Origin of the sequence: Enterobacter sp. RHBSTW-00975 (genome assembly GCF_013615235.1) — a bacterium.
In the GTDB taxonomy this organism is placed as follows: domain Bacteria; phylum Pseudomonadota; class Gammaproteobacteria; order Enterobacterales; family Enterobacteriaceae; genus Enterobacter; species Enterobacter ludwigii.
The window spans coordinates 2,927,583-2,984,774 of record NZ_CP055883.1 but is presented as its reverse complement, the minus strand read 5'-3'; the positions used below and the strand labels follow the sequence as shown (position 1 = coordinate 2,984,774).

Sequence of the window (57,192 nt, the reverse complement as noted above, 5' to 3'; positions counted from 1 at the left end):
ACAGCTTTATAGAAAAGTTGCGTGGTTTTAACTGGCACTTCACCCGAGCCGACGCCAATGCATGGATAGAGCTCAATCAGCCAGGCTTCGCTGACAAGACGACAGACGGTAGCGACAACAGGTACTGGATCCTGCGTAACATGGGGAGGGTGCACTGATGGGATTCGCATCACCAGCTGCTGATTACGTTGAAGAACGCATATCGCTCGACAAGCGACTTATCGCGCATCCGTCGGCAACGTACATGATGATAGCTGGCTCTACATACCTGCGAGCCGGCATCATAAAGGGCGCGATGCTTATCGTCGACTCGTCGCTGACACCAAAAGACGGCTCTCTTCTGGTGTGCGCTATTGATGGTGAATTCAGGATCATGCGCTACAGGACTCTACCGCATCCCTGCTTGGAGAACCCTGAGAATGGAAGAAGGGAGCCGTTGCCGTCGAAGGACGAAGTGTCGGATACATCGAGGCCGGTGTTTGGGGTGATCACCTACAGTATCAACGATGCGCGTTCGGGCGAGTTCGACGACTGCCAGGTGATGTGAAAAACGCGTTGTGTACCAAATTGCGTACCAAATGAAAATGTGCTGAGGTTGGTGGCTTTAATAGCGCGGGTTTCGTGGCTACTGCGCGTAATCGTGGAACAAAAATGTAGGGCGCGCGGCTGAATCAGACACCAGTAATACCATCCTGTTAAAAAATGACGTCTCTATGGTAAACGATCGTGCAGGTCAGTCCGAATAAAAAGCGCCCTCACCGTGCAAATTTGCGAGGCCGCTTCAGCGTAAAATCTGCTTTCTGTCACATTTTTTTGCAATTAAGCCAGGTAACGACAACAGAACTCCCGTAAAAAGGTCATCGATTTTTAATGACCTGAGGATATACCGTTGAAACGCCGTCTGTTTATTGCTGTTTCTTTACTCGCTTCGAGTGTCTCTTCTGCCTTCGCGGCCGATCCGCTGGATTTTTCGCCGCAGCCTCCGGCCATTCAGGCGGGCTCCTGGGTGCTAATGGATTACACGACTGGTCAGATCTTAACGGCGGGCAACGAACATCAACAACGTAATCCGGCGAGCCTTACCAAGCTGATGACGGGCTACGTTGTCGATCGGGCCATCGACAGCCACCGCATTACCCCGGATGACATCGTTACCGTTGGCCGCGACGCGTGGGCAAAAGGGAACCCGGTGTTTGAAGGATCGTCGCTGATGTTCCTGAAAGAGGGCGATCGCGTCTCGGTGCGCGACCTGAGCCGTGGTCTGATTGTGGATTCCGGTAACGACGCCTGCGTGGCGCTGGCGGATCACGTAGCGGGGGGTCAGCCGCAGTTTGTGAAGATGATGAACGACTATGTACAAAAGCTGAATCTGCGCGATACCCACTTTGAAACCGTCCACGGTCTGGACGCGCCGGGCCAGCACAGCTCTGCCTATGACCTGGCCGTGCTCTCCCGGGCTATCATTCACGGCGAGCCAGAGTTCTACCACATGTACAGCGAAAAGAGCCTTACCTGGAACGGGATCACCCAACAAAACCGTAACGGCCTGCTGTGGGATAAAACCATGAACGTTGATGGCCTGAAAACGGGGCACACGTCGGGAGCGGGCTTTAACCTGATTGCGTCAGCGGTTGACGGTCAGCGTCGTTTAATCGCGGTGGTGATGGGCGCTGACAGCCCGAAAGGGCGTGAGGAACAGGCCCGGAAGCTGCTGCACTGGGGGCAGCAGAACTTTGATACGGTGCAGATCCTGCATAACGGCAAAAAAGTGGGAACAGAGCGTATCTGGTACGGCGATAAAGAGCAGGTGGAACTGGGCACCGACCATGATTTCTGGCTGGCCTTGCCTAAAACAGAAGTTCCTAACATCAAAGCCAAGTACGTGCTGGATAAAAAAGAGCTGGAAGCGCCGATTGCGGCTCATCAGCGGGTAGGGGAGATCCAGCTTTACGACCGTGACAAAGTCGTGGCGCACTGGCCTCTGGTGACGCTCGAAGCGGTGAATAAAGGCGGCCTCTTCTCCCGTCTGAGCGATTATCTGCATCACACGCTGTAACGGCCTGCGTTAAAGCACATGAGCAGACTGGCGCGGTTGCGAGTCTGCTCACATAATAAACACTCCTCGTTTGCTGAACAGTTAAAACCTGCTTTATAGTGTATAAATATACAGTAATAAAAGGAGGCAGCATGGACTACAGCATCAAGCAGCAACAGAAACGTAAAATCGCCGGCTTTCATCTGGTCGGGCCGTGGGACAAAACGGTAAAACAGGGCTTCGAACAGTTAGTCATGTGGGTGGATGGCCGTCACATTCAGCCGCTGGAGTGGGTTGCGGTTTACTACGATAATCCGGACGAGGTCCCGGCAGAAAAATTGCGCTGTGACACGGCCGTAACGGTCCCGGACGATTTTGTCATTCCTGAAAACAGCGAAGGCGTCATGATGACGGAAATCGCCGCTGGAGAGTATGCGGTGGCGGCGGCGCGCGTTGAAAACCATGACTTCGCGACCCCATGGAACCAGTTCTTTAATTCCCTCTTGCAGGACAACAGCTACCAGATGGCGCCTAAACCCTGTTTCGAGCGCTACCTTAATGATGGTAACGCGGACGGTTACTGGGACATCGAAATGTATATTGGTGTAGAGCACAAAGCGGGTTAAGCCTGGTTATTACAGGGTTTTTCAGCCGGGTGTGATCCGCCCGGCTGAAAACACAGTACAATTGTGATTTGCCGTGTAGCTGGAGAGCGGGTGTGCGTCCCGACAAATCATTAACCCCTTTTGAAATTCGTCTGTACAAACACTACCGCGTGGTACATGGGTGCCGTATCGCGCTGGCCTTTGTGTTGACGTTTGTGCTGGTTCGTTTGCTGGATGTTCCTGAGGGAACATGGCCGCTTATCACGCTGGTGGTCGTGATGGGGCCTATTTCGTTCTGGGGGAACGTTGTTCCACGCGCCTTCGAGCGCATTGGCGGTACCGTTTTAGGCTCTGCCCTGGGGCTTATCGCGCTGAAGCTTGAGCTTATCTCGTTTCCGGTTATGTTGATCTGGTGCGGTGCCGCGATGTTCCTTTGCGGCTGGCTGGCTTTAGGCAAAAGGCCCTATCAGGCGCTGCTGATTGGTATCACGCTGTCGGTGGTGGTCGGTGCCCCGGCAGGGGATATGACGACCGCCCTGTGGCGAAGCGGGGACGTTATCCTCGGCTCATTGCTGGCTATGCTTTTTACCGGCATCTGGCCACAGCGTGCTTTTCTGCACTGGCGTATTCAGATGGCTAACTATGTCACCGCGTTCAACCGCGTCTATCAGGCCGGATTTTCCCCTAACCTGGTTGAGCGCCCCCGGCTGGAAAAACACCTGCAAACGATCCTCAACGATGTGGTCAGGATGCGCGGGCTGATTACTCCGACCAGCAAAGAAACCCATATCCATAAATCCATTTTTGAAGCCATTCAGACGGTAAGCCGCAATCTGGTATGCATGCTTGAGCTGCAAATCAACGCGCACTGGGCTTCTCGTCCCAGCCACCTTTTAATGCTCAACGCCCATACCTTAAAAGAGACGCAGCAGATGACGCAGCAAACGCTGCTCACCATCGCCCACGCGCTTTATGAAGGTAACCCGCAGCCCATCCTGGCAAACAGTGAACGTCTGAATGAGATCGTTGCGGAGCTGAAGCAGTTAATGAATGAGCGTCAGAGCGATAACGTCGCGGAAACGCCTATTCATGGTTATGTCTGGCTGAGTATGGAGCTGGCGCGGCAGCTGGAGCTACTGTCGCATCTCATTTGCCGGGCGCTGCGCAAATAAAGAGCAGCTATCTCCATATGTGACGCCTGCTGCTTCGATTCAGCATCAATTGGGGTTATGATAGCTTTAAACGATATACTCATTGTCATTCGCAGCCGCTGTCAGTAAGGTTATTGTTACAACGGTTGCTTTAACGAATCCGAATCTCACATTATCAGGGGTGTAAAAATGGAAACTACCAAGCCTTCGTTCCAGGATGTTCTGGAATTCGTCCGCCTGTTCCGCCGCAAAAACAAACTGCAGCGTGAAATCCAGGACGTTGAGAAGAAGATCCGTGACAACCAAAAACGTGTCCTGCTGCTCGATAACCTGAGCGACTACATCAAGCCAGGCATGAGCGTTGAGGCTATTCAGGGCATCATCGCCAGCATGAAGAGTGACTACGAAGACCGCGTTGATGACTACATCATCAAAAACGCTGAGCTGTCTAAAGAACGCCGTGATATCTCCAAGAAACTGAAAGTAATGGGCGAAATCAAAAACGGTGAAGCCAAAAGCGAGTAATCGCCGATGAATACAAAAAAGGCTCTCTGGTGACAGAGAGCCTTTTTTATTACGCAGTACGCGGCTGTAGCTGATAAATCCAGGCGTTGACCTGTTTTCCATCCGGCGTGGTCACATTGACCTCAACCCGATCGTAGCCGTCTTCAAATTCGTCCAGCATTGGCCAGTGTGCACTCAGGCTATCAGAGATAAACAGAAAGCCCTCCACGCGTGGGCCGTCCGGGTGCAGCACTATTCCCGGAAAATCTGCCGCCGCGCCCCAGCCACGTTCGTAAAACGTCCCGGTGACAAAACCGGCATGCCATTCGCCACCGATGTTTTCAAGAATATGTGCATTCGCGTGACCCGGGCGTAGCGTGCCGTAGACAAACAGAGCGTTCATTTTCCCTCACCAGCAAAGCAAAAAGCCTGCTATAAAAGCAGGCTTTTTAAATTTGGCTCCTCTGACTGGACTCGAACCAGTGACATACGGATTAACAGTCCGCCGTTCTACCGACTGAACTACAGAGGAATCGTTGTGGAGGCTTATCTTAGCGGCGAAAAAAGTTTTGTCAAACCTGATCTTAGCGATTAGCGATCGATTGATGATTCTGTCGACAGTTTGTTGTAAATCCACACATCTTTTTATGGAAAATACTTTGCAGGTTTAGCATTTCTCCCCCATCATTTGAAATGGAGTTTCAACTTTCTCGTTAAGGTCCATTTTGAACGTCACTGCCCCCCTACGCCAGGCGATTATGCGCACGCCATGGTATGCAAAGCGTAAAAGCTATCGTGTTCTGTTCTGGCGTGAAATCACCCCCCTTGCCGTGCCTATTTTCCTGGAAAACACCTGCGTTCTGTTGATGGGGGTGCTGAGTACCTTCCTGGTCAGCTGGCTGGGTAAAGAGGCGATGGCCGGTGTCGGGCTGGCGGACAGCTTTAACATGGTGGTTATTTCTTTTTTTGCCGCCATTGACCTCGGGACGACAGTTGTCGTCGCCTTTAGCCTCGGCAAGCTCGATCCTAAACGTGCGCGCGAGGCTGCCCGACAGTCGCTGATGATCATGACCATTTTCTCGATCGTGCTGGCGGCGGTGATCCACTATTTCGGCAGGGAAATTATCGATTTTGTCGCCGGTGAGGCCACAAATGAAGTTAAAGACCTGGCGCTGACCTACCTGGAAATGACGGTCCTGAGTTATCCGGCTGCAGCCATCGCGCTGATTGGCAGCGGCGCGCTGCGCGGGGCGGGCAACACCAAAATTCCGTTGCTGATAAACGGCGGGATGAACATCCTGAATATTATTATCAGCAGCGTGCTGATCTACGGCGTCTTCTCCTGGGACGGGCTCGGGTTCGTGGGTGCCGGGCTGGGGTTAACGATTTCACGTTATATCGGTGCGGCCGCCATTCTCGGGGTGCTGATGGCGGGGATCACGCCGTCACTGCGCCTTACGCTGAAGAGCTATTTCCGCCCCTTTAACTTCGCCATTATCTGGGAAGTGATGGGAATTGGTATTCCCGCCAGTATTGAATCCGTGTTGTTTAACGGGGGCAAGCTGTTGACGCAAATGTTTGTCGCCGGGATGGGGACTGATGTTATCGCCGGTAACTTTATTGCCTTCTCCATCGCCTCCCTGATAAACCTGCCGGGCAACGCCCTCGGTTCGGCGTCGACCATCATCACTGGTAAACGGCTGGGAAAAGGGCAGATAGGGCAGGCGGAACGGCAGTTGCGGCACGTCTTCTGGCTGTCAACCATTGGCCTGACGTTGATCGCCTGGGGAAGCGACCCCTTTGCCGGGCTTATGGCCTCTTTTTATACCCACGAAGATGATGTCAAAGAGGTCGTTAAGATCCTGATCTGGCTGAACGCGGCCTTTATGCCCATCTGGGCGGCTTCATGGGTTCTGCCTGCCGGGCTGAAAGGGGCACGCGATGCACGCTTCGCGATGTGGGTATCAATGCTCGGCATGTGGGGTTGCCGCGTGGTGGTGGGTTACACGCTCGGGGTCATGCTTGGCATGGGGGTTGTCGGCGTCTGGCTGGGGATGTTCCTTGACTGGGCGGTGCGTGGGGCGTTGTTCTACTGGCGTATGGTCAGTGGGCGCTGGCTCTGGAAATACCCGCGAATAAAACAGGAACCGACGACCACAGAATCAACAAAATGCCTGACAAATGCGCGAAGTGGAGAATAATTCGGCAAACAGTCAGAAATATGCATTCTGCCTTTGACATCATCGGGGAGCATCGATAATATGCGCCCCGTTCACACGATTCCTCTGTAGTTCAGTCGGTAGAACGGCGGACTGTTAATCCGTATGTCACTGGTTCGAGTCCAGTCAGAGGAGCCAAATTTAAAAAGCCTGCTTTTATAGCAGGCTTTTTGCTTTTCTGCGTTCTGAAAAGGTCCGATGCCACGGGCTTACAGCCGGGTCAGGCGAAACCGCCGCCCGGCATCCACTGCTATTTCTAATGGTTAACCCGAACCGGCATCGTCGCCTCAAGCAACCATTGCCGCGCGTCGCTGTCGACCAACGGTAACAGGGCCTCACGCACCTGCTGATGATACTCATCCAGCCACTGTTTTTCCTGTTCGTTCAGCAGCTGTAACTCGACCTGGCTCAGGTCGATCGGGATCAGCGTCAGTGAGGAAAACGTGCAGAATCCCGGACGGCTTTCGACAATCTCCACCTGGTTTTCAATGCGGATCCCATGGCTGTCCGCCAGATAATATCCAGGCTCGATAGTCATGATGGTGCCGGCCACCAGGGGCCACGGATTAACCTTTTTGGCGAGACGATGCGGGTTCTCATGGATAAGCAACTGATGTCCTACCCCATGCCCTGTCCCGTGATCGTAATCCAGCCCCATTTCCCACAGCGGACGACGCGCGAAGGCATCGAGCTGATGGCCCTGACTGCCGGAGGGGAACGGTAAGGTTATCAACGACAGGAACCCTCTCAGTACGGCGGTGTAGTGCAACTTCTGCTGTGGCGGCACGCTACCCCATGCCAGCGTACGCGTGGCGTCAGTGGTGCCGTTATGGTACTGACCGCCGGAATCATTAAGGTAAAAATGATGATGACCGATGGGCTTATTGCTGGCTTCGCTTGAGTGATAGTGGCACATCGCCGCATTACTGGAGGAGGCGGAGATGGTGGCAAAACTTTGCTCAATAAATCCAGGCTGCTGTTTACGGAACGCAAGCTGCTGCGCCTGCGCTTCCAGCTCCGTCAGCGGTTTTCCCGCCGCCTCACGCAGGGGGACTTCACGGCTTAGCCAGGCCAGGAAATTCACCCAGGCAGCACCGTCCTGGTGATGACACTCGCGATACCCGGCAAGTTCGACCGGGTTTTTAGTGGCTTTCATCAGAGTGATGGGATCGGTTCGCCAGACTATTTCGCCCTCTGGCTCAATGGCAAAGCGCAGGGCGACCGGTGCGGAATCGGCATCAACCATCACCCGCTTGCCTTGTGACAGGCGCTGGCAGCGTTCGATAAAGGCATCCTGTGGCGCAATCCTGAACGCGTTTCTCACGCTCTCGGGTAGCTCGCTGAGCTTATTGTCGTTAACAAACCACTCCACGCTACCGTCACGGTCAAGAAGGGCAAAGGAGAGGGGAACAGGACTGGATGGAATGTCAGTGCCACGCACGTTCAATAGCCAGGCGATGTTATCCGGCAGAGTCACGGCCAGATAATCGGCATCGTGTGCGGCCAGCACGGCGGCAACGCGCTGGCGTTTGGCGAGGCTGCTTTCGCCACTGACCTCTACCGGCATTTCTCGAATACGTCCCGCCGGCGCGGCAGGGCGATCGTGCCATAAGGTATCAAACGGCGACTGACTGAGCGGAACCAGTTCACAGGGTGTTGCAGACAGCTGCCCGAACTCCGTATTGGTCATCAGCAGTGCTTCAAACCCAATACGCATGCCGGCCCCGGCGTTGGCTGTGAGCCATTCGGCCAGCGGTTCATTGTGCAGATGGTGGATTTCAATTTCATCCATATTGACCTGAAGGCGAGCCTGAACCTGATAGCGGCCATCGACAAACAGCAGGGCTGTGTTTTTCAGTATCAACGCCAGACCTGCGGAGCCATCAAAGCCCGTCAGCCAGGCCAGCTTTTCATCGTACGGCGCGCAGTACTCACTCTGCCAGGCATCGGCGCGCGGCACGATCATGCCATCAAGATTGTTTTCCTGTAGCCATCGGCGCAGGGCCGATAAGCGTGATGGGGTGTGCATGGTTATTCCTTGTTCTGGTTAGCGGAATGGCGGCTCGTTGAAGGTACGTAATTTACGGGAATGCAGCCTGTCACCTTCCGCACGCAGCAAATCAATGGCGCGAATGCCGATTTGCAGATGTTCGGAGATTGCCCCTTCATAGAAACGGTTGGCCTGACCCGGAAGCTTAATTTCGCCGTGCAGCGGTTTGTCGGAAACGCACAGCAGCGTGCCGTAAGGGACGCGGAAGCGATATCCCTGTGCGGCGATGGTGGCGCTTTCCATATCAATCGCGACGGCACGGCTGAGGTTGAAACGCAGCGCGGAGGCGGAGTAACGCAGTTCCCAGTTGCGGTCATCCGTCGTCACTACCGTACCGGTACGCAGACGCTGTTTAACCTCTTCACCCGGCATACCGCTCACCTCTTTGGTGGCGTCATACAGCGCACGCTGCACTTCGGCGATGCTCGGGATAGGAATATCCGGTGGAAGCACAGCGTCAAGCACATGGTCATCACGCAGATAGGCGTGGGCCAGCACGTAGTCGCCAATCAGCTGGCTTTCACGCAGGCCGCCGCAGTGTCCAATCATCAGCCACACGTCCGGGCGCAATACCGCCAGATGGTCGCAGATGGTTTTGGCATTTGACGGACCAACCCCGATGTTAATTAAGGTGATCCCCTGGCCGTCAGCGGTGATCAGGTGCCAGGCAGGCATCTGGTGCTTTTTCCACGCCAGGTCGGAGATGGCCTGCTCGGGTGCCTCGGTTTCCGCGGTGATCCAGATCCCGCCGGCGCAGGACAGCGCGATGTAAGGGCTATCCGGGTCGAGGATCTGGCTACAGCCCCAACGGACAAACTCGTCGACATAGCGGGTGTAGTTGGTAAACAGTACAAAGGGCTGGAAATGGTCGACGGGCGTCCCGGTGTAGTGACGCAGGCGCGCCAGAGAGAAATCCACGCGGCGGGCATCAAAGTGCGACAGCGGTGAAAATTCTGCCGGGTGGTAGATACCATCCGCCGTCTCATCGCCAATCTGCGACAGCTCGGTGGTCGGGAAATGGCGCGTCAGTCCCGCGCTCATGGAGCGGTCAAGGGTTAATGCCGAACCGTCAATCACATACGGATACGGGATCTCATGCTGTGAGGGTTCAACGGCAATGTGCGCGCCGTAATCCTGATACAACAGCGTGAGTTGCTCTTCAAGATAAGGGCGGAACAGTGCAGGGCGGGTGACGGTGGTGCTGTAGCAGCCGGAGTGGGTAAAGCGTGCGTAGGCGCGCGTTTTCGGCGTGTTAGTCGCGCTGCCGTCCCAGGTGACGGAAAGCGATGGATAAACAAAAAGGCCCTTACTTCTGGCCTTTTCGTCGGGGAGTTTCCCTGTTTCGATATACTCACTGATGGCGCTGCGCAGCGCGTTGACGGACTGTTCATACAGTGCATCGAGTTTTTCCAGTGCCTGAGCCGGGGTCAGGCTGGAGCCCTTATTATTCATCTCTGTCTCCTTGTTCCACAGGTGTGCGACTCTACCCGATAGTATGTCACACGCCTGTGAAACAAAAGTGAGATCAGGTGTGGCTCGTCTCTTTCATCAATAGCGCCGTCGCCGCTGACAGCAGGCAACCGGCCAGCAGATAAAGTGCCACACTGTGCCAGTTGCCCCCGGAGAAGGTTACCAGCGCGGCGGCAATAAATGGCGTAAACCCGCCGCCGACCACGCTTGCCACCTGATAGCCTACGCCCGCGCCGCTGTAGCGATAGCTCGCCCCGAACAGTTCGGTAAACATGGGCTGCTGCACGCAGACCACCATATCGTGGGCGATGTTAGCGAGCATGATGGCAAAGAAGACAATCCAGAAGATCGACTGTGCCTCCAGCGCCATGAAGAACGGCCAGGCGCTGAGGGTGCCAATCAGCGCCCCGGTGATATAGACGCGACGGCGACCAAACCTGTCCGCCAGCCAGGCGAAGCAGGGGATAGTCAGGCAGCTGATCCCGCCGACCAGCAGGCCAATGTTCAGGAACAGCTCGCGGGGCAGACCGAGATTTTGCGTTGAATAATTGAGGGCAAACGCGGTCACGATATACATCGTCAGCAGTTCGCACAGGCGCAGGGCAATAATTTTCAGAAAAGCGCCAGGATGCCGGACAAGCGCTTCCATCACCGGCAGCCGTTTTCTGGCAACGGGCGGTTCTTGCCGCTGTTGTTCGAACTCAGCAGATTCTTCCATGCCGTTGCGGATCCACAGGGCAGCGACAACCAGCACGATGCTGAAGATAAACGGAATGCGCCAGCCCCAACTCAGGAATTGTTCATCGGTGGTGAAGTGGCTCATCAGCGACACCAGCCCGGTGGAGAGCAGCAGACCTACGCCATAGCCCACCTGCACGCCGCTGCTGTAAAACGCTTTCTTGTTCTTTGGGGCACTCTCAACGGATAACAGCGCCGCGCCACCCCATTCGCCGCCTACCGCGAAGCCCTGAATGGCGCGCAGGGTAACCAGCAGCACCGGCGCCCACCAGCCAATGGTGGAAAATGAAGGGAGAACGCCAATCAGCGCGGTGGCGATGCCCATCATCCAGACGGTGAGCATCAGCATGCGTTTGCGACCGAGACGGTCACCGAAGTGGCCGAAGATCACCCCGCCCAGTGGACGAAACAGGAAGCCGACGCCAAAGGTAGCAAACGCGGCGAGCGTACCCATTGCCGGGCTAATCTGGGGGAAGAATTCGCGGTTAAACACCAGCGCGGCAGTAATGCCGTAAAGCAGAAAATCATACCAGTCGACGACGGCACCCGCGAAGCTGCCGAGGGCTGCGCGGCGGGCACGATTGAGCGAAGGTGTCTCCTCGTTGGGATGTGTGGAGGTGAGAGTGGAGTCCATAGTTGTCCTGTCTGCACGTATTTCTAATTATTGGTATAAGAAAAGGTCACTCACATAGCCACCGTCATATAAACGGAACGTATGAGACTACCGCGCCAGGGCGCGTGTGCAAACTGATTTTATTTCCTGATGGGTAATGCAAAGCGGCTACGCTATGCTTAGCAAATCGAGGTGCGACTGAGGAAGGGAATATGTGTCGTATAAATGTGTTGAGTTGTCTTGCTGCATTACTTATCAGCCAGAGCGTTCAGGCGGTAAGTTATTTTTTACCGCCGACAGGCAGTCGGCTGGTGGGCACTTCGCAAACCATTACCGTGCCGGATCACAATACGCTACCGCTCGAAGCGTTTGCCGCGCAATACGGGCAGGGTCTGAGCAATATGCTGGAAGCGAACCCGGGCGTGGATCCTTTTTTGCCTAAATCCGGTACGCAACTGGTGATACCTCAGCAGCTGATTTTGCCTGACACCGTCCGCGAGGGAATTATCGTTAATGCGGCAGAAATGCGCCTCTACTATTACCCACCAGGCAGCAATACCGTTGAAGTGTTACCCATCGGCATTGGTCAGGCCGGGCGCGAAACCCCGCGAAACTGGGTCACGGCGGTAGAACGTAAGCAGGAAGGCCCCACCTGGTCTCCTACGCCGAATACGCGCCGTGCCTATGCGGCAGAGGGGAAAACGCTGCCTGCATTCGTGCCCGCTGGGCCCGATAACCCAATGGGACTGTATGCGATTTATATTGGCAGGCTGTATGCCATTCACGGGACAAACTCCAATTTTGGCATCGGACTGCGGGTGAGCCAGGGGTGTATTCGTCTGCGCAATAACGACATTAAATATCTTTTCGATAACGTCCCGGTAGGGACCCGTGTGCAGCTTATCGATCAGCCCGTTAAAGTGACGACAGAGCCGGACGGCAGCCGCTGGGTAGAGGTGCATGAGCCGTTATCACGGAACCGGGCGGAATTTGAATCGACCCGGAAAGTGCCTTTGCCGATATCTGCCTCGCTGCGAACCGAGCTTGTCAACGAGGGGGCGGGCGCGGAACTGGAACGTCGGTCAGGGATGCCGGTTAAGCTCGGCAACTGAGGGCAATTTTACCTGCCGTAGAAAAGCAAAAAGCCTGCTATAAAAGCAGGCTTTTCAAATTTGGCTCCTCTGACTGGACTCGAACCAGTGACATACGGATTAACAGTCCGCCGTTCTACCGACTGAACTACAGAGGAATCGTGTGAACGGGGCGCATATTATCGACGTCAGCCGGCCTTGTCAAAGGGTGGATCACCGCCTTTTGATCGTTTGCTGACAAAATCAGCAAAATGGCGTTTTTGACGCCGGAATGCACCGTAATGGTGCGTACATACCCCTAATGGGGCAGATCATAAACTGCTGTTTCAGTAATAAAACCGCTGCTTATGATTAGCTTTCCTTATTTTCAGCCGCTTAGCGACAAATCAGACCTCTTCGTAAAACTGGCATTCATATTGCAAAACCCTATCAACAACGAAAAGCCAGTACCGGCACAGCATTTCGAACAGGGGGCAAAATGAACTTAAGACGACTGAAATACTTCGTAAAAATCGTCGATATCGGCAGCCTGACTCAAGCGGCGGAAGTGCTGCACATCGCGCAGCCTGCGCTGAGCCAGCAGGTGGCTACTCTGGAAGGCGAGATGGATCAGCAGCTGTTGATCCGCACCAAACGTGGCGTGACGCCAACGGAAGCAGGCAAAATCCTGTATACCCATGCGCGCACTATCCTTCGCCAGTGCGAACAGGCGCAGCTGGCAGTGAATAATGTGGGCCAGACGCTGAGCGGCCACGTATCCATTGGTCTGGCTCCGGGAACGGCAGCGTCCTCTATTACCATGCCGCTGCTGCAGGCCGTCCGCGCAGAGCTGCCAGAAGTACTGGTTTACCTGCATGAGAACAGCGGTTCTGTGCTGAATGACAAACTTCTTAGCGGCCAGCTGGATATGGCGGTGCTGTACGACCGCTCACCGGTGGCCGGGATCACCAGCCAGCCGCTGTTGAAAGAAGATCTCTACCTTGTGGGCACCCGCGACTGTCCGGGGCAGAGCGTCGATCTGACGGCCGTTGCAGAAATGAATCTTTTCCTGCCGCGTGACTACAGCGCGGTGCGCGTGCGTGTGGATGAAGCGTTCTCCCTGCGCCGCCTGACGGCAAAAATTATCGGTGAAATTGATTCCATCTCCACGCTAACCGCCGCTATAGCCAGCGGTATGGGTGTGACCGTTCTGCCAGAATCCGCAGCACGTTCGCTGTGCAGCGCGGCAAACGGCTGGATGGCGCGCATCACCACGCCTTCGATGAGCTTACCGCTGTCGCTGAATATGTCCGCGCGCGGATCGCTGTCACCTCAGGCGCAGGCGGTAAAAGAGATTCTGATGTCGCTGGTCAGCAAACCGTCTCTGGAGAATCGTGAGCTGCAGCTGGTGAGTTGATATTCCATAAAAGCATAAGATGCTGGTTTTTATTATTTGTTCTGCAGGTCGGCTGACTCTAACAATAGCGTTATGTCAGATGCGCCGGAGTGAATCGTGAATTTCCAGCAACTTAAAATTATCCGTGAGGCGGCCAGGCGGGATTACAACCTGACCGAGGTCGCCAATATGCTTTATACCTCTCAGTCCGGCGTCAGTCGCCATATCCGCGAGCTGGAAGAAGAACTGGGGATAGAGATTTTTATCCGTCGCGGCAAGCGTCTGCTTGGCATGACGGAGCCGGGCAAAGCCTTGCTGACCATCGCGGAGCGGATCCTCAACGAGGCCAGCAATGTGCGTCGCCTGGCGGATCTCTTTACCAATGACGCCTCGGGCGTCCTCACTATCGCCACCACCCACACCCAGGCGCGTTACAGCCTGCCGCCGGTGATTAAAGCCTTCCGTGAACTTTTCCCTGACGTCCGTCTGGAGCTTATCCAGGGCACACCGCAGGAAATTGACGTGCTGTTGCAAAACGGTGGGGCAGATATCGGCATTGCCAGTGAACGCCTGAGCAACGATCCGCTGCTGGTGGCTTTCCCGTGGTTTCGCTGGTACCACAGTCTGTTACTTCCCGTCGACCATCCGCTGAATCAGGTTACGCCCCTGACGCTGGAAGATATCGCGAAATGGCCACTGATTACCTACCGGCAGGGTATTACCGGACGCTCGCGCATTGATGAAGCCTTTAACCGCAAAGGCTTAACGCCGGATGTGGTGCTGAGTGCACAGGACTCTGATGTAATCAAAACCTACGTCGAGTTGGGGCTGGGCATTGGTCTGGTGGCGGAACAGTCCGGTGGTGAACGCGAGACGGAGAACCTGGTACGACTGGATACGCGTCATCTCTTTGATGCCAATACCGTATGGCTCGGCCTGAAGCGTGGACAACTGCAGCGCAACTATGTGTGGCGCTTTATCGAACTCTGCAACGCCGGGCTGTCCGTGGATGAGATTAAACGTCAGGTGATGGAGCCAGAAGAAGTGGCGATTGATTATCAGATTTAGCGGCTGGCTTTCAAACGCAACGCCATAAAGCTCAAGGGAAATCGCCACGCGCCGAACCATCATAGTAAACGGAAGCAGTTGCCCAAAGAGAAGCCTGTCTGAGGTGGCGTATGTATTTTTATCACATACGCCACCTCAGACAAGGGGCGGAAACATCCTGACGGTAACGTGGCTGAGCTGGCAGACTGTCCGAAATTGATTCCTGATACAGTCTGAGTACGCAATGCCGCATCAGCCCTGTCTTTTGGCCTTCAGCCCTGTAGCCTTTTCGGGCAGGGCCGTTACCTTTATGCGCCATTACCCTTCAGCCTTTTCCCTTTCGTAAGACCCTTAATACCTACGTGCTGTTGCGGTAACATCTGTTATCGTCTGCAAACGCATAATTACCTGCCTGTAATAAAATCTGCATAAATTTTACTCCCCTTCGTATTAACTCCCTGCGACTATTAGGGTTTTAGGGATTTAACTTAAGGAAAAACGATGGACATACGTTACCCGGTACGGAAGGCCGACGGGCGGGAGTATAAGAACTATGACGAATTGCTGACCGACATCCGCAAAAATGCCCACGGTTGGTGGTTACTTGGCATGAGTCGTTACTGGCACGGCGGTATCCATATCGGATCATCCTCCTCTCCGGCATCGGTGCTGAGCCAGAATGCACCGGAAACGTCTGTACCGCTCCAGTTCATGATGGACGGCGAAGTGGTGGCATGGCGGGTGAACCGGGACTACGCGAATATTGAATGCATGCAGGCGCAATCGCTTCGCCAGTCCGGTACCTTTGTGCTTGTCAGATCGGTGTACAAGCCTGATGAACGAGATGAGTCCTCCTGGCTGACGCTGTATCAGCTTTATATGCACCTGGCACCTTTGTCAGAATATCCTGAACGCCCGCTTTATCGGGTTACGCCGAAAGGTCATGGTGTGCGGATGCGTAAATATTCCCGCCATGACGACAGCCGCGAAATTGTGCCGGAAGTACTGACAAACAAACACGGTCAGCGCAGGACGCTGATGCAGGGCGATACGCTCGCAGTACTGCAACAAATATCGTTTTTGATGGAAAGACAGCCTGAGCCGTTCGCCCTGGTGCAGCGCCTTCAGGATGGTAAACCCGCCGGGGAGCTCTTCTGGGTTTCAATGCGTCCTGAATATCTGGAGCCTGACGGTGAATGTCACGTGTGTCTGCCTGACTGGATGCACGATGCGCTGAATCACGGCATGTTTGATGATGTGGTGGTGCCACCTGTCCCACTTAAAGTGACGGTTAAGGCGGGTGATTCGGTCGGATTCCTCGGCGCTCAGGATCTGGCCGATGAAGATAATTACCCACAAATAATCACCACGGACTATAAAGCGCATATCGAATTGCTGAGCCTTGATGAGCATGTGCCGGATTTTGTGGCCAACGTGAAGGGCATTAAAACCGGCAAACAGTTTATCAAGCTTAAGCTGAAACGACCAATGTACCTGCGAAACGGAGAGAATGAAGACAGTACCTTTGAGCAGATGAGCGCCATTACCCGCGCTGATGCCGGAAGAATTATCCCGCGCGATGCCACGTACCCGTTTACGGATAAAACCGGGATAACGTACTTTCAGATCCGCCCACACAGCTGGATGCACCAGGACGATGTGGAGCAGCTCAGTCAGCATGATTTAGCCGCGTTAAACTTTCACTGCATCGAAGCTGCCCCCACAACCGATTTTACCCGCACGCTGGATGAACCTTGGGTTATTGATGCCCTGAAAAGCATCGATTCTCACTTTGATGGCGAAAAAGGGCCACAAAGTTCACAGGCAAAAATGTTTTATGACAGCCTGATCCACAACGCTGAAAACAGAAGACCACCCAGCCCATACCCTGATAAATCACAGGACCAGTATTTGTTTGACGCACTGCATACGAATCAGATGAATATCCCGGAGTATGCGCGACGGCTGATAGTGAAACATGACAGCGACTGGCACAGTACCCGGGATGATACACGCTGGTCATCGGTATTTAAGGACAAGGACGAAAGTCCAGTTGTGAAACTGGCTAACGGCGGATTTCTGGACGCCACGCACTGGATGGATAAGGTTCAGCCGTTCGCCAGTCAACGTTCAGTATGGCACTTTCATCCTCTGGAATTCTTATATGTAATGTCCGGTGATGATGATATGGATATAAAATGGTTAACTGTACCTAAAGGGCAGTTAACGTTTGATGCTGAAGGAAATGATAATAACAGTAGTCCTTATTTTAGTCGCCATATTCACTGGCCGGGTGGTGTTTCAGGAATAACGATTGGCCGGGGATATGACCTGGGTCAACAAAATGATCCAACATCAGACCTCGACTCTATTGAATTAAGTCAACCGCTAAATACCTGGCTTGTCGAATCAAAAGGTCTGTCTGGCTTAGAAGCTCAAAATCGTTATGAATCAGCAAACAATGACATCAGTAGTTATGAGATAACCAGAAAACAGCAATATGATCTTTTTGTTATCACCTACAATAGGTTAGAAGCCGATGTCAAAAGAATATGTCAGAAGCCTGCAACCATCAGGGCATGTCATCCGAATCAAAATATCACTCCGGAACAGGCATGGAATGATATTCCAGAAAAAATAAAAGAGGTACTTGTTGACCTTAGATATCGTGGAGATTACACATCTCATGCTCGCTCTTTAATTCAGCGCTACGCATACATTGGGGATTTATCTGCATTCGGTCAGATATTATCAAATAGAGCTCAGTGGTCAAATGTTCCACAAGATAGATTCTTAAGGAGAGTTAGATTTTATGAAAATTAAATGTCTGTTGCTTATTTTATTTGCCTCATATTCTACAGCAGGTTTTGCCGCATTTTCCGAGACGGAAAATAATCAACTGACGAGCATTAATCAGAAAAGCTCAGGAGAAGTTAAATCCGCACTGGACAATTTGAATAAATCTATTGATGAACAAATCGATAACAATATGGAGCGTAAGCCTTTGATTTTGGATCTGAAAAATTCGTGGGGGCAGATGATTAATAAAAAATGCCAGCTGGAAACTATAGAGTCAAAAGGGACTGATGCAGAAATGGCCGAAATGAATAATTGTCTTATTAAAAATTATCAGGAAGAAATGAAGTATTTTGATGCAATGCTTCCATAACTGTATCCTCAGGCTCCTGGTCTTGGTTTGTCGAAGCAAGGTTTTACTGTACGAATAACAGTAAGTTTAAAAAAGCCGCCGCAAGATACAATCTTGTAGCGGCCTCTTTGAGGCGCTGAAAAGCGTTAATTCTTACATAATTATAGTGGGTTGATAATTGGTCTGGTGCAGAACTGAATTACATTTTATTCTAAATTGAACACCTCAATATCCGGCAATTACGTAAAATCTACAAACATACACGATTGAAAAGAGGTCTGTGCTATGAAGCTTCTCTCTCGTGTCCCGCATACTGATAAGGCGATAGATACCGCTCTGTGTTTACATCCAGATAATCCGCCCACCACTGCATCATGCTGATCCGCTCTTCCAGATATTCTGCCTTATGGATATAGGCGGCACCCACGCTGTTTCTTTCCTGATGGCTCATCTGTTTTTCAATGGCCTGCTTGCTCCATAGCCGCGACTCACTCAGCGCACTGCATGCCATCGCCCGGAAACCGTGACCGCAGACCTCTTTTTTGGTGTCATAGCCCATCACACGTAATGCCTTGTTGATAGTGTTGTCGCTCATGCACTTATCCTGGTCGTATTCGCCGGGGAAAATAAACGTCAGATGCCCGGAGAGCGCTTCAGTTTGCTTCAGGATCGCGATCGCCTGAACGGATAGCGGGACGATGTGCTGTGTTTTCATCTTTGCGCCACGATGGGAGAAGCGCACGCTTTCGATCTGTTCCCGTTCTTCCGGGATTATCCAGAGCTTCTGCCGCCAGTCGATCTCACTCCAGCGGGCAAAGCGCAGTTCGCTGGAGCGCACAAAGAACAGCAGCGACAGCTTAAGCGCATACCGTGTCAGCAGCCTGCCGGAGGATAACAGTTCAGGCAGTTTTTCAAGCGGCAGGGCCGGGTAATGTTGCGTCCCCGGTGGGGTAAACTCACCATCCAGATCCAGCGCCGGGTTTGATTTAATGAACTGCTTTTTCACCGCATAGCGCATGATTTCGGTGACGTAGTTTTTCAGCATTGCGGTGATCTCCAGAAAGCCTTTGTTCTCCACTTTACGCAGGGTAAACAGCAGATCTTTCGTGACGATTTGATGGATATATTTGTCCCCGAGATCCGAAAACATATACCTTTCCAGCCTGCGCTGGATGGTCGTCGCATAATGTGCAGAACAGCGCCGGTGGTCGGCATGCCAGTTCATGGCGATCTGGCGGAATGTCTGTCTGTTTTTCTTTTTCTGCTGTGCGATTTTTTTGTCAACGGCGGGATCGGCTCCTTCACGCACTTTACTGCGTGCCGCATCCCGGAACTGGCGCGCCTTAAGAAGGGAAACATCTGGGTAGGGGCCAAGGGCCAGCTTCTTCTCTTTCCCGTCAATGCGGTACTTCATATACCAGAGTTTTGAGCCATTAGGTTTGATCAGCAGGTACAGTCCTGAACTGTCGCCGAGTTTGAAGGGTTTGTCAGTGGGTCTGAGATTGCGGATAGCGGTATCTGTGAGTGATATAGCGGGGGGGCTCCATGCGTTCAACGAACCGTGAGGCCCCCGAGCAAGCCCAAAAACACAGATGCCAAAAAAACCGGCAATCCTTATCAGGACAACCGGTTCAGCCTAACTGATTGTTTTTAAAACGTCTTAAGACTCACTGAGATGTCTTAAGACTAAAATTTGGCTCCTCTGACTGGACTCGAACCAGTGACATACGGATTAACAGTCCGCCGTTCTACCGACTGAACTACAGAGGAATCGTGTGAACGAGGCGCATAGTATCGACCTCAGTTCGTCTTGTCAAAGGGGGAAAACGCACTTTACGTTCGTTTGCCGACAATTTCAGCAAATCGCTGATTTTATAGCAAATTCGCGCTGAAATTACACAGCAAATTGCGCCGCCCGCAGGCGGCGCGCAGGATTAGAACAGTACGGAGTAGTTCAGACCAAACGTACGGCCACGGCCTTTATAAGTATACAGACCTGGTGCACCGTAGGTTGGGCTATACAGCCCCGGCGCACGCTGACCCCAGGCGGTGGTGTAGTCTTTGTCCAGCACGTTTTCCACGCTGAAGCTGACTTTACCCACCGGCAGGTCGTAGCTGCCCAGGAAGTCGACCGTGTTATAGCCATCGATTTTCTTACCGTCGGCATCTGACACGTCAAAGGTCTGCGTACTCTGCACGCGCAGGGTCCAGTCGCCCGGTGCCCAGTTAACCCATGCGCTGGCTTTCGACGGGCTGGCGCTGTCTACCGTCAGCTTCTCCCATTTACCGTTCTCGCGGGTTTCAGACTTAATGGCGTTAAAGTTCGCGCCGGTGCTCCAGTCGCTGTCGGTGAAGAAATAGTCCACCTGGCCTTCAATCCCGTAGATACGACGCTTGTCGTCTTCGAGGTTGATGGTCATGTCCGTCTTGTTGATGGTGATGGTTTTGTCCGAGAGCGAGTAATACGCCGCAACCTGCGTGCGCAGGTTATCGCCGGTGTAGCGCCAGCCCAGCTCATACGCGTTAACCTTAATGCCGTCCAGCGTCGAGTCGTTAACGTTCACGCTGTTCAGCAGGCGATAGTGCCCGTCGACAAGCTGGTAAGTACCGGAGCCGTAGTACTTCGCCAGGTCCGGAATTTCGAAGCCCTGGGAGAAGTTAAACCACAGCTGCTGCTGTTCGGTCAGACGGCCAAGGATCCCGGCGTTGAACAGGAAATTGTTGTAATTGGTTTTCCCGCCCGGTACCGCATCAGCCGATGTGGCTTTCCCGTTAGCGATGGCCTGTTGCTGGGTATAACCAACGAAGTCATCCACCTTGTTTTCGGTGTACTGATAGCGCACGCCGCCGCTCAGGGTAATGGCATTAATGTCGTAGCTCGCCTGCAGGAACGGGGCGAGGTTGGTAATGCTGTAACCCGGGTAACGGCCAACGTTATAGGCGTTCTCCAGATCCATACCGCCGCTTGCTGCCGCTTTGTCCAGATTGAAGAACTGCTGGTTAGCGTCGAAGGTTTCGTGGTCAGCATCCACACCCCAGGTCAGCGTTAAATCATCCATCGGTTTGCTGTTCAGCGTCAGCTTGCCGCCGTAAAAATCGGTTTTCTGCTGCGACGCACCGATGCTGCTCACCACGCCTTTGGTCAGTGTCGGGAACGGGTAGTAGGTCAGGCTTTCGTCACGATAGTAAATCTGTGCGACCAGATCCTGGCCCCAGAAATCGGTGTTGGAGTACTGCAGGTTAATCAGATGCCGCTCTGTGCCCGGCAGGCGGTCAGAGTTCAGGTTGCCTTTATTGTAGGCTTTGGCATCACCCGTAACCGCGGAGAAGTTTTCCCCGAGGAACAGGCCGTGCTTCCCGTCGGACTCGCTCTTGTAGTATTGCGTCGTAAGCTGCAGCTGCTGGTGATCGTCGATGTTGAGGGTGCCTGTTCCCATCACATCCAGACGGTCGGAATACTGTAATCCGGTCTGGGTGTTATCAATAATCACCTCGTTGCCTTTGCCGTCGTACCAGCCGCCGTAGCGCTGATACGATACTGACAACCGGCCAGAGGCATTGTCGTTGCCGCCGCTCACCGCGGCTGACACGTTCTCATCATGATCGTTATGGCTGTTAAAGCCACTCTTTGCTCCGGTCTGGAACTCCACTTCGGTATCCGGCTGGCCTTTTTTGGTCACGATATTCACCAGACCGCCGGTGCTGCCGCCGCCGTAGAGGGACGTGGCGCCGGAGATGACTTCGATACGGTCAATGTTGAACGGATCGATGGAGTCGAGCTGGCGGCTGTCGCTGCGGGAGGAGTTCAGGCGCACGCCGTCCACCATCACCATCATGGAACGACCGCGCAGGTTCATACCGTAGTTGGTGCGGCCCTGGCTGCTGACGTCCATGCCCGGGATCAACTGCGCCAGCACCTCTTTAATCTCTTTTCCACCCTGAACCTGCTGTTCAATCTCAGCACGCTCAATAACCCAGGTAGTCTGCGCCATCTCCGCCACGCTGCGGTGCGCGCGGCTGGCGGAGACAACAATATTTTCTTCCTTTTGTTCTTCCGCCCACGCAGAGGTAGAAAGCATTGCAAGCAAGCAAGGATTTAAAACCCAAAGATGAGAACGTTTCATTGTTATGTAGTTCCTGAATGTGTGTGTCAGTACTCGGTGGTTCTTGCTAAAGATTGATAAACCTGACTGCTGTCCAGGCGGGGAGTGCTTCGCCAGTGGATCACGCCAGGGGTGGTGGCCAGCTCAAACGGCTCGTCGTCGTGCGCGCGATTCAGAATTCGCGCGGCGCGCCAGGCCATCAGGCTGAGCTGGGGTTCGGCAATGCCAAGACGGTGCATCCCGGCATTCACGGCGAACAGGCGGTTGCTCTGCGGACCGTCCCATTCAAGGGTGAAATCATTGTTGATGCAGAAGGTTTCGTCGGCGTCCAGACGCAGGCGATGGGAGAGCGGTGCCAGAAACGCAGGCTGCACGGTGCGATAGCCGGTCGCGAAAATCACCACGTCGGTATCAAGTTGTTCACGGCCACCGTCAAGTTGATGCTGTAACGTCAGGCGCTTGCCGTTCTCCTGCTGCGCGATCGCGGTGACCGAGCGAGAGGGCAGGAGGTGTGCCCACGGTTTTTCCCGCAGCACTTCGAAGCGGTGATACATGGCGCGATAAATCGCCAGCAGAGACTCCGTGGTGATGCCGTCGGAGGTCATCTTCTGCTCGTGCAGCATCTGACGACGCTCCTCTTCGCCAAGCGTGGAGAAGCTGTCTACATATTCCGGTGTGAAATACTCGTTTGCGAAAGCCGCTTCATCCAGCGCGTTATAATTGTTGCGTCGGGAAACCCAGTTCAGGCTCAGTGGCTGACCCCACTCCCCGCGGAAGATATTCAGAAACAGATCCGCACCACTCTGACCTCCGCCGACGACGGTGACGCGCTTGCCCGCTAAGTCCGGCGTGCGCAGCATCATCTCGCTGGCGTGGAAGCAGCTGTCATCCTGCGCCGGAGCGCAGTCAGGCAGGTTAATCTGTTTGCCAATTCCCACGCAGACGTGACGCGCCAGGAAGCGATCGCGCTGAGTCACCACGTCGAACAGACCGTTTTTTTCATCAAAACTGACCTGCTGTACCTGCTGGCTGAAGGACAGGTTGGTGAGATTTTCCGCGGCCCAGCACAGGTAATCGGCAAACTCTTCGCGAGAAACGGTACGCTGCTCGGTGGTCAGAAAACGATAGAACTTTTTACGCTGCACCAGATAGTTAAGAAAACTGTGGCGATTGGTGGGCTCCACGGCGCTCACCAGATCTTTCAGGAAGCTGGTTTGCATATGGCAGTCCGGCACCATCATGCCAGGGTGCCAGGAGAAATGCGGCTTGCGTTCAAGAAACAGCGAACTAAAACCGTCCAGTCCTTCAGCCAGTGCGGCGATGCTGAGGTTAAACGGGCCAATACCAATGCCGATGAAATCATACGTTTTCATTGCGCTGACTCCTGGGAGACCAGAAAAAGAGGGTTATCAAGATCGGTGACATAGTTCGGCAACATGCGGCTGCCGCCGTCGTGTTCGGAGAAGGTCAGTTTGACCGGGTTGAGGATCACGCGAATAATTTGCGGCTTAAACAGATCAAACTTCGCGAAGCGTTCGGCGAGATCGGGATGCGCGGCCATATAGCGGCGCAATACCTCGGCCAGGATCTGGTAGAAACGGGTTTCGCTGACGCCGCTTTGCAGGGTAAGGCGTGAAATAAACCGCAGCACCGTGACAAAGTTACCGGTTTGCAGATCGTGAATGATGTAATCCGCACTCAGGCGCGCCGTGACGGACTTCACCTGTTCAGGCAGGCTTGCTGCCTGCGGGAAATCTTCATCCACCAGGCGCATGTCCCCCTGGAAATCTTTCAGCAGGATGCGTTGCGGGGTGGCGTCTTTCATCACCAGCGTCACGTTCTGGCCGTGGGCGATAAGCGCCACGCCGTAGCGGCAGAGCAGGTGATAGAAGGGGATGACCGTCGCGTCAAAGAGCTTTTCCAGCCAGGCTTCAGCGGTCAAACCGGATTGGGCGATCCATGCGTCAATCAAGGGGCGTCCGGCGTTATCGCTCTCCATCAACGCAGCCATCAGCACCGCTTCTTCACCCTGCTGAAGATAACAGGACGGATTTTCGCGCCAGATAACTCCCAGCATCTCCTGATAGCGGTAAGGCGCTTTCGGCAGCGCGGCGTAACCCGGGTGGGATAGATACCCGGCCGCGGGCTCGCCAAGCACCTGCGCGCCACAGCGAATAAGCGTGGCATCGCTGGCGAACTGCTGCTGTAACCAGCGTGAGGCCAGCGGGCCAGCGGCAATGTACTTACCCGGAATACCGCGATAGCAGGAGGTGTTGTAAATGGTCAGCGGCAGCTTGATGTCAAACGGCGCGCGGCGGCTGGCATTGGTGAGGGTACGCAACGATTGCTGCGCCAGGTACTCGTCGCCAAACTCGCCCAGCTCAACCATTTCGCCGCGCGCGAGTTGCGCCAGGAAATGGACAGCAATCTTTTGTTGCCACTGCCACGGATGCAGCGGCACGGGCAGCCAGTTATCATCAAGATCCAGCGCCTGCCAGCGGGCATCAAACCGGGCGCGCTCGGCGTTATCCATGGCGCTCGCCAGCAGGGTATTGATATCGCAATCAACATCGCTGCTCCAGACCAGGTGCGCACGTTGCACGGCGACCCAGTGCAGGCGAAAACGGCCACGGTATTCCGGGGCATACTGGCGTAGCGCATCCAGCCCCCAGCCGCGGCGTCCCTTGTTAAAGATAAACTTAGGATGGCCGCTCATCAGGCACTGTAATTCGTCCGGGTCGAGATGAATGAGCGCGTCAGCATCCAGCGTTTCGCGCGCCTGTAACAGCTGAATATCACCCCGCAGCGTGGCATAGAGATCTTCCAGATGCTCCGCGGTCTGCGCGTCGCTCATCTCCAGTACCGTCGCAAGCTGCAGCAGTGCAGTTTCTGCGTCCACTGCGTTACCGCTGACGGTGGTCAGGCTCTCGGGGTCGATATGCAGCCAGCCCCAGATCCCGCGCGTGGCCTGGAACTGCCAGGTCTCCGCGCCCATGGTGATTTGCCAGCGATTGTCTGCCAGCTGCCGGGCGCTCAGGGTGCGTTCATATTCCAGCTCGGCGAGGATTTTCGCCACCATGTCGCGGTTCACTTTCTGCCAGTACACGTTCACAGTCCCACCTCGCTGAAGAAGCGGTGACGCTGGTTCATGATGAGGCGCGAGCGTTTATGCGGGAAGTCGAACTCTTTCACGGTTTCGAAACCGGCAGACGAAAGATGGCGGAACAGGCGCTGGTTGTCGAAACGCGGCTCGGCAACGATGCGTGTTGTGCGTGGCTCATCCAGCCACAGATAATGGCTCAGACCGCGCAGCCAGCTGCGGATATACTGCGCGCCGCGCCAGTTTTCTTCCCCAACCAGCATGTGCAGGCCGCGGTCAAACGGCTGCCAGCGATAGTGACGGCCAATACGGTCTTCCGCCGCCCAGTAAATTTCAAAGTAGCCGAACGGCTGGTCATCAAAGCAGCCGATAAGCGGATAACAATAGGTCGAGTCGAGCTGACGGCGCAGGTAATTTTCCTGCTCCGCCTGCGGGCCGGCCATCTCCCAGAAGGCGTTAACGCGCGGGGTGTTCATCCAGCGGGTGAAACGTTCGCCGTCCTGCGCCACATCGGCCACGCGGAAACTCAGGGTGCGTTTAATCTGTGGGTCGTAACGGCGATAGACTTCGCCTTGCGGACGGTGAGGGCGCAGCGGGAAGTAAAGCTGACGGCTTTCATCGAACTGCATGCCGCCGTGGTTCTGGGGCCGTTCTCCCTGCAGCCACAGAGGCAACTGCCAGAACGTTTCGCGCGCCAGATAATCCCCGCTGGCAAGCGTAAACAGCGCCTGCGCCTGCGGTTCATCCTGCCAGGCAGACCAGGGGAGCGTGACGCCGGTCAGTGCCGGTGCGGCGATGAACAGCTGATCCAGCGCGTCGACTAACCAGCCTTCTGGCATACCACTCACGCGCTCAAGCACTGCGCTGCCGTCGAGACCTAACGTCAGGGGGAGAGTGTTCTCCGTTGCGGTGCAGCGAAAGCCATAGCCAGAATGGACGATATTCGCGTTTGCCATCACGCCTTCTCCTTGTAAAACGGGTTGCTAAAGTCGAAATAGATCACTGCCGGATCGGCGATGGTGTTTTCGTTGCGATCGTGCAGGTAGCAGAAAAAATTGCCTTTACAGTTCCAGGTTGGGCTGTCGAGCACGTAGTCGAGGCAGCGGGTCTGTTTCGCTGTTTTGCGTAATTCGGCCAGTGCGTCACGCACCTGCGCCATCAGGCTCTCTTCGCTGTCGAAACCGGCGGCGGCGAGGGCGGCAGTCACGGCAAGCGTTGAGTTCAGCAGCAGGTAGTAGGGGAAGTAGCGCAGCAACTGGCTTTCGCCAAAACGGTTTTCCACATCATGTTCACCCGCCTCTTTTAGCCATTCATCGGCCCCTTCAGTCCAGGCGCTGCCCTGGCAATCACGGTAGATCAGCCCGACGGGGAAATCCTGCTGCATCTCAACGAGGATATTTTGCTGGTGCGCCAGCAGAACCAGGCCGTAATCCCCTTCCGCGCTAAACAGCGGAAGTAAGACGCGATCGCAATACGCCTGCACCCAGCAGCGCGCAGCCTCGGCGAGGGGTAAATCCAGGCGATGGCTCAGACGACGTACCGCCGCAACCAGCAGACTGTCACCTCCGTCCGGTGCCGCCTGCGTCAGGCTCACCAGTACGTTGGTCTGGTTGTCTGGCGTCTCGAACAGCAGGTTCACGCGCAGGGCCATCAGGCTCTCTTCCTGGATGACGCCATTTTCATCACGCAGCCCCGCCCAGCCGTCTTCCTGCATAACACGCAGGGTCGGGTAGCGTGCCTGTAAGGTCTGCCAGCGCGCTGTCTTAGCCAGACGCGCCAGGCGCATACCGCGTTTAACCTCTTTCACCGACAGCGTGCGCACGGAGTTGGTCAGGCGCACGCTGAGGGAAAACTTGATCATGTCGCTGTTGGTTTCGCTGTAGAGCGAGCGCGAGGAGCTGGTGGGCAGCCACTGCGCGCCCGCTTCGCCCAAATCCTGCAGGTCGCCGTTAGCCACAAGACGCTGGCACCAGGCCTGACCCAGCAAATGCTCGGCCTGCCACGGATGCATCGGCAGCAGCCAGCAGGTATCGGTGAAGTGACCGAGGAGTTCAGGGGCACTCTGCGCTGCGAAGCGCAGCAGGCGTTCGCGAAGAGAGACGGCGAGGCTGTCGCCGGCAATCAATTCACGCTTAACCGCAAACCAGCGCAGCGGGAAGCGGGAGGCAAAATCAGGCAAATAGCGGCGCGCTTCACTTTCGTTAAACGGCTCGTGAGATTTGGGGGCCGGGTGAAACGCATGCCCCACCAGCAGCGCCTGTTCTGCTTGCGCAAAATTCAGCGGTTTGTCACGCAGGTTTGCCCAGTTGTGGCGCAAATCGATGGCCTGCCAGGTGTGGGCATGGCTTTCAAGGGCGCGTTGCTTAAAGCGAGCCAGCGTCTCGGTATCGAGTGAGCCTTTAACTGAAGGCTTTTCCAGAATTAAGTCAATCAGTTGCGTGAAAGTGACGGCGTCACCGCTGTCGCTGTCGCGCTGGATAAGCGTCGCCGGAAAGTGATACTGATGATGCTGAGTTGAAGAGAAATAGCGTACCGGAACCCGAATGGCCTGGGTTGAAGAGAGCGGAATATGAATCTGCGATAGCTCATCCGCAACGGTAGCGGGGAGATAGCGCCAGTCCTTCGTTTCACGCAACAGGGCGTTCAAAAAACACTGGGCCGCAACGTCTGTACCGGCGGAGCGGGGCAGAGTACGCATAGATGTACCTCATTCCATGATTGATAATAATTATCGTTATGATATGCATTCTGTTTACAGTCGCAACTATTTTTGCAATATTTGTTTTCATAAACTTCATGATTTCCACACATTTATTGACACTATGTTCACATTCTCATGCGCACTTACCCTGAAACACTGACGGAAAACCTCACCCCGAAAGCGAACTGGCCACTGGCGTTATGCGCCGGATTGTTAGGTATTGGGCAAAACGGTTTGCTGGTCATGCTGCCGCAACTGGTCACCCTGACCGGGTTATCGCTCTCCGTCTGGGCGGGGCTGTTAATGTTCGGCTCCATGCTCTTTTTACCCGCATCGCCCTGGTGGGGACGCCAGAGCGAGCGACACGGCTGCAAGGTCGTGATGCAGGCCTCGCTAAGTGGCTATCTGGCAAGTTTCGTCGTGATGGCGCTGGTGGTCTGGGCGATGGCAAGCGGGATGATGAGTGCTGTCTGGGGGCTGGCGGGCCTGATCCTCTCGCGTACGCTGTACGGCCTGACCGTCTCAGGGCTGGTGCCCGCGGCTCAGACATGGGCCATCCAGCGCGCGGGGCTGGATAAACGCATGGCCGCGCTGGCGACCATAAGCTCCGGCCTCAGCTGTGGTCGTCTGCTGGGGCCGCCGCTGGCGGCGATGATGCTCAGCGTCAATCCGGTGGCTCCCCTCTGGTTGATGGCGATTGCACCGTTTATCGCTCTCCTGCTGGTCCTTCGAGAGGTCGCCGATCCGCCGCTGCCGCCGGTCGCGCATCAGGCGACGCGTGTGCAGGTTTCAATGCTGCCGTACCTTGTGCTGGCGTTGCTTCTGGCCGCACTGGTGAGCCTGATGCAGCTTGGCCTGTCACCGCATCTCAGCCCTCTGCTGGACGGTGACCCGCGAGAGGTCAGCCATCATGTCGCGCTGCTGCTGAGTCTGGCCGCGCTGGCAACCCTCGCTGCGCAATTTCTGGTGGTCCGTCCACAGCATTTCAGCCCGGTGACATTGCTCTGCCTGGCCGCGGTACTGATGGTGACGGGACTGGGGCTAATGTGTATTGCCGGTCTGGTGTTGTTCTACGTGGGGATTGTCATGACGTCGCTGGGAGCCGCCATGGCGACGCCGGGATACCAGCTGCTGCTGAATGAACGGCTGACCACCGGAAAAGGGGCGGGAGTGATTGCCACCAGCCACACGCTGGGCTACGGCCTGAGTGCGCTGCTGGTGCCTGTCGTCACGCGTTTATTCGGCGAGGTATTTTTAACGCAGGCCGCCTGGGTGATGGCGCTGATGTTTCTGGTGATGAGCCTATGGGTACGGGCGGTCAATCGTACCCATTTCGACCCGTCTTAATGGAGCTGGTGAGATGAATTGCCGGCAGGATCCTCATTTTGCCGCAGACGCAGGAGAGGGTCTTGCTGATAAAACTGACAGAACCGTTGCCACAGGGCCGGGAAACGGGGGGCGAAAAGCTCAGGCGCGCTAAAGAAATATTCTGACAGCACCGCAAAGCACTCCGCAGGATCGGTTGCCGCATAGGCATCGATGCTGGCGGCACTTTCGCCCACCAGATCTATCTCATCCTGGATATTATCCATTGCCGCATGCAGATCGTGTTCCCAACCTGCAACCTCACGAAGCGGGATCAGCGGTACACCGCTGGCACGATCCCCGTTGCGGGTATCCAGCTTATGCGCCACTTCGTGAATGATCAGGTTAAAGCCTGATGCGTCGAAGGAGTCCTGAATATCAAGCCAGTTCAGGATGATCGGTCCTTGCTGCCAGCTTTGCCCGGACTGCACCACCCGCTGGTTATGCACCAGGCCGAAATCGTCCTGCCATTCATCGTCCACCACAAACGGTGCAGGGTAGATGAGTACTTCATGGAAGCCATCCAGCCACTCAATACCGAGTTCCAGTACCGGCAGACAGAAAAGCAGGGCGATACGCGCGTTTTTCAGGGGATCCAGCTCGAAGCCCTGCAGCGGAACCAGACGTTTTTGCTGCAAAAAGCGATCCGCCAGTTGAACCAGTTTTGATTGTTCATCCGGCTGAAGATTAGCCAGAACAGGGATCGCCAGCGCTTCATCCCACGGCAGCGCCATATTTCGGCCAGCGTCATTCGTTTTCCAGGGCCACTTAATCATCGCTTTGCTCGCAAACTCGTCACTTGAACAAAAGGGGAAGGTAAGGTTCTGTTAAAATGCCAGACATTCTGCCACCAGGGCAACTCCAAACAGGAGAGATGTGGAGGGGATCCTACACCTTTTCTGCATGCACGTTATCATTTAGGTCACGGAGTGGATAGTGCTTTGAAAAACTGACGTTCGTTTTGTGACTCTGGTCGTCAAGCGTAAGCGCAATGAACGTTCTCTGCGCCTGTCGTTGCCTTCACTTTGTCTCACAGGTGAGACGCTTTCCTCTGAAGCGCGGTCAATGCTAAAGAGGTTTATTATTATTTGTGTAAGTATTTAGCAGGCAATTTTATTCTACGGAAACTATTATTGATTCATTATAAATACACAAAACGTCCTGTATTTAAGGTTTCACTATAACGCATTAAAAGCCGTCATTTATGTGCGCTTAAAGGAATATTGATTCTATAGAGTGGGGCTGTTTTTATTGCTATGGTTTGACGGTCAGCAAAACGATATTGTTGATACCCATTATTCCTACCTGATAATTCACGGTGCTAACGCGCTACGTATATTAATGGAGAATATATGCTGTTCAGAAAAATCGCTTTCGTTGCTGTTCCTTTACTTTTTTCCTCCGTTGCATGGGCTGATGTTGGTGCGCCATGTTGCCCTTTCAGCGATGAAAATCTGAAAGAAAATATCAAGCCACTGGATCATTCTCTGGAAAAAATCCTCAAACTGAAAGGCGTTTCTTATACCTGGAAAGAGGATAAAACAGGGGATGTCGGCTTAATTGCTCAGGATGTTGAGAAAGTCTATCCGGAGCTGGTTAAAACTAAAGGTGAAATCAAACAGGTTGATTATCAAAAGCTTGTCGCGCCATTGATTGAAGCCGTACGTGAGCAGCAGAATGAAATCAACGCGCTGAAAGCAGACGTCGCGCAATGTGCACGTAAAGCAAACTAGTCGGTTTTTGGTGTGCGCCCGCCGTGTAACCATTGCGGGCATTTCTTGTGTCGCGTAAAAAAGACAGTCTTTTGGTGAGTAACAGGGTGAATGCCGGAAAAAGCTGACAGATCTGCGTGTATTATCGATGATAGGATTAATTCAACTTTTAATTTCCTGAAGCGACCTATTAGGTGCATAAGTTTTATCTTATTGCCCATTTGAAATGATGAACTTATTGATAGTCTGAAAAAGACCCGCTTTGTCTCGCCAGGAGAGTCGTCTCTTTCACCAAATTATCGACCTCGTCGAATGATGACATCCTGAACGCTATATTGATAAGATTATTTCTCTGGGAATTATGAATAATAAATTACTCACACAGTCTCTCATTGCCGCAGGTCTGATTGCGGCAATTCCTTACGCCAGCGCGTCCAGCAATGGTTTCGACGCACGTAGCTCCGCCATGGGTGGGGTCGGTGTTGCATCGGCACACTTCGGTGCTGCCCCGCTGACCAACCCGGCGCTGCTGGCGACCTCTCGCGAGCAGGATAAAATCAGCTTGATTGCACCGTCAATCGGTGCGCAGGCCAGCGATCCGGCGAATCTGATTGATGGTTTTGATGACGTAACGACGGCATGGGATAACCTGGAAAACGCACTAGGCAGTGGCAATGAGGCGGAAGCTGCTGGCAAACTGGCTGATACCGTAGCGGGCCTGGCGGGTGAACATGCCAATGCGAACCTGGGGTTAAGCATGGTGCTGGCGGTGCCGGATGACGAATTACCGGTGGCCTTATCCGTCAACAGCTGGGCGAAAGGGCATGCACGCGCCCTGATCAGCCAGTCTGATTTGGATTATCTGGATGATGTCGCCAAAGGTATTATCATTCCGGGAAAAGATGACCTTGATAAACTCACTTCCCGTGCGGAAGGCATGGCGGCGCTGGTGACGGAATATGGCGTGACGGTTGCGCACCCCTTTACGCTCGGCGAACTGCCGGTGGGTGTTGGGATCACGCCTAAAATCCAGCGTATTGAAACCTGGAACTATAACGTCGCCATTAATAATTATGATTCATCGGATCTGCGCGACGGCAACTGGCAGCATCAAACGATGAGCGCCAATATTGACGCAGGCTTTTTTGCCTCCGTCACGCCAGAGTGGATGGTAGCTCTTTCCGCGCAGAAGCTGTTTGAAAACAAAGTGAAAACGCGTGAAATCAACGGTTATCAGCCGGCGTTTATCATTCGTCCCGAGCTGACGGCTGGTACGGCCTGGAATAACGAGCGCGTAACCCTGAGTGCAGATATCGACCTCACCCCGGTGAGCAATTTCCAGTATGTCGATAAAAACCAGTATGCAGCCTTTGGGGCAGAACTGCGTGCAGCGGACTGGGTGCAATTGCGGGCGGGCTACCGGCTGGATATGCGCGGTAACGATCGTCGTGTTGTCACCGGTGGGGTTGGCTTATCCGCCGGAGAGGCCATGCAGTTTGATTTAACGGCTATGGCCGGGCGAGATCGCACGATTGGCGGTGTCGCTCAATTTACGTTCCATTTCTGATCGAATAAAGGCCACGGGAGTGGCCTTTATTCAGCTGTCATCATCCTGATTTACCCTACTTCTGTGATTTATTATTTCAGGTGGCTTACGTGAAAAAAGAAACAAATGATGGAATAAAAGTCTATACACCGCTCGCATTGAAATTCTATGACTGGTGGGTGTTAAACATATCGAATCGCTACGCCTGGAAATGCGCCACAGAGCGTCATCTTATTCCGTATTTCAGAAACAACATGAGAAATCATCATCTGGATATCGGGGTGGGAACGGGGTTCTACCTGAATTATGCCCCGTCCCTTTGCACTGTATCTTTGTTGGATTTAAACAGAGCAAGTCTCGATGCGGCAAATGCTCGCGTGGGCAGAGACAGGATCAAAGAATCTATTCTTCATGATGTTTTCAATCCTTTTCCATCTCATCTGCATGACCAGTTTGATTCTGTTTCTCTGTTTTATCTGCTTCATTGCCTGCCCGGCACGATGAAAGAGAAATCCCCGGTTATCCGCAACGCTGCCACTGCATTAACCGATGAAGGCTGCCTGTTTGGCGCGACCATCCTCGGCGACGATATCGGCCATAACGCTTTAGGGCGTAAACTGATGGCCGTTTATAATAAAAAAGGCATATTTTCTAACAGAACCGACAATATCGAGGAGTTGCAGACGATCCTGTCAGAGGCTTTTCATCAGGTTGACATTAAAGTAGAAGGTAAAGTCGCCCTGTTTAAGGCTGCGAATAAAAAACAGGCCGCATACCGGTGAGTTAATTTCAGTGAATTGTCTTTTCACCGATAAGTAATGTGAGAGGAAATCTTCTCTTTATACTTTATTATTGTTAAGGCAATTCATGAAACCACTATATCAATACTCTCTTCTGCGCAGGGCCATTCTGGTCGCCATGCTGGGTGTAACCGGTACCTCATCTGCTACTACCCTCATTGATAAAGACACTTTTATCGACGCTAATTCTCCTGTGAATGAAAACTACCGCATCGAAAACGGTGCAACATTGTCAGTCAATGGTGCGACTACCGGAAATATTACTATCTCTGACGGGCATTTAGCCATGAATGGGGGAAGCGTAAATTTGCTGTACGGCGAATATGGTGCTACAGCAGATATAGCGGATGCGACGCTTAAGGCAGTATCGCTGGCGGGGGATTCCCGGCTTTCTCGCACGGTAATTGAGGGGCAGTTGATTACATGGCTTATGAACTTCTCTGCGACCAGTATTAGCGCACAGCAATTTTATGCTTACGAAACGCAAAGCACCGTCGAAAAAGGGTATTTCGAACAGACTGAGAGAATGTACGCGGGCGCAGTTTACCTCACCTCCAGCGAAGGTATCTTTACTGACAGCGTGATCAAGGGGATAAAAACCGCGGTCTACCTGGAAGGAAATGGTTCTGTTGATCTGATTCGATCAAGTATCTCGGCAACAGAAGGTTCTGCGTTTGATATCGCCCGAGGTAATCAAAAAATCCTGCTGCAGGGCAGTAGCGCAAGCTCGCAAACTGGTGAGTTGTTGGTTGCCCGAACGGGGAGCAGCGTTAACTTAGCACTTGATGCCAGCCACGCAGCAGGCGATGTCCGTGCCGAAGGTTCTGCCGTTGTTGACGTGGCATTAACAAACGGAAGCGTTCTTTCAGGTGGTATGACCAACGTTAACTCGCTGATGCTGGGCAATGCTTCACTTTATGAAATGACATCCAGTTCTGACATCAGGACGCTGTCAATGGCAGGGGGGATGGTGAAGTTTGCCCCGGCAGAGGCAGGTGAGCATCACACGCTGACCCTCGGTTCTCTTGAAGGGAACGGCCACTTTATGATGAACATTGATACCGAAAACGGGAGCAGCGACCTGCTGGACGTGACCGGTCATGCGGAAGGTTCGCACACCCTGCACCTGGCGGCCAGCGGACGTGAAGCTGAAAACACCGACCCGTTGACTCTTGTCCGCACCGGCGGTGGTGACGCTGAATTTGCGCTGAACGGCGGTCGGGTGGACATGGGGGCCTGGCAGCAAGAGCTGGTGCGTAACGGCAATCAGTGGGAGTTGGTTCAGGCGAAGGGCGCGACCTCGGCCTCCACCGATGCAATGCTGGCGATGGCCTCGGCACCCCAGTTTATGCATCAGGGCGAACTGAAAGTCCTGCGATCCCGTCTTGCAGTTAAAGACGCTGACAATGCCGCTGGCGTCTGGGGCACGATGCTGTACAACCGCAGCGACATTGAGGGGGCACAGGGTTCCGCTTATCGCCTGACGCAGAACGGCATGATGCTCGGTGGCGATAAAGTCACCGACACCCGCGCAGGTGAGCTGACTACAGGCGCCTATCTTAGCCAGTCGACGGGTAACATTAAGCATGCCCGCGGCGGAGACAGCAAGGTCACCGGCTACGGCGGTGGCGTATATGCCCGCCTGAGTGCAGAGAATGGCGCGTATGCCAGTACCTCTGCGCAAATCGGTCACTTCAGCAATAAACTTAATGCCCGCATGAGCGATGGTGGTACGGCGCGCGCTGGCTGGAACAGCCTGGGCTACGGCCTGATGGTCGAGACGGGCCGCCAGATTGCTGTGGGGGAAACCACAAGCCTGACGCCGTTCGTAGGGGTAAATGCATGGTTGACGCCATCCGAAAACGTTACGCTGAGCAACGGTATGACGGCAGAAACAGGTGACAACCGCTCCCTGCTGGCAGAAGCGGGGGTACGCATGAGTACCCGTCTGGACGTGGCTGAGATGGCGGTAACGCCCTACGTGACCCTTGCAGTGCAGCAGGAACTTGTAAAAAGTGGCAGCACGCAAATTAATGATGCGTATGACTTCACCAACGATTTCACCGGCACGGGCGGTACCATTGCAGGAGGGATCAGCGTGGCAATTGCCCCAACGGCGAGCGTCTGGCTGGAAGCGGAGTATGGTAAAAGTGAGCAGACGGAATCAGCGTTAACGGGGAACGTTGGTTTCCGCGTCGCGTTCTAAACGGACAAAGGCTTTACCGGCTCGCCGGTAAAGCCTTTTTTAATGGCTGGAGTGATAACTCACCGTCAACTGATTGCTCAGTATGGTCACCGGGGAACGAAGCGTCCCCGCTTCAGAGGCATAATATTCAAACCGAAACGGTCCTTCTGGCGCAATCCCGGCCGGGAGGGGCATTTCACCCGCCCACCCGGCTAATCTCACACAGCGTGCCGCGTTGCACAGTCGAATGCGCAATCCTGAAGGCGTAAGGCCATCCGTTTTTATCTTCCAGTGAACAGTCGTCGCGCGAGCCCCAGGAGGAAGGGGAGAAGGGCTCTGGAGCGGTTTACTTTTTACGGATTGTTGGCCGCGCGTCATCGTACCGCCAAAGCTCTCGCTGCTCCAGCTGCCACCGGCGGCCAGCGCCCACGGCGAGATCAGAAGGAGTCCCGCCAGATACGGTTTACTCATCCTTTGCCTCCAATCAGGTAGGTCATACGCACGTTACGCTGGGTATTGATCTCCTGACTGGAGAGCACCGCCAGTTGAGGGAAGATGCGGCGCAGATAACGCGACAGCATCAGCCGCAGTGCGGGGTTCACCAGCAGTACCGGCGGTGCGCCTAATCCTTCCTGATGCAGCAGCGCTTTTTCTGTCTGTTTCATCAGGTTTTCGGCAATCCCCGGCTCGATGGCGCTGCCGCTCTGGGTTGCCTGTATCAACAACTGTTCCAGCGAGAGATCAAGGCCAATCAGCTGAATATCGTCCTCGCCGGGGAACCATTGCTGTGTAATGGCACGAGAGAGGCGCGCACGCACGCGGGCCGTCAACTCATCAGCATCGCTTTGCGCGGTGGCAAACTCGGCCAGCGTATCAATAATGGTGCGCATGTCGCGGATCGGCACACGCTCTGAAAGCAGGTTCTGCAGCACTTTATGCAGGGTGGTGAGGCTAATGACCGCCGGGATCAGATCGTCAATCAGCTTCGGCGACTGTCTGGCGATTTGATCGAGCAGCTGTTGCGCCTCCTGACGACCAAACAGCTCGTCGGTATGGGTGCTGATCAGATGGTTGAGGTGCGTCGCTACGACTGAACTCGGGTCGACGACCGTGTAGCCCAGCGTCTGCGCCAGTTCGCGATGGACTTCGTCAATCCACAGCGCCGGGAGGCCAAAGGTCGGCTCCGTGCACGGCGTGCCAGGCACTTCACCCTCGGCACAGCCTGGGTTGATCGCCATCCAGCGATCCGGTTGTACCTCGCCGTGGCCAATATTGACCCCTTTGAGCAGAATGCGGTAATGCGTCGGGGCCAAATCCAGGTTATCGCGAATATGCACGGCAGGAGGCAAGAAGCCCATCTGCTGAGCAAATTTCTTGCGGATCCCACGCACACGTGTCAGCAACTGGCCCTGCTGCTCATGATCCACCATTGGAATCAGTCGGTAACCCACTTCCAGACCCAGCATGTCTTCCATTTGTACGTCGGACCACGTGGCTTCATTCACCTGGGCCACCTCGGCGTCGGTAATGTCTGAATTCGCCTGCGCCGTGCTGGATTTGTTCGTCTCGCCTTCGCGGCCACGCAACCACCAGGCGATGGCCAGTAACGTCACGGTAAACAGCAGGAAGACAAAATTCGGCATTCCGGGGATCATACCCAGCATTCCAATGACGCCTGCGGCGAGAACAATCACGCGCGGAGAGGTAAACAGCTGGCCAACCATCTGCTCACCCACGTCCTGATCGTTTGCCACACGGGTCACCACCACCCCTGCGGCGGTAGAAATCACCAGCCCGGGGATCTGCGCCACCAGCCCATCACCAATGGTCAGCAGGGTGTAGGTTTCACCTGCCAGACCCACGGTCATATCATGTTGCATGACGCCGATCACCAGTCCGCCGATGATGTTGATCGCCATAATCAACAGTCCCGCGATGGCATCACCGCGCACAAACTTGCTGGCACCGTCCATCGAGCCGTAGAAATCAGCTTCCTGTGTGACCTCTTTACGACGGCGTTTGGCTTCGTCTTCTCCAATCAATCCGGCATTAAGATCGGCGTCAATTGCCATCTGTTTACCCGGCATCCCGTCCAGTGAGAAACGAGCACCAACTTCTGCGATACGTCCTGCACCTTTCGTGATGACCATAAAGTTAATGATGATCAGGATGACAAAGACGATGATCCCGATGGCGAAGTTGCCGCCCACCAGGAAGTGGCCAAAGGCCTCCACCACCTGGCCTGCCGCTTCGGAACCGGTATGACCGTTCATCAGGATCACACGCGTGGAGGCCACGTTTAGCGCCAGGCGCAGCAAGGTCGAAAACAGCAGGACCGTAGGAAAAGCGGAAAACTCCAGCGTGTTCTGGGTAAACATGGCGACCAGCAAAATCATGATCGCCAGGACGATATTGAAGGTAAACAGCAGGTCCAGCACAAAGGTGGGCAGCGGCAGGATCATCATCGCCAGGATGGTCATGATCAATACCGGCCCGGCCAGCACTTGCCACTGGGTTTCCTTCATATTGGGTAATCGTAACTTGGTGGCGATATTGGCCATCACTCTCTACTCTCTTGTACAAAATCCATCGTCGCGGGGACGGGAAGATCTTTAGGTGTCAGCGGACGTGAGCCATAGCCTTTACGCCAGCGCTTCAGGCCATAAACCCAGGCCAGCACTTCGGCCACCGCGCTATACAGCTCGGCGGGAACCGGCGTGCCCGGGTCACAATGGCGATACAGGGCGCGCGCCAGTGGCGGTGCCTCCAGCATGGGAACCCGGTTCTCTTCGGCCAGCTCGCGAATACGCAGGGCAATCAGCCCACTGCCGCTGGCAACCACCATCGGGGCGCCCATTGCACCCTCCTGGTACTTCAGGGCGACCGAATAGTGGGTCGGGTTGTTCACCACCACATCGGCGGTGGGAACATCGGTCATCATTCTTTGCTGCGCCATCTGACGCTGCAGCTGGCGGACTCGCGCTTTGATCTGCGGGTCGCCTTCCTGATTTTTGAATTCGTCTTTGATCTCTTTAAGGCTCATGCGCAGCTTCTTGAAGTTGCTCCAGAGCTGGTAAATCACGTCGAAGGCCACCATCGGGATAAGCGATAAAATAATGACCAGCATGCAGCCAATCAGCAGGGCGCTGATATCCGCAAGCGCCATGCCCAGAGGTTCAAAAATCAGGTTGATAAACTTCGCTTTGTTCAACCACAAAAACAGCCCGCCACCGATCCCCGCCAGCAAAACCTTCAGAATGCTCTTCACCATTTCCGACACCATTTGGCCGGAGAACAGACGCTTAATGCCGCTCAGGGGGTTGAGCTTCTTAAGGTTAAATTTGATGGCTTTGGCACTCATATTCAGGCCGCCAATAATTGACGGCGTGACGAGGGCAGTAATAAACAGCCCGCCGACGAACGGCAGGATCGCCAGAAACGCCATTCCCAGTAACGCGGCCGCATGGTGCAACATATGCTGAGGATCGCTGACCAGCAGCCGGTCGAACGTTAAGCCGTTATGCAGCAAATGCTGCAGTTGCTTTGCCAGGTAATTTCCGCCCACGAGCAGCAACCCCCATCCTGCCAGCAGCATGGAAAGGCTTGTCAGCTCGCGCGAGCGGGGAACCTGGCCCTCTTCACGCGCTTTTTGCTTTCGGTGGGGTGTGGGGTCTTCTGTTTTTTCGCTGTCGTTTTCTTCTGACATGGCATAAGCCCGGCGTGATTAGAAGCCGAGTGACTCCAGCAAATCGTCCACCTGCTCCTGCGAGGCGACAATACCTTCCACGCTGGTATCAATCTGTGGACCGTTTTTCAGATGATCGTCACCGTTTTCAGCATCGGCATCGCGCTCGGTCATGTTCTCAACCAGTACGCTGATAAGCTCTTTTTCTACCGTCTCGATAACCTGCATCAGGCTTTGCAGTACCTGGCCGGTCAGATCCTGGAAATCCTGAGCCATCATGATTTCGGTTAACTGACGGTTGGTCTGCTGAGTGATATTCGGCACGGTGTGCAAGAACGTACGGGTCGCTTTTACCAGTTCACGGGCCTCATCAAGCGGCTGTGGCTCCTCGAACCATGCATCCCAGCGTTCGGTCAGTTGTGACGCGTTCTCGCTTAACCCTTCCTGAAGTGGACGCGCCACTTCTACGCTGGTGAGGGCGCGATCGGCGGCCTGAGAGGTTTTACCTACCACGTAGTTCAGGCGGTCGCGTGTGTTAGGGAACGCGTCAGCCACCTCCATGATGGCCTGCTCAAGCCCGAGGTTGGCCATGCTGTCGCGCAGCAGGCGGGTCAGTTGTCCGATACGTAAAAAGATATCTTTGGCGTTATCCGCCTGCATATTTAACGGGGTGCTCATCATCGTTACCCGAGTTTTTCAAAGATTTTGCCCAGCTTTTCTTCCAGCGTAACGGCGGTGAAAGGCTTGACGATGTAACCATTCGCACCCGCCTGAGCGGCCGCGATAATGTTCTCTTTTTTCGCTTCAGCGGTGACCATGAGCACGGGCAGTTTTGCCATGCCGGCATCGGCGCGAATGGTTTTAAGCAACTCGAGTCCGTCGACGTTCGGCATGTTCCAGTCGCTTACAACGAAATCGAAATTGCTGGCACGCAGTTTGTTGAGCGCATCCTGACCGTCTTCAGCCTCATCAATATGCTTGTAGCCCAGATCCTGCAGCAGGTTACGTACGATGCGTCGCATAGTGGCGAAATCGTCCACCACCAGAAAACGCAGGTTTTTATCTGACATGGGTGAAACTCCTTAACGTCTGACATCCTTTGTGGATGCATTTTTATAATGAAAACTGTCCAGCAGGCACTGGCTGATATCGTCAAGGTCGACGACCTTTTTCGCGCCGCCGAGGGCGATAGCTTCGCGGGGCATACCGAAGACCACACAGGTTGCTTCGCTTTGCGCCAGCGTAAACGCACCGGTTTGGCGCAAATGCAGCAGACCACGCGCGCCATCGGCGCCCATGCCGGTCAGGAGCGCGGCGCTGGCATGTTTGCTGGCCTGACGGGCCACTGAATCAAACAGAACATCCACCGACGGACGGTGGCGGTTGACCGCTGGCGCATCGCTGAGCCTCACCCGATAGCCATTGTCCTGGCCGATGATTTCCATATGCCGATCGCCTGGCGCTATCAGGGCCGTACCGGGCAAGACGGGCTCACCGTCCTGCGCTTCGCGCACGGCAATCTGGCATAAGGAGTCAAGGCGCTGGGCAAACGAGTGAGTAAACCCTGATGGCATATGCTGGGCGATAACGATCCCCGGGGTGCTGACGGGAAGCGGCATCAAAACCTGACGCAGGGCTTCGGTACCGCCCGTTGATGAGCCGATTGCAATAATGCTTTGCTGGCGGACAGGTATTCCGGCCAGTATGGGACGAGTGCGCTGACTGCGCAGGTTCAGCTTCGCGCGAGCGGCAATGCGGATCTTCTCGACCACCTGTTGGCCCCAGCTCTCAATGTTTTCTGCGGCGCGATGTTCCGGCTTAGGCAGAAAGTCGACCGCACCGTGTTCAAGCGCGCTCAGGGTGGCCTTTGAGCCTCGCGTGGTCAGGGAGGAGATCATAATGACCGGCATGGGGCGCAGGCGCATCAGGCGGGAGAGAAACTCCAGCCCGTCCATACGCGGCATGTCAATATCCAGCGTCAGCACATCCGGATTCAGCTGTTTGATCAGCTCACGTGCAATAAACGCATCCGGCGCTGTTCCTGCCATTTCCATATCAGGCTGCTGATTCACTACCGCGCTTAGCATGTTACGCATCAGGGCTGAATCATCGACCGCCAGCACGCGAATTGGGCTCACCGTATTGTCTCCGTCAGTTCATACACCGACTGCCCGCGCAGGCGCAGCGGAATATGTGAATGCGTAAAGTGTTCTGAATGGCCCACAAACAGCAGACCGCCCGGCTTAAGTAAGCGTGCAAAACGCTGCAACAGACGCTGCTGGGTCGTCGCGTCGAAATAAATCATGACGTTGCGGCAAAAAATGGCGTCAAAGGGACCCGGTACGGACCACGTCTCATCCAGCAAATTAAGTTGCTGATAATGGATAGCCGACAGCAGTTCCCGCTTCGCTTTTACCCACTCACTGTTATCCCCTGCGCCACGCAGAAAATAGTGGCGCTTTTGCGCCAGCGTCAGGGAATCCAGATCGCTCAGGCGATAGACGCCGGCTTCCGCTTTGGTCAGTACGTCAGTGTCGATATCCGACGCCCACACGCGCGGCCCGCCGATGGCGGCCCCCAGTTTCTCATCCAGCGTTATGGCGATAGAGCAAGGTTCTTCGCCGGTAGACGCGGCGGTACACCAGACGCGATAGCCGTTGCCTCGTGTGCGCGCATGTTCCGCCAGAATCGGAAAGTGATAGGATTCGCGGAAAAAGGAGGTCAGATTAGTGGTGAGCGCATTAATAAAGTTTTGCCACTCCGGATGCTCTGAATGCGATTCAAGCAGGCCGATGTACTCGCTGAAACTGGTGAACGCCAGCGTACGGACGCGACGCGAGAGACGATTAAAAATCATCTCTCGCTTTTGGGCGTTGACGACAATTCCCGCGCGCTTATAGATTAATTTGCCGACACGCTGTAATTCGCTGTCAGATAAAGAGAGCGTATTAAGGGATAAGCGTGCAGGAATGCTGTTAATTTCACTCATAGAAAGTGGATTGGCCTTAAACCGGGGTGTTCATTATTTCCTGATAGGCGCCGATCATTTTATTCCGCGCCTGCATGCCAAAACTGAATGAAATAGAAGATTTCTGCATTGCCAGCATTACATCGTTCAGGCCGATATCGCTACTCCCGGACATCCATTGCTGTGTTTTGGTTTTCGCATCGACCTGCGTTTTATTTATTTCATTAATGCTGTTAAATAACGCATCAGAAAACGAGGGCATGTCGCCGTGCGAGGTTTTACGCAGGTTCGACGGGCCACTGACCTGCTGCGTCTGCGTCTGAATTTGATCGAGTACGCCACGCATTAAAGTTGCTGACATTGTTCAATTCCTGATTGAAGAGATAAAAAACGGGTGTTGGTTGCACATCTTTTAAACGTCGACAGCTTAACACGTGAATAAAAACGTCAGAAAATCCAATAAGCCGACAGAACTTTGAGCTTATTTATCCTTAAAAAAAATGCCTTTCAGACGATAATACCCGCCTGAAAATTCTTATATTTTTGAAATCGTCGACATCACTCTCGCGAATTACGTGAGCTGACGCGCATCGCTGATGCGTGCTATTTCATACAGGAATACGGCATGAGTGCCACACTAAATGAATTAACGAATAATCCCGCAGAGCGAATTAAATCGATGCTGAGCGCATTGCGCGGCAGCCCGAAACTCTTGCTGGTGATTTGCGGCGCCGCGGCGCTTTCCGTCATCATCGCCCTGATGTTCTGGGCAAAAGAGCCGGATTACCGGGTGCTGTTTAGCAACATCAGTGATGAAGAGGGCGGTGCGATTGTCGGGCAGTTAACGCAGCTCAATATCCCTTACCGAATTGACACGCCGGGTGGCGTCATCATGGTACCGGGATCGCAGGTGCATGAGGTGCGCATGAAGCTGGCCCAGCAGGGGTTGCCAAAAGGCGGCTCGGTAGGCTTTGAATTGCTGGATCAGGAAAAGTTTGGCATCAGCCAGTTTACCGAGCAGGTGAACTATCAGCGTGCGCTGGAAGGAGAACTGGCTCGCACTATTGAGAACCTCGGACCCATTCAGAGTGCTCGCGTCCATCTGGCGACGCCAAAGCCGTCGATGTTTGTGCGCGAACAGAAAAAACCGACCGCATCGGTCACCGTCAATCTGCTCCAGGGACGGACCCTGGATGATGCTCAGGTGGTCGCCATTACCCATCTTATTTCCAGCGCGGTTACCGGGCTGGCCGCCGAGAGCGTCACCATTGTCGATCAGCGCGGCAATCTTCTGACCCAGAGCGGTTTGCGCGGTCTGCAAACGGCGCATCTTAAATACACCAATGAAATTGAGAGCGACTATCAGCAGCGTATCCAGCGCATTCTTGCACCGCTGGTGGGGGATGAAAACATTCGGGCACAGGTGACGGCGCAGATTGATTTCACCGAGCAGGAGCAGACGCAGGAGCAGTATCAGCCAAATGCCGATCCGCAAAAGATGGCGATCCGCAGCCGCCAGGCAAGCCTCGCAGAACAAGGCAACCGTCGTAGTGCTAGCGGTGTTCCGGGAGCGTTGAGTAATACGCCTCCCGCCCCGGCCACCGCGCCGATCACGCAGCCGCTCAACACACCCGCGGATGACAAAAAAGAGAAAGCCGCAGGCACCGGGAGCAGCAATGAACCCGCGCAGCCTTATAACAACCGCAGTGATGAAACGACGAACTTTGAGGTGGATCGCACGCTGACCCACACCAAATCCAATTCCGGACGTATCCAGCGTCTCTCGGTCGCGGTGGTTATCAACCATTTACCGCAGGGCGAAGAGGGCAAGCCGGGACCGATCGGCGAGGCAGAGCTCGCCCGCATTAATGCGCTGGTGAAAGAGGCGATTGGCTATAACGCCACGCGCGGTGACAGCGTCAACATTCTCAACTCAGCCTTTAATGGCGTGGTGGAAGAGCCAGTACCGCCATTCTGGGAGCAGGAAAGTTTCTACGCGCTGCTTATGGCGATTGCCCGTTACCTGGTAATTGCGATTATCGCCTGGATTATGTGGCGCAAGCTGGTGCAGCCGGCCTGGATCCGTCATCAGGAAACGACGATTCGCCGTCTGGAGATGGAGAAAGAGGCCCGCGAAGAGCAACAGGCAGCGAAAAAGCGTGCTGCCGAAAAAGAGACGCGCGACCGCGCGCAGCAGCGGGTGGATACCGAACTCAATGGTCAACAGCTGCGTGAGCTGGCGGAGCAAGAACCACGCGTTATCGCCCTGGTTATTCGTCAGTGGATGAGTAAGGAGCCAAAATAATGAATGCCTCAGAAAAAAGCGCCATCGTCATGCTGACGCTGGGAGATGTCCTCGCTGCGGAGGTGTTTAAACACCTCAACGCCCACGAGGTAAAGCAGATCAGCGCCTCCATGGTCAATATTGCGGGCTTTACCCACGATCAGATGGCAGCGGTGCTGGAAGAGTTTAAGAACGATTCCAGTGAGTATGCCGCGCTGAGCCTTAACACCAACGACTATCTGCGCAGCGTGCTGGTGAAGGCGCTGGGCGAAGAGCGCGCCTCGTCGCTGCTCGAAGATCTGCTGGATACCCATCAGGGAACCAACGGTATTGAGACGCTGAACTTTATGGATCCGCAGGCGGTATTCGATCTTATCCGCGAGGAGCACCCGCAGATTATCGCCACCATTCTGGTGCACCTTAAACGTAATCAGGCTGCGGACGTGCTGGGCAAGTTCGACGATCGTGAGCGTAACGACATTATGCTGCGTATCGCGACCTTCGGTGGTGTACAGCCTGCCGCGTTGCAGGAGCTGACAGAGGTGCTGAATAACCTGCTGCATGGGCAAAACCTCAAACGCAGCAAGATGGGCGGCGTACGTCCGGCAGCCGAAATTCTCAACCTGATGAAATCTCAGCAGGAAGAGGCTGCCATTGAAGCGGTGCGCGAATTCGACGGCGAGCTGGCGCAGAAAATCATCGACGAGATGTTCCTGTTCGAAAACCTGGTGGATGTGGAAGACCGAAGCATTCAGCGTCTGCTGCAGGAAATCGAAAGCGAGACGCTTATCGTGGCGCTGAAAGGGGCAGACGAACCGCTGCGCATGAAGTTCTTCCGCAACATGTCCCGTCGTCAGGCCGAGCTGATGACCGACGATCTGGCCTCTCGCGGGCCGGTGCGTCTGTCTCAGGTCGAGGCCGAACAGAAGACGATCCTCAACGTGGTGCGTCGTTTGGCCGAGTCCGGCGAGATCCTGATTGGAGGCAGCGACGATGCCTACGTTTAATGATAACAACGCTCAGGGATGGCGCAGCTGGCAGCCGGAGAACCTGCTCGGTGATATTGCCGAGCCCCCACTGCCAACGCTGGATAACACCCAGTCGGACGCACAGCTGAAGGCAGAACTGGCGCGCCTGCGTAAGCAGGCGGAGCAGCAAGGATTTGCTCAGGGGCAACAGCAGGGGCAGGAAGAGGGCCGCAAACAAGGCTATGAAGTTGGGCTAAAAGAGGGCCGTGACGCTGGATTTGCACAGGGAGTCGAACAGGCGCGCGTCGAGCAGCAGGCGCTGCTGCGCCAGGCCGGGGAGTGGGTGAGCAACCTCAAACTGTCGCTGGAAAACCTCGACAGCCTGATCCCGGGTCGCCTCGTCCAGCTGTCACTGACGGCAGTACAGCAGCTGTATGGCTCGATCCGTGTCGCGGATAACCACGCGCTGGTTACCCAAATCCGCACCCTCATGAAGCAGGATCCGCTGCTGAATGGCACGTTCCAGCTGTACGTCAGCCCGGAAGAGTTTCCGGCGGTTGAACAGGCGCTGGGCGAGACGCTCACGGCGATGGGCTGGACGCTTCATCGTGACGCGCAGCTGGCAGCCGGCGGTTGTCGGGTTGTTTCACCGGATGTTGAAGTGGATGCCAGCATGGAAACACGCTGGCAGGCGCTCTGTCAGCTGGCGCGAGAGGAACTCTCGCAATGAGCCAGCAGTTAAAAACATGGTTATCAACGCTTGATCGGGTCGAGGAGAGACTGACTCAGGTACCCGATTACCGCCAGTACGGCAAGTTAACGCGTGCCACCGGGCTGGTGATGGAGGCCGTAGGGCTGAAGCTGCCCATCGGTGCGCTCTGTATTGTCGAGCGGCAGACTGAGAAAGGCATCATCGCGGTAGAAAGCGAGGTGGTGGGCTTTAACGGCGAGACGCTCTATCTGATGCCGCTTGAACATGTCGACGGCATTTTGCCGGGGGCACGCATCTACGCGCTGCAGACAGACAGCCATACCGGCAAGCAACTGCCCGTGGGCCCACACCTCCTTGGTCGCGTGCTGGATGCACAGGGCCGGCCGCTGGATGGTCGTCCGGCACCGGGTAAACCGACCGCCGGGCTTTTTACGCCCACGTTAAACCCGCTGCATCGCGACCCGATTAAAACGGTGCTCGATGTAGGCGTACGCGCAATCAATGGCCTCTTAACGGTCGGACGGGGCCAGCGTATGGGGCTTTTCGCCGGTTCCGGCGTGGGCAAAAGCGTGTTGCTCGGCATGATGGCGCGTTTCACTACCGCAGATGTCATCGTGGTCGGACTGATTGGCGAGCGTGGCCGTGAGGTAAAAGATTTTATTGAGAACATCCTGGGCGAGCAGGGGCTGTCGCGGGCGGTTGTGGTGGCGGCACCGGCCGATGTATCACCGATCCTGCGCATGCAGGGCGCCGTCTATGCCACCCGCATTGCGGAAGATTTTCGTGAACGCGGCCTGAACGTGCTGCTGATTATGGATTCTCTGACACGTTATGCCATGGCGCAGCGTGAGGTGGCGCTGGCGATTGGTGAGCCACCCGCGACAAAAGGCTATCCGCCGTCCGTCTTTGCCCGTCTGCCCGCGCTGGTGGAACGTACCGGTAATGGGGTGAAGGGGGGCGGGTCCATCACCGCTTTCTACACCGTACTGACGGAAGGGGACGATCAGCAGGATCCGATTGCCGACTCAGCGCGTGCGATCCTCGACGGTCATATTGTCTTGTCACGTCGTCTGGCCGAGGCGGGGCACTATCCGGCTATCGATATTGAAGCCTCCATCAGCCGCGCCATGACCGAGCTGATCCCGCACGCGCAGTACCGCCAGGTGCAGCGCTTTAAGCAACTGCTCTCAGCCTGGCAACGTAACCGCGATCTGGTGAGCGTGGGGGCTTACGTGAAAGGAAGCGACGCTTTACTCGATCAGGCTATCGAGCGCTACCCCTCTCTGGAGGCGTTTCTCCACCAGGCGATCCACGAGCGCAGCGGCTATGAAGAGGCGGTCCGCGCCCTCAGCGGGCTTTTTCCCAACCTAAACGCGTAATCGTGGAGAGCGAATGAACGTAAATAATCCCATGGCTCTGCTGCGCGACATGGCGCAAGAGACGCTGACGGAAACCACCCGCGCGTTGGGTGGCGTTCAGCAGCAGCTTCAGCAAGCGGTGGTTCAGCATGAGCAATTGCAGAATTACGAGCGGGAATACCAGCAATCCCTGCGCCAGGGAATGATGGGCAACGGCATGTCGGTGGCGGATCTGGTGAATCATCAGTCTTTTATTTTATCGCTGAAACAGGTCGTCAGACAGCAGGAAGGTCACGTTAACGCCTGTGAAAAGGCGGTGGACCAGGTCAAACAGAACTGGATGCAAAACAAACAACGTCTTAACGCATTTGAAACCCTTATTGACCGTCGCGCGACGGCGCAGGCGCTGGTTGAAAGCCGGCATGAACAAAAACTGATGGATGAATTTGCCCAGCGTGCCGGACAGAAAAGAGAGAGACTATGAATATTGATATCGCCACCCTGCTATTGGGTGGAACGCAGGGTAAACCAAAGGCGGGAAGGGTGGCTGATGAAGGTTTTAGCCTTGCGATGGATGACAAACTGGCGGAACTGATCCAGGTATTTCCCGGTCTCGATCCTCAGGCGCTGGCGGCAGCGTTACCGGTAGAAGGACAGTTGCAGGAGACGCTCAGGCAGACAATGACCGATCTCCCCGCAGTCGACGGTGAGTTACTGGCAGCGAACCCGCAGATAGCAGACGTTCTGGCGGGTGCGATGTCGGGTGATGGCGAGAGCGAAGAGAATCCATTGTGGCAGTTACAGCAACTGGTCATGCGCAGTGTGAGCGGGAGTGAGATGCCCGCGCGGCCTGATTCAGCTAAATCGGTGGCGACGGTATCCGGTGATAAGCCCGCTGCACAAAGTGCTGCTGCGCCGACAGCGCTGGAGGCTACTGACAAAACGCCAGCCGCAAACAGTGCTGCGCCGCTTTCACAACCCATTCCCGTTACGAATGACGATGTTGTAGCGCCTGAGTTCGCGTCTGTTCCCAACGCTGCCCCGCTCCCTGCCGCAGTGCGTACCCGCGTCGCCCATGCGCCACAGCAGGTGGTGACCGTCAACCATCCACCCGAGACGCCAGAGTGGAAGCAGTCCGTTAGCCAGCATATTGCGCTGTTTAGTCGCAACGGCCTGCACAGTGCGGAGATCCGTCTGCATCCGGAAGAACTGGGCGCGCTGCATATTTCATTACGTATGCAGCACGACCAGGCGCAGATCCATATCGTCAGCGATCATGCGCATGTTCGTCAGGCGATGGAGCAGGCCATGCCGCAACTGCGTGCAGCCATGGCGGATTCGGGTATCCAGCTGGGCCAGGCAAACGTCAGCGCGGACGGCCAGGGTGCGACAGGTGAACGCGGCGAGACGGCGCAGGGTGAGCATGCACATCAGCATGAAGGCGAAGATGAGCAGGCTGATACCGAAATCGTCCCAACACTGTTAACAACCACACCGGGCAATATATACGGAATAAATACTTTCGCCTGAAGTGTTGAATTACGTTCATGAATGAAATTTTATCGCTTGATTATCAGGGTGATCAAATGGACTACAATAACGGCCATATTGAACTGAGGGTAGCGAGCTACCTTCTCTTATTTATCAGGTGTACGTTCGATGAGTAATAAAAATAAAAAGGTCGCCAGCGGCGGAGGTTCTCGTTCGCTTCTGATGACGTTCCTGTTTTTGACTGCCGTTGCGGCGTGCGGAATTTCCGGCTACCTGTTCTGGGAAATGAAATTCGCGAAACCCGCAGATGTGGCAGTTGAAGGCGCGGTTAAAGAGCCGCCAGCACCGGTCCCCGTTGAGCCTCTGTATGCCTCGATGAATACCTTTACCGTGAGCCTGAAACCGACGGCAAACGAATCGGATCGTGTTTTATATCTGGGGCTGTCTATTCGTGTGGCAGAACAGAAGTCGCTTACTGTGCTGGAAAAATATTTACCGGAATACCGTAGCCGAATATTTATGTTGCTGACCCATCAGACGTATGAAGATTTAGCCACGGATGAAGGAAAACGCCATCTGATTACAACGATTCAAAACGAGCTAAATAAACCGCTGGCGTTTAACCAGTCCATTCGCGTCACTGACGTGCTCATTAATGAATTTATTCTGCGGTAATTATTATGGCTGACAGCTTTTTATCCCAGGATGAGATCGACCGGCTGCTGAACGCAGATGCAGAGAGCAGCAGTGAACTGCATAACAGCCGGAGCGATGGCGGCATCAAACCGTACGATCCGCATACCCAGCGTCGTGTTATTCGTGAGCGTCTGCATTCGCTGGAAATTATAAACGAACGTTTTGCCCGTCAGTTTCGGATGGGGTTGTTTAATTTGCTGCGCCGTAGCCCGGATATTACGGCGGGAAATATCAAGATTCAGCCGTATCACGAGTTTGCCCGTAACCTGCCGGTGCCGACAAACCTGAACCTGCTGCACCTTAACCCGCTGCGCGGAACCTCGCTGATGGCATTTTCACCGGGCCTGGTGTTTATGGCCGTGGATAACCTGTTTGGTGGCGACGGACGCTTTCCAACAAAAGCGGATGGACGCGAATTCACCCCCACCGAGCAGCGCGTGATCCACCGCATGTTGTCGATGGCGCGTGAGGCGTATGAATTTGCCTGGAGCTCTATCTATAAAATCAAAACGGAATATATCCGTTCTGAAATTCAGGTGAAATTCACCAATATCACCTCATCGCCAAACGATGTGGTGGTGACCACGCCGTTTTCAGTGGAGATTGGCTCGCACCGGGGGGAGTTCAATATCTGTATTCCCTTCAGCACCATCGAGCCGCTGCGCGAGCTGCTGAGTAATCCGCCGATGGACAATTCCCGGCATGAAGATACCCACTGGCGCGGCATGCTCGCAAGCCAGATGCGCGAAACGGAGCTCGAACTTGCGGCGCGCTTCGCGGATATCGGCACCCGGCTGTCGAACGTCATGCAGATGAAGAAAGGCGACATCATCGGCCTGGATAAACAGGAGCTGATCGAAGCCAGCGTGGGTGGCGTGCCGGTCTTCACGGCCAGATACGGTGCCGTAAATAATCAATATGCCCTGAAGGTCGAGCAGATGATTCAGCCTTCATTACTATCATTAAACAAGGAGTAATTTCCCCATGAGCGACATGAACACCTCATCGGGTTCTGACGATCAGTCCATTGATAATCTTTGGGGTGAGGCCATGACCGAACAGCACGCTGCGGGAATTACCGACACAATGGGTGCACCACAATTTTCTGATGAGATGAACCTGATCCTGGATATCCCGGTAAAAATGACCGTTGAGCTGGGACGCACCAAGATGACCATCAAAGAGCTGCTGCGCTTAAGCCAGGGCTCGGTGGTCTCGCTGGACGGGCTGGCGGGTGAACCGCTGGATATCTTGATCAACGGTTATCTGATTGCGCAGGGTGAAGTGGTGGTGGTTTCCGATAAATTCGGTATCCGTATCACGGATATTATAACCCCGTCTGAGCGCATGCATCGCCTGAGCCGCTAATGAACGCAACAGATTCCCTCCCGGCCACTGGCTCGGTACTGATGACGGTAACCGGCGCGCTGGCCCTGATTGTCCTGCTGATGGTCGTACTGGCCTGGGCCGTTCGCCGCAGTGGACTGACGCGTCGTCTGAACGCGGCTCAGGGCACGATAACCCTGGTGGCAACGCAGTCGCTGGGGCCGCGAGAGCGGCTGGTCGTGGTGGATGTGGGCGAGCAGCGCCTGGTGCTGGGCGTCACCGCCTCGCAGATCGCGTGTCTCACGACGCAACCGCGTCCGGAAAACGCCCCGCAGACAACGGCGCCGGCGGCAACATTTCCGCTGATGCTGGAAAAGCTGCGCCAGACGTATCGTCAGGGAGGTGATCGGTGAATCCCGTTGCGTTACGCCTGTTGCTGGCTACCGGTCTGCTACTGCCCGCTGCCTGTGCGACGGCGGCCAATGCCGATATCACCCTTGGTCAACCCACGGGTGAGGGCGGCTGGACGCTCCCGGTGCAAACCCTTCTGCTGCTGAGCGGCTTTACCTTTATCCCGGCTGTCCTGCTGATGATGACCGGCTTTACCCGCATCATCATCGTACTGGGATTAATGCGAAGCGCCCTCGGCACCCCCACCGCACCGCCAAACCAGGTGCTGGTGGGGCTATCGCTTTTTTTGACCTTCTTTGTGATGTCGCCTGTGTTTAGCCAGATCTATGAAAAAGCCTGGCAGCCGCTGCAGGAAAACAAAATCACCATGGAGGTGGCGCTGACGGAAGGGGTTAAGCCGCTGAAGGCCTTTATGCTCGATCAGACCCGTGAAAGCGATCTGGCGATGTTTGCCCGGATTGCGAAAGCACCGGATATCGCTTCCCCTGAAGAGGTGCCGTTGAGCATTCTGATCCCGGCGTTTATCACCAGCGAGCTAAAAACGGCATTTCAGATAGGCTTCACCATTTTTATTCCGTTCCTGATTATCGATCTGGTGGTCGCCAGCATTCTGATGGCGCTGGGGATGATGATGGTTCCGCCGACCACGATTGCGCTGCCGTTCAAGCTGATGCTGTTTGTGCTGGTGGATGGCTGGCAGCTGCTGGTGGGATCGCTTGCCCAGAGCTTTTACAGTTAGGAGACCCAGATGACCCCTGAAAGTGTCATGGTGATTGGCATGCAGGCCATCAAGGTGGGGCTGATGGTATCAGGCCCGCTGCTGGTCGCGGCGCTGGTCACCGGCCTGATTATCAGCATTTTGCAGGCCGCGACGCAGGTCAATGAAATGACCATGACGTTCATTCCGAAAATCCTGATGATTGTCGGGATCGCGGTGGCGCTCGGCCCGTGGATGATGAAAATCTTTATTGAATATACCCGCGCAGTGTTCGCCAGCATTCCTTATGTGATCGGCTGATGGCCTTTGGACTTCCCCTCGATCAGCTTTACGGGCTGGTCAGCCACTACTTTTTTATCATGGTGCGCATTGGTGCGCTGCTGCACGTTGCGCCAGTATTCAGCGAAAAAGCGATCAGCGCGCGGCTGCGTGCGTGTCTGGCACTGCTGATCGCCATCCTGATTGGGGGTTCGCTGCCCGATGCGCAGGTGGGACTGTACTCCTGGGAAGGCGTGTGGGTGCTGGCAAAGCAGGTGATTATTGGTGCCGCAATGGGGCTCACGCTTCAGCTGCTGTTCGCTGCCGTACGCATGTCGGGTGAAATCATCGGTATGCAAATGGGCTTATCGTTCGCCACCTTCTTTGATCCCGGAGCGGGGAACAGCCCGGTTATTTCGCGCTTTCTCAATTTACTGGTGACGCTGCTGTTTCTGGTCTTTAACGGCCACCTCTGGCTTTTGGCGATGCTCGCCGAAACGTTCGAGACTCTGCCAGTCAACGCCACGCCACTGCACGCCGGGGGTTTTCTGTACCTGGTGACGCACGCCGGGCTGATCTTCAGCCAGGGGCTGATGCTCGGTCTGCCAATCGTTTCATTGCTGCTGTGCATCAACTTCGTCCTCGGGCTATTAAACCGCCTGACGCCGCAACTCTCCATTTTTGTGATTGGCTTCCCGCTGACCCTGACCTTCGGCATGCTGGCGCTGTTTTTACTCGCGCAAACCCTGGCACCGTTCTTTGAGCGTCTGATGGCGACAGGGTTTGAGCACGTGGCACAGCTGATTCAGGCGCTGGTGTAGCGGCGTCAGTTGGTGCAGACGATACGGGCAACGGATTCGGTACCACTGGCCAATACTTTATTATCCAGCATATAGATGGTGCTGGTTGCAACCTCTCCCCGGTCTATATGCGGGTAGACATAGTCTTTGACTTCCCGATCGCTACTCTGATCCCCCAGCTTGCGGTGCTGGCTCGTGACCGTCAGGTGGATGCGTTTCCCTTCCACATCCGTGTCAAAACGCACTTCACGGTGTATCGCCGTGGGTCGTCCTGCCAGCTTACCCTCCTTAAAGTGGCTAAGACTGCCAATATAGGTGGTGTGCCCGCTAAAGAAACTGTCGCGATATGAACGATATATCCCGCGTACCAGCGTCGCATTGTTAGCGTCCTCAATGGTGTAATAGGAGGTTGGCGCGACGCACGTGGATTTAAACGGCGAATAATAAATCCCGTAAAATACTTTCCCGCCAAGCCCCACTAACGCGCCAGCGGTGAACAGCAGCGCGAGCCTGAATTTAGTAGAGGCGAAAATAGAACGATTCACAGTCATTCCCTGAGTCCTTTAAGCGTTGTTGACAGGCAATCAGCCCCTGGAACTTGCTCATTTTTTCTGAGCCGGTCGTGACGTAAAGCACCGGGGCAGATTGTTCATCTGCGCGTCTGTCCAGCACGTGTTGCTTATAGGTTTGCAGCGTGGCTTCAATAAGCGCTTGTTTGTTCTGGTCGCTCTGCTGAACCAGCACTTCCGCACCAGGCGGTATGCCGGGTCCATTCCACGGGACAAAATGCACAGGGATTGGGCTAAAGAAGAAAAGGTTTCGCAGTAAAATGGCCAGGCCCACGCCCGCGAACAGACCGGCGAGGGTGACACCCACAGCAAGCGTAATGGATTGACGTGCGCGCGGTAGGGTAGGGGCAACGGTTGGGGAGGTTGTCGTGTCTGTTTCGGCGAGCAGCACAGGTGACTTCGCGTCTGGTGCAGGCTGCTCCGCACCGTTTTCCCGTACGACCAGCCGGTAACCGCTGCGCGTCACGGCGACGAGGGTGACTGTTTCGTGCACCTCAAGCTGGGCAAATGCGCGGCGAAGTTTTGTTATCATCACTCGCACACTGTTTTCTGTGACTTCCACGCCAGCGCTGCGCCAGCCTATATCCATCAGCTGTTCCTGCGACAGCACCTCGCCCTGTGCTTCCGCCATGGCGGCGAGGCACAGGCAGGCACTTTGGGGGAGCGTGACGTTGGCTTCCTGGTCCGTGCGGGCAAGCGTGCGCGTCTGAAGATCCAGCGTCACGCCTGTTCCAATCGCGATGTAATTGAGCATAGTTATTTGATTCTTCTGGTGTAATGGGTATCGCTGTTGGCTATTGTAATTAATAGTAATGATTCCACTTTATTGCTAGCGAGTGGTCAGAGCGACATGCTTTTTATGTCGTACTTCATTTTTTTGCAACCACTAAGTAATAACAGCCATACCCACTTTAAGGTTATTAATCGGTGGTAAAATAACCTTGTTAATTGTCTGGTGAAGTGAATTTAATTTTAATCATATTAAAACCAATTGCTTACCTTTGGAGCGGTCAGGCCGCCAGGCGCAAGGCTTTGCTGGGGAGAGGCAATAAACGTCTTGAGTTAATAAAAATTAATATGACAAAGATTATTAATTGTAGGGAAGAGTGGATGGGAATGGTTGCGCAAGAAGACCATCAATTTATACTGTTGTAAACACATGTCATTGAATTTATTAAACAGTAAATATTTTACAAGGAAGGCTAATGTTCACTCTCACGCGTTGTTTACAGACGTCAGATACCTCTGCGATGTTGCCGGTCTTTATTTGCCGCCTGGTGATGGGGGTCTTTTTCTTTACGGCCGGGTTTAATAAGTTATTTGTTCCTGAGAACCAGTTGCTGATGCTGGATACCCTGCACGATGCCGGTATTCCTTTTCCTGCCGTGATGGCAGTGGTCGTGGCATTTCTTGAATGTTTTATGGGGTTGCTGTTAACGCTGGGTTTATTCACCCGTTTTAGTGCACTGACGCTGATGATAATTAGCAGCGTCGCACTGGCCACGATTGGCATTTACACTATTCCACCGGGGCTTAACCTGATAGCCTGGCTGAGCTGGCTCTTTTACCTGCCAGAAGCGCTTTATATCGTTCTGGGGCTGGTACTGATGAGCCTCGGCGGAACCTGCTATAGCGTCGATGGCTGGCTGGTTAAGCGCTGGCAGAGTGTGCGCAAAATTATTTTTATCGATGGATAACAGGAATGCGCTGTTATCAACGGTTTGAAGAGCATATTTCCTGACCCCCGCATAATAAAATAGCCCTGTTGAGGCAGCGTCGTGCTGCCGTTTAACGTACAGGCGCTAAATACATGGTTTTCACAGTCATACTGATCATTATCTTTATTACACTCCTGATTCTGGTGCAGACCGGCATTATGCCCTGGTTTATCCGCACCGAAGGGCAGCGCCTGCGCACGCAGGTTGACACCCTCGCGACCCAGTTACGTGAACAGCTCGATCGTGTTGAAGCACAGCAGCGCACGGTGACCGAAAGTGTCGTGACCCTGAAAAGCTTCGCCATGGACAAGGGGCCTCCGGGGGAAACCGACGTGGCGGAAGAGGCGGGGAGCCATCGTCAGTTCTTCAATGCGCTGGTTAAAGAGATGGGCGAGCGTCTGGGGGGCCGGGCCTGGATGGTGGAGGATACGGGACGCATTATTGGTGATGCCGCAGGGGCGCCCAATGTGCAATCCCTCAACGATACCGATCTGCCGATGGCAGTGCCGCTACGTTCGCTTCTGGCTCAGTCCGGAGAGGGGTTGCGACATACCCGTTTTCGTAGCGCCAGCGGTGAACATACGCTGGTGGTCCTGCCAATTGCTGATACGCCGTGGCAGCTGGCCATTGACGTACCCACCCGTCGCATGGGGGAACGACCAGGGATTCTTCTGCACAAGCCCTGGCCGCTGGCGGCCCTGCTGCTGGTGTCTACGCTCACGCTGCTGCGAAGCCTCAACCTTCATCTTTCTCGTCTGAATGAAGAACTCCCCGCACAGTTAAAAAGCGATCAGGGAGCGCATTTACCACCGCTGATGAAAGATATCGGCGAGCAGGTGAATGTGATTGCACGCGCTGCCATGACCATTGCCCAGGAAAATGAGCGTTTGCTGCGGGTCCCTGAGGCCAATGCGAATACCCTGGCAACGCTGAGCGAAAGTGCGACCCATGTCGTCCAGGCGATGGGGGCGTTGAATGATGCTGCTCTGAACATTGCCAACAGCAGCGGCACGCTGGTACAGCTTGCCAGCCGGGCCTACAGCTACTCCATGGATAATGAAGAGAGTGTTTTTGCTGTGGAGTCACGCAATCTGGCCAGCCGTTGCGCGCGCTCTTCGAAAGAGCTCAGAGCCTTAATTGACGATGCGATGATGCAGGCACAAAGCGGTGTTCCATCCGTTGCGCACAACAACAGCGTGTTGATTGAAGAAGTGTATACGGTGGCGAATGCGTTAACGCAGCGGGTGAAGGGCTAATCCTCGCCATCAATAATTCCACCTTAAATTTTTTCTTTTAGAGTTGTTATTTATGTTTACGTCACTTCAAAGTAGAGCCTTCTTACTGGTCTCTGCTTTCTTTTTATTGCTTACGGCACTCACCGTCTGGGTCGTGCTGAATTTTGTCGCACCCCAATTGCTGAAAAACGAATACCGGCGCGTCCACCATGAAATTGGTGAGCAGGCTGCCGCCATTACGCAACTGATGTCTCGCGTAGAGGCGCAGCAGCGCACTATTACTGAAACCGTCTCGCGGCTGGATAGCGCGGATATCGATCGTTTGCTCCCTGCGCTGGTTGATCAGTACGGCGATGCCACTCTCTTCGGCGGCGGCGTGTGGCCGCTGCCGGGGAAGCGAGAGCCTGGTATCGAAAAGTACAGCACCTTCTTTGCCC

General features: G+C 54.7%; 54 protein-coding genes and 4 tRNA genes (2 of these 58 running past the window's edge). 34 read left to right on the top strand and 24 right to left on the bottom strand.

Going from position 1 to position 57,192, the window contains the following annotated elements:
- The 6 genes from HV340_RS14360 to HV340_RS14335 form a co-directional block, all read left to right on the top strand.
- Positions 1 to 158, top strand: the 3' portion of a protein-coding gene (locus HV340_RS14360; protein ID WP_181216059.1) for a hypothetical protein. The gene continues 82 nt to the left of window position 1, outside the view; only the last 158 of its 240 coding nucleotides appear in the window; its start codon lies beyond the left edge, outside the window; its stop codon occupies positions 156 to 158.
- Complete coding sequence (locus HV340_RS14355) at positions 158 to 547, top strand: S24 family peptidase (protein ID WP_181216058.1); 390 nt, start codon at positions 158 to 160, stop codon at positions 545 to 547. Before HV340_RS14360 ends, HV340_RS14355 begins: the two co-directional genes overlap by 1 nt.
- 342 nt (positions 548 to 889) lie before the next feature.
- Positions 890 to 2,056 (top strand): serine-type D-Ala-D-Ala carboxypeptidase DacD, encoded by a 1,167-nt coding sequence (gene dacD / locus HV340_RS14350; RefSeq protein ID WP_181216057.1) that lies wholly within the window; start codon positions 890 to 892, stop codon positions 2,054 to 2,056.
- A gap of 131 nt (positions 2,057 to 2,187) precedes the next feature.
- Positions 2,188 to 2,661, top strand: coding sequence for a DNA gyrase inhibitor SbmC (sbmC, locus tag HV340_RS14345; RefSeq protein WP_059305514.1), 474 nt, complete (start codon positions 2,188 to 2,190; stop codon positions 2,659 to 2,661).
- Positions 2,662 to 2,753: 92 nt separating this feature from the next.
- Positions 2,754 to 3,812 (top strand): FUSC family protein, encoded by a 1,059-nt coding sequence (locus tag HV340_RS14340; RefSeq protein ID WP_181216056.1) that lies wholly within the window; start codon positions 2,754 to 2,756, stop codon positions 3,810 to 3,812.
- A gap of 168 nt (positions 3,813 to 3,980) precedes the next feature.
- Positions 3,981 to 4,316 carry a DUF496 family protein gene (locus tag HV340_RS14335; RefSeq protein WP_008499467.1) on the top strand — a complete coding sequence of 112 codons (336 nt, stop codon included), beginning with the start codon at positions 3,981 to 3,983 and terminating at the stop codon, positions 4,314 to 4,316.
- Between the two features lie 49 nt (positions 4,317 to 4,365).
- Here the strand turns inward: HV340_RS14335 and HV340_RS14330 are convergent, their stop codons facing one another.
- Complete coding sequence (locus HV340_RS14330) at positions 4,366 to 4,698, bottom strand: gamma-glutamylcyclotransferase family protein (protein ID WP_059305512.1); 333 nt, start codon at positions 4,696 to 4,698, stop codon at positions 4,366 to 4,368.
- Positions 4,699 to 4,751: 53 nt separating this feature from the next.
- A tRNA-Asn gene (locus tag HV340_RS14325) sits at positions 4,752 to 4,827 on the bottom strand.
- 226 nt (positions 4,828 to 5,053) lie between these two features.
- On the opposite strand from HV340_RS14325, the gene emmdR reads away from it, so the two are divergent.
- Together emmdR and HV340_RS14315 are read left to right on the top strand one after the other, a co-directional pair.
- Entirely contained in the window at positions 5,054 to 6,496 is a 1,443-nt protein-coding gene (emmdR, locus tag HV340_RS14320; RefSeq protein ID WP_249415700.1) for a multidrug efflux MATE transporter EmmdR, read from the top strand.
- Between the two features lie 80 nt (positions 6,497 to 6,576).
- Positions 6,577 to 6,652, top strand: a tRNA-Asn gene (locus HV340_RS14315).
- Between the two features lie 118 nt (positions 6,653 to 6,770).
- Here HV340_RS14315 and HV340_RS14310 read toward each other — a convergent pair.
- The 3 genes from HV340_RS14310 to shiA all read right to left on the bottom strand — a co-directional run bounded on the left by HV340_RS14310 (position 6,771) and on the right by shiA (position 11,406).
- Positions 6,771 to 8,543, bottom strand: coding sequence for an aminopeptidase P family protein (locus HV340_RS14310; RefSeq protein ID WP_059305510.1), 1,773 nt, complete (start codon positions 8,541 to 8,543; stop codon positions 6,771 to 6,773).
- An 18-nt stretch (positions 8,544 to 8,561) separates the two neighbouring features.
- On the bottom strand, positions 8,562 to 10,016 hold the full coding sequence (locus HV340_RS14305) for an AMP nucleosidase (RefSeq protein ID WP_014170778.1): 1,455 nt from the start codon (positions 10,014 to 10,016) through the stop codon (positions 8,562 to 8,564).
- A gap of 73 nt (positions 10,017 to 10,089) precedes the next feature.
- On the bottom strand, positions 10,090 to 11,406 hold the full coding sequence (gene shiA, locus HV340_RS14300; RefSeq protein WP_032680659.1) for a shikimate transporter: 1,317 nt from the start codon (positions 11,404 to 11,406) through the stop codon (positions 10,090 to 10,092).
- 191 nt (positions 11,407 to 11,597) lie between these two features.
- On the opposite strand from shiA, the gene ldtA reads away from it, so the two are divergent.
- Complete coding sequence (gene ldtA, locus HV340_RS14295; RefSeq protein WP_059305509.1) at positions 11,598 to 12,497, top strand: L,D-transpeptidase; 900 nt, start codon at positions 11,598 to 11,600, stop codon at positions 12,495 to 12,497.
- A 61-nt stretch (positions 12,498 to 12,558) separates the two neighbouring features.
- Here the strand turns inward: ldtA and HV340_RS14290 are convergent.
- Positions 12,559 to 12,634: transfer RNA gene (locus tag HV340_RS14290), tRNA-Asn, on the bottom strand.
- Between the two features lie 320 nt (positions 12,635 to 12,954).
- On the opposite strand from HV340_RS14290, the gene nac reads away from it, so the two are divergent.
- The 4 genes from nac to HV340_RS14265 all read left to right on the top strand — a co-directional run bounded on the left by nac (position 12,955) and on the right by HV340_RS14265 (position 18,067).
- Positions 12,955 to 13,872 (top strand): nitrogen assimilation transcriptional regulator NAC, encoded by a 918-nt coding sequence (gene nac, locus HV340_RS14285; protein ID WP_014170773.1) that lies wholly within the window; start codon positions 12,955 to 12,957, stop codon positions 13,870 to 13,872.
- 96 nt (positions 13,873 to 13,968) lie between these two features.
- Positions 13,969 to 14,919: an HTH-type transcriptional regulator Cbl gene (gene cbl, locus HV340_RS14280; protein ID WP_025203722.1), complete on the top strand. Its 951-nt coding sequence runs from the start codon at positions 13,969 to 13,971 to the stop codon at positions 14,917 to 14,919.
- Positions 14,920 to 15,399: 480 nt separating this feature from the next.
- Positions 15,400 to 17,721: a hypothetical protein gene (locus HV340_RS14275; protein ID WP_226876137.1), complete on the top strand. Its 2,322-nt coding sequence runs from the start codon at positions 15,400 to 15,402 to the stop codon at positions 17,719 to 17,721.
- A complete protein-coding gene (locus tag HV340_RS14265) occupies positions 17,711 to 18,067 on the top strand; it encodes a hypothetical protein (RefSeq protein ID WP_063924763.1) in 357 nt (118 codons plus the stop codon). Before HV340_RS14275 ends, HV340_RS14265 begins: the two co-directional genes overlap by 11 nt.
- A 262-nt stretch (positions 18,068 to 18,329) precedes the next feature.
- Here HV340_RS14265 and HV340_RS14260 read toward each other — a convergent pair whose 3' ends face one another.
- The 7 genes from HV340_RS14260 to HV340_RS14230 form a co-directional block, all read right to left on the bottom strand.
- The gene (locus HV340_RS14260; protein WP_063925452.1) at positions 18,330 to 19,577 is read right to left on the bottom strand and encodes an integrase arm-type DNA-binding domain-containing protein; all 1,248 of its coding nucleotides are present in this window, start codon (positions 19,575 to 19,577) and stop codon (positions 18,330 to 18,332) included.
- Between the two features lie 163 nt (positions 19,578 to 19,740).
- A tRNA-Asn gene (locus tag HV340_RS14255) sits at positions 19,741 to 19,816 on the bottom strand.
- Between the two features lie 164 nt (positions 19,817 to 19,980).
- Positions 19,981 to 22,170, bottom strand: a complete 2,190-nt coding sequence (locus tag HV340_RS14250; protein WP_063924764.1) for a TonB-dependent siderophore receptor — start codon at positions 22,168 to 22,170, stop codon at positions 19,981 to 19,983.
- A gap of 26 nt (positions 22,171 to 22,196) precedes the next feature.
- Positions 22,197 to 23,522 carry a SidA/IucD/PvdA family monooxygenase gene (locus HV340_RS14245; RefSeq protein WP_181216054.1) on the bottom strand — a complete coding sequence of 442 codons (1,326 nt, stop codon included), beginning with the start codon at positions 23,520 to 23,522 and terminating at the stop codon, positions 22,197 to 22,199.
- Positions 23,519 to 25,261, bottom strand: coding sequence for an IucA/IucC family siderophore biosynthesis protein (gene iucC, locus HV340_RS14240; RefSeq protein ID WP_072255725.1), 1,743 nt, complete (start codon positions 25,259 to 25,261; stop codon positions 23,519 to 23,521). The genes HV340_RS14245 and iucC overlap by 4 nt, the downstream gene beginning before the upstream one ends.
- Entirely contained in the window at positions 25,258 to 26,205 is a 948-nt protein-coding gene (locus HV340_RS14235) for a GNAT family N-acetyltransferase (protein WP_063924766.1), read from the bottom strand. The genes iucC and HV340_RS14235 overlap by 4 nt, the downstream gene beginning before the upstream one ends.
- Entirely contained in the window at positions 26,205 to 27,947 is a 1,743-nt protein-coding gene (locus tag HV340_RS14230; protein ID WP_063924767.1) for an IucA/IucC family protein, read from the bottom strand. Before HV340_RS14230 ends, HV340_RS14235 begins: the two co-directional genes overlap by 1 nt.
- Before the next feature lie 138 nt (positions 27,948 to 28,085).
- Between HV340_RS14230 and HV340_RS14225 the strand changes: the two genes are divergently transcribed.
- Positions 28,086 to 29,297: an MFS transporter gene (locus tag HV340_RS14225; protein WP_063924768.1), complete on the top strand. Its 1,212-nt coding sequence runs from the start codon at positions 28,086 to 28,088 to the stop codon at positions 29,295 to 29,297.
- On the opposite strand, the gene mtfA is transcribed toward HV340_RS14225, so the two are convergent.
- The gene (gene mtfA, locus HV340_RS14220) at positions 29,294 to 30,091 is read right to left on the bottom strand and encodes a DgsA anti-repressor MtfA (RefSeq protein WP_014170764.1); all 798 of its coding nucleotides are present in this window, start codon (positions 30,089 to 30,091) and stop codon (positions 29,294 to 29,296) included. The two genes, HV340_RS14225 and mtfA, sit on opposite strands and share 4 nt — an antisense overlap.
- Positions 30,092 to 30,667: 576 nt before the next feature.
- On the opposite strand from mtfA, the gene HV340_RS14215 reads away from it, so the two are divergent.
- The 4 genes from HV340_RS14215 to HV340_RS14200 all read left to right on the top strand — a co-directional run bounded on the left by HV340_RS14215 (position 30,668) and on the right by HV340_RS14200 (position 35,579).
- The gene (locus HV340_RS14215; protein WP_025203729.1) at positions 30,668 to 31,048 is read left to right on the top strand and encodes a tail fiber domain-containing protein; all 381 of its coding nucleotides are present in this window, start codon (positions 30,668 to 30,670) and stop codon (positions 31,046 to 31,048) included.
- Positions 31,049 to 31,388: 340 nt separating this feature from the next.
- Positions 31,389 to 32,594, top strand: coding sequence for a conjugal transfer protein TraF (gene traF, locus HV340_RS14210; RefSeq protein WP_181216053.1), 1,206 nt, complete (start codon positions 31,389 to 31,391; stop codon positions 32,592 to 32,594).
- An 89-nt stretch (positions 32,595 to 32,683) separates the two neighbouring features.
- Positions 32,684 to 33,355 (top strand): class I SAM-dependent methyltransferase, encoded by a 672-nt coding sequence (locus HV340_RS14205; RefSeq protein WP_181216052.1) that lies wholly within the window; start codon positions 32,684 to 32,686, stop codon positions 33,353 to 33,355.
- 85 nt (positions 33,356 to 33,440) lie between these two features.
- Positions 33,441 to 35,579, top strand: a complete 2,139-nt coding sequence (locus tag HV340_RS14200; protein ID WP_181216051.1) for an autotransporter outer membrane beta-barrel domain-containing protein — start codon at positions 33,441 to 33,443, stop codon at positions 35,577 to 35,579.
- A gap of 39 nt (positions 35,580 to 35,618) precedes the next feature.
- Here the strand turns inward: HV340_RS14200 and HV340_RS14195 are convergent, their stop codons facing one another.
- The 8 genes from HV340_RS14195 to fliE are packed head-to-tail and all read right to left on the bottom strand — an operon-like array spanning position 35,619 to position 42,572.
- Positions 35,619 to 36,029, bottom strand: a complete 411-nt coding sequence (locus HV340_RS14195) for a flagellar protein FlhE (RefSeq protein ID WP_181216050.1) — start codon at positions 36,027 to 36,029, stop codon at positions 35,619 to 35,621.
- Positions 36,026 to 38,119, bottom strand: a complete 2,094-nt coding sequence (flhA, locus tag HV340_RS14190; RefSeq protein ID WP_025203734.1) for a flagellar biosynthesis protein FlhA — start codon at positions 38,117 to 38,119, stop codon at positions 36,026 to 36,028. The genes HV340_RS14195 and flhA overlap by 4 nt, the downstream gene beginning before the upstream one ends.
- Positions 38,119 to 39,264, bottom strand: coding sequence for a flagellar biosynthesis protein FlhB (gene flhB / locus HV340_RS14185; RefSeq protein ID WP_025203735.1), 1,146 nt, complete (start codon positions 39,262 to 39,264; stop codon positions 38,119 to 38,121). Before flhB ends, flhA begins: the two co-directional genes overlap by 1 nt.
- An 18-nt stretch (positions 39,265 to 39,282) precedes the next feature.
- On the bottom strand, positions 39,283 to 39,921 hold the full coding sequence (gene cheZ, locus HV340_RS14180; protein ID WP_080337631.1) for a protein phosphatase CheZ: 639 nt from the start codon (positions 39,919 to 39,921) through the stop codon (positions 39,283 to 39,285).
- 5 nt (positions 39,922 to 39,926) lie between these two features.
- Positions 39,927 to 40,313 (bottom strand): chemotaxis response regulator CheY, encoded by a 387-nt coding sequence (cheY, locus tag HV340_RS14175; RefSeq protein ID WP_025203737.1) that lies wholly within the window; start codon positions 40,311 to 40,313, stop codon positions 39,927 to 39,929.
- A 12-nt stretch (positions 40,314 to 40,325) separates the two neighbouring features.
- Entirely contained in the window at positions 40,326 to 41,381 is a 1,056-nt protein-coding gene (locus tag HV340_RS14170; protein ID WP_025203738.1) for a chemotaxis response regulator protein-glutamate methylesterase, read from the bottom strand.
- Positions 41,378 to 42,232 (bottom strand): CheR family methyltransferase, encoded by an 855-nt coding sequence (locus tag HV340_RS14165; protein WP_025203739.1) that lies wholly within the window; start codon positions 42,230 to 42,232, stop codon positions 41,378 to 41,380. The genes HV340_RS14170 and HV340_RS14165 overlap by 4 nt, the downstream gene beginning before the upstream one ends.
- Positions 42,233 to 42,248: 16 nt before the next feature.
- A complete protein-coding gene (fliE, locus tag HV340_RS14160; RefSeq protein ID WP_040017905.1) occupies positions 42,249 to 42,572 on the bottom strand; it encodes a flagellar hook-basal body complex protein FliE in 324 nt (107 codons plus the stop codon).
- Between the two features lie 264 nt (positions 42,573 to 42,836).
- On the opposite strand from fliE, the gene fliF reads away from it, so the two are divergent.
- The 13 genes from fliF (at position 42,837) to fliR (ending at position 53,254) form a co-directional block, all read left to right on the top strand.
- Positions 42,837 to 44,516 (top strand): flagellar basal-body MS-ring/collar protein FliF, encoded by a 1,680-nt coding sequence (gene fliF, locus HV340_RS14155; protein ID WP_181216049.1) that lies wholly within the window; start codon positions 42,837 to 42,839, stop codon positions 44,514 to 44,516.
- Positions 44,516 to 45,502, top strand: coding sequence for a flagellar motor switch protein FliG (fliG, locus tag HV340_RS14150; protein ID WP_025203742.1), 987 nt, complete (start codon positions 44,516 to 44,518; stop codon positions 45,500 to 45,502). Before fliF ends, fliG begins: the two co-directional genes overlap by 1 nt.
- Positions 45,489 to 46,193, top strand: a complete 705-nt coding sequence (locus HV340_RS14145) for a flagellar assembly protein FliH (RefSeq protein WP_040017901.1) — start codon at positions 45,489 to 45,491, stop codon at positions 46,191 to 46,193. Before fliG ends, HV340_RS14145 begins: the two co-directional genes overlap by 14 nt.
- Positions 46,190 to 47,554 carry a flagellar protein export ATPase FliI gene (gene fliI, locus HV340_RS14140; RefSeq protein WP_025203744.1) on the top strand — a complete coding sequence of 455 codons (1,365 nt, stop codon included), beginning with the start codon at positions 46,190 to 46,192 and terminating at the stop codon, positions 47,552 to 47,554. The genes HV340_RS14145 and fliI overlap by 4 nt, the downstream gene beginning before the upstream one ends.
- A gap of 13 nt (positions 47,555 to 47,567) precedes the next feature.
- Positions 47,568 to 48,017 (top strand): flagellar export protein FliJ, encoded by a 450-nt coding sequence (gene fliJ / locus HV340_RS14135; protein ID WP_040017899.1) that lies wholly within the window; start codon positions 47,568 to 47,570, stop codon positions 48,015 to 48,017.
- A complete protein-coding gene (locus HV340_RS14130; RefSeq protein ID WP_063924775.1) occupies positions 48,014 to 49,063 on the top strand; it encodes a flagellar hook-length control protein FliK in 1,050 nt (349 codons plus the stop codon). Before fliJ ends, HV340_RS14130 begins: the two co-directional genes overlap by 4 nt.
- Positions 49,064 to 49,192: 129 nt before the next feature.
- A complete protein-coding gene (locus HV340_RS14125) occupies positions 49,193 to 49,699 on the top strand; it encodes a flagellar basal body-associated FliL family protein (protein WP_025203747.1) in 507 nt (168 codons plus the stop codon).
- Positions 49,700 to 49,704: 5 nt separating this feature from the next.
- Positions 49,705 to 50,697, top strand: a complete 993-nt coding sequence (gene fliM / locus HV340_RS14120) for a flagellar motor switch protein FliM (RefSeq protein ID WP_040017897.1) — start codon at positions 49,705 to 49,707, stop codon at positions 50,695 to 50,697.
- 7 nt (positions 50,698 to 50,704) lie between these two features.
- Complete coding sequence (gene fliN / locus HV340_RS14115; protein ID WP_025203749.1) at positions 50,705 to 51,088, top strand: flagellar motor switch protein FliN; 384 nt, start codon at positions 50,705 to 50,707, stop codon at positions 51,086 to 51,088.
- Complete coding sequence (gene fliO / locus HV340_RS14110) at positions 51,088 to 51,459, top strand: flagellar biosynthetic protein FliO (protein WP_025203750.1); 372 nt, start codon at positions 51,088 to 51,090, stop codon at positions 51,457 to 51,459. The genes fliN and fliO overlap by 1 nt, the downstream gene beginning before the upstream one ends.
- A gap of 77 nt (positions 51,460 to 51,536) precedes the next feature.
- Positions 51,537 to 52,196: a flagellar type III secretion system pore protein FliP gene (fliP, locus tag HV340_RS14105; protein WP_223862535.1), complete on the top strand. Its 660-nt coding sequence runs from the start codon at positions 51,537 to 51,539 to the stop codon at positions 52,194 to 52,196.
- 9 nt (positions 52,197 to 52,205) lie between these two features.
- Entirely contained in the window at positions 52,206 to 52,475 is a 270-nt protein-coding gene (fliQ, locus tag HV340_RS14100; RefSeq protein ID WP_025203752.1) for a flagellar biosynthesis protein FliQ, read from the top strand.
- Complete coding sequence (gene fliR, locus HV340_RS14095; protein ID WP_025203753.1) at positions 52,475 to 53,254, top strand: flagellar biosynthetic protein FliR; 780 nt, start codon at positions 52,475 to 52,477, stop codon at positions 53,252 to 53,254. Before fliQ ends, fliR begins: the two co-directional genes overlap by 1 nt.
- Before the next feature lie 5 nt (positions 53,255 to 53,259).
- Here fliR and HV340_RS14090 read toward each other — a convergent pair whose 3' ends face one another.
- Positions 53,260 to 53,784: a hypothetical protein gene (locus tag HV340_RS14090; RefSeq protein ID WP_181216048.1), complete on the bottom strand. Its 525-nt coding sequence runs from the start codon at positions 53,782 to 53,784 to the stop codon at positions 53,260 to 53,262.
- Positions 53,750 to 54,556, bottom strand: coding sequence for a winged helix-turn-helix domain-containing protein (locus HV340_RS14085; protein ID WP_134178640.1), 807 nt, complete (start codon positions 54,554 to 54,556; stop codon positions 53,750 to 53,752). The genes HV340_RS14090 and HV340_RS14085 overlap by 35 nt, the downstream gene beginning before the upstream one ends.
- A gap of 451 nt (positions 54,557 to 55,007) precedes the next feature.
- On the opposite strand from HV340_RS14085, the gene HV340_RS14080 reads away from it, so the two are divergent.
- The 3 genes from HV340_RS14080 to HV340_RS14070 form a co-directional block, all read left to right on the top strand.
- Positions 55,008 to 55,499, top strand: coding sequence for a DoxX family protein (locus tag HV340_RS14080; RefSeq protein WP_181216047.1), 492 nt, complete (start codon positions 55,008 to 55,010; stop codon positions 55,497 to 55,499).
- A 113-nt stretch (positions 55,500 to 55,612) separates the two neighbouring features.
- On the top strand, positions 55,613 to 56,776 hold the full coding sequence (locus tag HV340_RS14075) for a methyl-accepting chemotaxis protein (protein ID WP_181216046.1): 1,164 nt from the start codon (positions 55,613 to 55,615) through the stop codon (positions 56,774 to 56,776).
- 52 nt (positions 56,777 to 56,828) lie between these two features.
- A protein-coding gene (locus HV340_RS14070; protein WP_181216045.1) for a methyl-accepting chemotaxis protein crosses the window boundary here: on the top strand, positions 56,829 to 57,192 show its 5' end (the start). The gene runs 1,532 nt beyond the window's last position; only the first 364 of its 1,896 coding nucleotides appear in the window; its start codon is at positions 56,829 to 56,831; the stop codon falls past the right edge of the window.

What these genes read in the sequence shown, in the direction of transcription:
- HV340_RS14355 (WP_181216058.1), top strand. Translation starts at nt 158, where the DNA reads ATGGGATTCGCATCACCAGCTGCTGATTACGTTGAAGAACGCATATCG.
- sbmC (WP_059305514.1), top strand. Translation starts at nt 2,188, where the DNA reads ATGGACTACAGCATCAAGCAGCAACAGAAACGTAAAATCGCCGGCTTT.
- HV340_RS14335 (WP_008499467.1), top strand. Translation starts at nt 3,981, where the DNA reads ATGGAAACTACCAAGCCTTCGTTCCAGGATGTTCTGGAATTCGTCCGC.
- HV340_RS14330 (WP_059305512.1), bottom strand. Translation starts at nt 4,698, where the DNA reads ATGAACGCTCTGTTTGTCTACGGCACGCTACGCCCGGGTCACGCGAAT.
- emmdR (WP_249415700.1), top strand. Translation starts at nt 5,054, where the DNA reads ATGCGCACGCCATGGTATGCAAAGCGTAAAAGCTATCGTGTTCTGTTC.
- HV340_RS14310 (WP_059305510.1), bottom strand. Translation starts at nt 8,543, where the DNA reads ATGCACACCCCATCACGCTTATCGGCCCTGCGCCGATGGCTACAGGAA.
- HV340_RS14305 (WP_014170778.1), bottom strand. Translation starts at nt 10,016, where the DNA reads ATGAATAATAAGGGCTCCAGCCTGACCCCGGCTCAGGCACTGGAAAAA.
- shiA (WP_032680659.1), bottom strand. Translation starts at nt 11,406, where the DNA reads ATGGACTCCACTCTCACCTCCACACATCCCAACGAGGAGACACCTTCG.
- ldtA (WP_059305509.1), top strand. Translation starts at nt 11,598, where the DNA reads ATGTGTCGTATAAATGTGTTGAGTTGTCTTGCTGCATTACTTATCAGC.
- nac (WP_014170773.1), top strand. Translation starts at nt 12,955, where the DNA reads ATGAACTTAAGACGACTGAAATACTTCGTAAAAATCGTCGATATCGGC.
- HV340_RS14275 (WP_226876137.1), top strand. Translation starts at nt 15,400, where the DNA reads ATGGACATACGTTACCCGGTACGGAAGGCCGACGGGCGGGAGTATAAG.
- HV340_RS14265 (WP_063924763.1), top strand. Translation starts at nt 17,711, where the DNA reads ATGAAAATTAAATGTCTGTTGCTTATTTTATTTGCCTCATATTCTACA.
- HV340_RS14250 (WP_063924764.1), bottom strand. Translation starts at nt 22,170, where the DNA reads ATGAAACGTTCTCATCTTTGGGTTTTAAATCCTTGCTTGCTTGCAATG.
- HV340_RS14245 (WP_181216054.1), bottom strand. Translation starts at nt 23,522, where the DNA reads ATGAAAACGTATGATTTCATCGGCATTGGTATTGGCCCGTTTAACCTC.
- HV340_RS14235 (WP_063924766.1), bottom strand. Translation starts at nt 26,205, where the DNA reads ATGGCAAACGCGAATATCGTCCATTCTGGCTATGGCTTTCGCTGCACC.
- HV340_RS14230 (WP_063924767.1), bottom strand. Translation starts at nt 27,947, where the DNA reads ATGCGTACTCTGCCCCGCTCCGCCGGTACAGACGTTGCGGCCCAGTGT.
- HV340_RS14225 (WP_063924768.1), top strand. Translation starts at nt 28,086, where the DNA reads ATGCGCACTTACCCTGAAACACTGACGGAAAACCTCACCCCGAAAGCG.
- mtfA (WP_014170764.1), bottom strand. Translation starts at nt 30,091, where the DNA reads ATGATTAAGTGGCCCTGGAAAACGAATGACGCTGGCCGAAATATGGCG.
- HV340_RS14215 (WP_025203729.1), top strand. Translation starts at nt 30,668, where the DNA reads ATGCTGTTCAGAAAAATCGCTTTCGTTGCTGTTCCTTTACTTTTTTCC.
- traF (WP_181216053.1), top strand. Translation starts at nt 31,389, where the DNA reads ATGAATAATAAATTACTCACACAGTCTCTCATTGCCGCAGGTCTGATT.
- HV340_RS14200 (WP_181216051.1), top strand. Translation starts at nt 33,441, where the DNA reads ATGAAACCACTATATCAATACTCTCTTCTGCGCAGGGCCATTCTGGTC.
- HV340_RS14195 (WP_181216050.1), bottom strand. Translation starts at nt 36,029, where the DNA reads ATGAGTAAACCGTATCTGGCGGGACTCCTTCTGATCTCGCCGTGGGCG.
- flhA (WP_025203734.1), bottom strand. Translation starts at nt 38,119, where the DNA reads ATGGCCAATATCGCCACCAAGTTACGATTACCCAATATGAAGGAAACC.
- flhB (WP_025203735.1), bottom strand. Translation starts at nt 39,264, where the DNA reads ATGTCAGAAGAAAACGACAGCGAAAAAACAGAAGACCCCACACCCCAC.
- cheZ (WP_080337631.1), bottom strand. Translation starts at nt 39,921, where the DNA reads ATGAGCACCCCGTTAAATATGCAGGCGGATAACGCCAAAGATATCTTT.
- cheY (WP_025203737.1), bottom strand. Translation starts at nt 40,313, where the DNA reads ATGTCAGATAAAAACCTGCGTTTTCTGGTGGTGGACGATTTCGCCACT.
- HV340_RS14165 (WP_025203739.1), bottom strand. Translation starts at nt 42,232, where the DNA reads ATGAGTGAAATTAACAGCATTCCTGCACGCTTATCCCTTAATACGCTC.
- fliE (WP_040017905.1), bottom strand. Translation starts at nt 42,572, where the DNA reads ATGTCAGCAACTTTAATGCGTGGCGTACTCGATCAAATTCAGACGCAG.
- fliF (WP_181216049.1), top strand. Translation starts at nt 42,837, where the DNA reads ATGAGTGCCACACTAAATGAATTAACGAATAATCCCGCAGAGCGAATT.
- fliG (WP_025203742.1), top strand. Translation starts at nt 44,516, where the DNA reads ATGAATGCCTCAGAAAAAAGCGCCATCGTCATGCTGACGCTGGGAGAT.
- HV340_RS14145 (WP_040017901.1), top strand. Translation starts at nt 45,489, where the DNA reads ATGCCTACGTTTAATGATAACAACGCTCAGGGATGGCGCAGCTGGCAG.
- fliI (WP_025203744.1), top strand. Translation starts at nt 46,190, where the DNA reads ATGAGCCAGCAGTTAAAAACATGGTTATCAACGCTTGATCGGGTCGAG.
- fliJ (WP_040017899.1), top strand. Translation starts at nt 47,568, where the DNA reads ATGAACGTAAATAATCCCATGGCTCTGCTGCGCGACATGGCGCAAGAG.
- HV340_RS14130 (WP_063924775.1), top strand. Translation starts at nt 48,014, where the DNA reads ATGAATATTGATATCGCCACCCTGCTATTGGGTGGAACGCAGGGTAAA.
- HV340_RS14125 (WP_025203747.1), top strand. Translation starts at nt 49,193, where the DNA reads ATGAGTAATAAAAATAAAAAGGTCGCCAGCGGCGGAGGTTCTCGTTCG.
- fliM (WP_040017897.1), top strand. Translation starts at nt 49,705, where the DNA reads ATGGCTGACAGCTTTTTATCCCAGGATGAGATCGACCGGCTGCTGAAC.
- fliN (WP_025203749.1), top strand. Translation starts at nt 50,705, where the DNA reads ATGAGCGACATGAACACCTCATCGGGTTCTGACGATCAGTCCATTGAT.
- fliO (WP_025203750.1), top strand. Translation starts at nt 51,088, where the DNA reads ATGAACGCAACAGATTCCCTCCCGGCCACTGGCTCGGTACTGATGACG.
- fliQ (WP_025203752.1), top strand. Translation starts at nt 52,206, where the DNA reads ATGACCCCTGAAAGTGTCATGGTGATTGGCATGCAGGCCATCAAGGTG.
- fliR (WP_025203753.1), top strand. Translation starts at nt 52,475, where the DNA reads ATGGCCTTTGGACTTCCCCTCGATCAGCTTTACGGGCTGGTCAGCCAC.
- HV340_RS14090 (WP_181216048.1), bottom strand. Translation starts at nt 53,784, where the DNA reads ATGACTGTGAATCGTTCTATTTTCGCCTCTACTAAATTCAGGCTCGCG.
- HV340_RS14085 (WP_134178640.1), bottom strand. Translation starts at nt 54,556, where the DNA reads ATGCTCAATTACATCGCGATTGGAACAGGCGTGACGCTGGATCTTCAG.
- HV340_RS14080 (WP_181216047.1), top strand. Translation starts at nt 55,008, where the DNA reads ATGTTCACTCTCACGCGTTGTTTACAGACGTCAGATACCTCTGCGATG.
- HV340_RS14075 (WP_181216046.1), top strand. Translation starts at nt 55,613, where the DNA reads ATGGTTTTCACAGTCATACTGATCATTATCTTTATTACACTCCTGATT.